At 52.4% G+C, this 55,611-nt stretch carries 58 protein-coding genes and 1 pseudogene (1 of these 59 cut by a window edge); 36 read left to right on the top strand and 23 right to left on the bottom strand.

The window, feature by feature from the left end:
• A protein-coding gene (locus tag HALTITAN_RS17335) for a DUF2069 domain-containing protein (protein ID WP_035579327.1) crosses the window boundary here: on the top strand, positions 1-379 show its 3' portion. The gene continues 26 nt to the left of window position 1, outside the view; the window shows 379 of its 405 coding nt (coding positions 27-405); the start codon falls outside the window, past its left edge; the stop codon is at positions 377-379.
• Between the two features lie 11 nt (positions 380-390).
• On the opposite strand, the gene HALTITAN_RS17330 is transcribed toward HALTITAN_RS17335, so the two are convergent.
• Positions 391-1,077, bottom strand: coding sequence for a cytochrome b/b6 domain-containing protein (locus HALTITAN_RS17330; RefSeq protein WP_009287867.1), 687 nt, complete (start codon positions 1,075-1,077; stop codon positions 391-393).
• A gap of 235 nt (positions 1,078-1,312) precedes the next feature.
• Between HALTITAN_RS17330 and pdxH the strand changes: the two genes are divergently transcribed.
• Entirely contained in the window at positions 1,313-1,957 is a 645-nt protein-coding gene (gene pdxH / locus HALTITAN_RS17325; protein ID WP_009287866.1) for a pyridoxamine 5'-phosphate oxidase, read from the top strand.
• Positions 1,958-2,031: 74 nt separating this feature from the next.
• On the opposite strand, the gene HALTITAN_RS17320 is transcribed toward pdxH, so the two are convergent.
• Positions 2,032-4,779, bottom strand: coding sequence for a bifunctional acetate--CoA ligase family protein/GNAT family N-acetyltransferase (locus HALTITAN_RS17320; protein ID WP_039859888.1), 2,748 nt, complete (start codon positions 4,777-4,779; stop codon positions 2,032-2,034).
• Positions 4,780-4,882: 103 nt separating this feature from the next.
• On the opposite strand from HALTITAN_RS17320, the gene HALTITAN_RS17315 reads away from it, so the two are divergent.
• Positions 4,883-5,824 carry a histone deacetylase family protein gene (locus HALTITAN_RS17315; protein ID WP_009287865.1) on the top strand — a complete coding sequence of 314 codons (942 nt, stop codon included), beginning with the start codon at positions 4,883-4,885 and terminating at the stop codon, positions 5,822-5,824.
• Positions 5,825-5,946: 122 nt separating this feature from the next.
• Positions 5,947-6,579 carry a helix-turn-helix domain-containing protein gene (locus HALTITAN_RS17310; RefSeq protein WP_009287864.1) on the top strand — a complete coding sequence of 211 codons (633 nt, stop codon included), beginning with the start codon at positions 5,947-5,949 and terminating at the stop codon, positions 6,577-6,579.
• Between the two features lie 33 nt (positions 6,580-6,612).
• Here HALTITAN_RS17310 and HALTITAN_RS17305 read toward each other — a convergent pair whose 3' ends face one another.
• The 7 genes from HALTITAN_RS17305 to HALTITAN_RS17280 form a co-directional block, all read right to left on the bottom strand.
• Entirely contained in the window at positions 6,613-6,963 is a 351-nt protein-coding gene (locus tag HALTITAN_RS17305; RefSeq protein WP_022523451.1) for a TusE/DsrC/DsvC family sulfur relay protein, read from the bottom strand.
• A 1-nt stretch (position 6,964) separates the two neighbouring features.
• Positions 6,965-7,255, bottom strand: coding sequence for a sulfurtransferase complex subunit TusB (gene tusB / locus HALTITAN_RS17300; RefSeq protein WP_027959441.1), 291 nt, complete (start codon positions 7,253-7,255; stop codon positions 6,965-6,967).
• Between the two features lie 16 nt (positions 7,256-7,271).
• Positions 7,272-7,637 (bottom strand): sulfurtransferase complex subunit TusC, encoded by a 366-nt coding sequence (tusC, locus tag HALTITAN_RS17295; RefSeq protein ID WP_027959442.1) that lies wholly within the window; start codon positions 7,635-7,637, stop codon positions 7,272-7,274.
• Positions 7,638-7,647: 10 nt separating this feature from the next.
• Positions 7,648-8,037 carry a sulfurtransferase complex subunit TusD gene (gene tusD, locus HALTITAN_RS17290; protein WP_027959443.1) on the bottom strand — a complete coding sequence of 130 codons (390 nt, stop codon included), beginning with the start codon at positions 8,035-8,037 and terminating at the stop codon, positions 7,648-7,650.
• Positions 8,038-8,121: 84 nt separating this feature from the next.
• Entirely contained in the window at positions 8,122-8,802 is a 681-nt protein-coding gene (locus HALTITAN_RS17285) for a Bax inhibitor-1/YccA family protein (protein WP_027959444.1), read from the bottom strand.
• 303 nt (positions 8,803-9,105) lie between these two features.
• Positions 9,106-9,276, bottom strand: a complete 171-nt coding sequence (locus tag HALTITAN_RS25765; RefSeq protein WP_022523446.1) for a hypothetical protein — start codon at positions 9,274-9,276, stop codon at positions 9,106-9,108.
• 142 nt (positions 9,277-9,418) lie between these two features.
• Positions 9,419-9,601: a hypothetical protein gene (locus tag HALTITAN_RS17280; protein WP_027959445.1), complete on the bottom strand. Its 183-nt coding sequence runs from the start codon at positions 9,599-9,601 to the stop codon at positions 9,419-9,421.
• A gap of 133 nt (positions 9,602-9,734) precedes the next feature.
• On the opposite strand from HALTITAN_RS17280, the gene HALTITAN_RS25615 reads away from it, so the two are divergent.
• The 4 genes from HALTITAN_RS25615 to HALTITAN_RS17270 all read left to right on the top strand — a co-directional run bounded on the left by HALTITAN_RS25615 (position 9,735) and on the right by HALTITAN_RS17270 (position 11,708).
• On the top strand, positions 9,735-9,905 hold the full coding sequence (locus HALTITAN_RS25615) for a hypothetical protein (protein ID WP_161575204.1): 171 nt from the start codon (positions 9,735-9,737) through the stop codon (positions 9,903-9,905).
• A 50-nt stretch (positions 9,906-9,955) separates the two neighbouring features.
• Positions 9,956-10,282, top strand: a complete 327-nt coding sequence (locus tag HALTITAN_RS17275) for a hypothetical protein (RefSeq protein ID WP_141224391.1) — start codon at positions 9,956-9,958, stop codon at positions 10,280-10,282.
• Positions 10,279-10,422 (top strand): hypothetical protein, encoded by a 144-nt coding sequence (locus HALTITAN_RS25695; protein ID WP_159176800.1) that lies wholly within the window; start codon positions 10,279-10,281, stop codon positions 10,420-10,422. The genes HALTITAN_RS17275 and HALTITAN_RS25695 overlap by 4 nt, the downstream gene beginning before the upstream one ends.
• Positions 10,423-10,640: 218 nt before the next feature.
• Complete coding sequence (locus HALTITAN_RS17270; protein WP_039859887.1) at positions 10,641-11,708, top strand: ion channel; 1,068 nt, start codon at positions 10,641-10,643, stop codon at positions 11,706-11,708.
• Between the two features lie 21 nt (positions 11,709-11,729).
• Here HALTITAN_RS17270 and HALTITAN_RS17265 read toward each other — a convergent pair whose 3' ends face one another.
• Positions 11,730-13,352, bottom strand: a complete 1,623-nt coding sequence (locus tag HALTITAN_RS17265) for a BCCT family transporter (protein ID WP_009287862.1) — start codon at positions 13,350-13,352, stop codon at positions 11,730-11,732.
• Between the two features lie 131 nt (positions 13,353-13,483).
• A complete protein-coding gene (locus tag HALTITAN_RS17260; RefSeq protein WP_009287861.1) occupies positions 13,484-15,433 on the bottom strand; it encodes a winged helix-turn-helix domain-containing protein in 1,950 nt (649 codons plus the stop codon).
• Positions 15,434-15,654: 221 nt separating this feature from the next.
• Between HALTITAN_RS17260 and HALTITAN_RS17255 the strand changes: the two genes are divergently transcribed.
• A complete protein-coding gene (locus HALTITAN_RS17255; protein ID WP_039859884.1) occupies positions 15,655-16,260 on the top strand; it encodes a DUF1326 domain-containing protein in 606 nt (201 codons plus the stop codon).
• 25 nt (positions 16,261-16,285) lie between these two features.
• Complete coding sequence (locus tag HALTITAN_RS17250) at positions 16,286-17,047, top strand: DUF2182 domain-containing protein (RefSeq protein ID WP_051052103.1); 762 nt, start codon at positions 16,286-16,288, stop codon at positions 17,045-17,047.
• A gap of 150 nt (positions 17,048-17,197) precedes the next feature.
• On the opposite strand, the gene HALTITAN_RS17245 is transcribed toward HALTITAN_RS17250, so the two are convergent.
• Positions 17,198-18,505: an ATP-grasp domain-containing protein gene (locus tag HALTITAN_RS17245; protein WP_009287860.1), complete on the bottom strand. Its 1,308-nt coding sequence runs from the start codon at positions 18,503-18,505 to the stop codon at positions 17,198-17,200.
• Between the two features lie 364 nt (positions 18,506-18,869).
• Here HALTITAN_RS17245 and HALTITAN_RS17240 point away from each other — a divergent pair, with 364 nt between their 5' ends.
• Both HALTITAN_RS17240 and HALTITAN_RS17235 read left to right on the top strand, forming a co-directional pair.
• Complete coding sequence (locus HALTITAN_RS17240; RefSeq protein WP_009287859.1) at positions 18,870-19,811, top strand: hypothetical protein; 942 nt, start codon at positions 18,870-18,872, stop codon at positions 19,809-19,811.
• A gap of 97 nt (positions 19,812-19,908) precedes the next feature.
• A complete protein-coding gene (locus HALTITAN_RS17235; protein WP_009287858.1) occupies positions 19,909-21,120 on the top strand; it encodes a toxic anion resistance protein in 1,212 nt (403 codons plus the stop codon).
• 44 nt (positions 21,121-21,164) lie between these two features.
• On the opposite strand, the gene HALTITAN_RS17230 is transcribed toward HALTITAN_RS17235, so the two are convergent.
• Positions 21,165-21,452, bottom strand: a complete 288-nt coding sequence (locus HALTITAN_RS17230) for a sll1863 family stress response protein (RefSeq protein ID WP_027959459.1) — start codon at positions 21,450-21,452, stop codon at positions 21,165-21,167.
• A gap of 103 nt (positions 21,453-21,555) precedes the next feature.
• Entirely contained in the window at positions 21,556-22,416 is an 861-nt protein-coding gene (locus HALTITAN_RS17225) for an amidohydrolase family protein (RefSeq protein WP_009287857.1), read from the bottom strand.
• 89 nt (positions 22,417-22,505) lie between these two features.
• On the opposite strand from HALTITAN_RS17225, the gene HALTITAN_RS17220 reads away from it, so the two are divergent.
• From HALTITAN_RS17220 to HALTITAN_RS17205, 4 genes are read left to right on the top strand one after another with little or no spacing between them, the layout of a single operon-like run.
• A complete protein-coding gene (locus HALTITAN_RS17220; protein ID WP_009287856.1) occupies positions 22,506-23,264 on the top strand; it encodes a GntR family transcriptional regulator in 759 nt (252 codons plus the stop codon).
• Positions 23,265-23,319: 55 nt separating this feature from the next.
• On the top strand, positions 23,320-24,282 hold the full coding sequence (locus HALTITAN_RS17215) for a Bug family tripartite tricarboxylate transporter substrate binding protein (RefSeq protein WP_009287855.1): 963 nt from the start codon (positions 23,320-23,322) through the stop codon (positions 24,280-24,282).
• 29 nt (positions 24,283-24,311) lie between these two features.
• A complete protein-coding gene (locus tag HALTITAN_RS17210; RefSeq protein WP_233973973.1) occupies positions 24,312-24,758 on the top strand; it encodes a tripartite tricarboxylate transporter TctB family protein in 447 nt (148 codons plus the stop codon).
• A gap of 15 nt (positions 24,759-24,773) precedes the next feature.
• Positions 24,774-26,264 (top strand): tripartite tricarboxylate transporter permease, encoded by a 1,491-nt coding sequence (locus HALTITAN_RS17205; protein ID WP_009287853.1) that lies wholly within the window; start codon positions 24,774-24,776, stop codon positions 26,262-26,264.
• Here the strand turns inward: HALTITAN_RS17205 and HALTITAN_RS17200 are convergent.
• The 3 genes from HALTITAN_RS17200 to HALTITAN_RS26070 form a co-directional block, all read right to left on the bottom strand.
• Complete coding sequence (locus HALTITAN_RS17200; RefSeq protein WP_009287852.1) at positions 26,241-26,834, bottom strand: phage terminase large subunit family protein; 594 nt, start codon at positions 26,832-26,834, stop codon at positions 26,241-26,243. The genes HALTITAN_RS17205 and HALTITAN_RS17200 overlap by 24 nt on opposite strands.
• Positions 26,835-26,940: 106 nt before the next feature.
• Complete coding sequence (locus HALTITAN_RS25690; protein ID WP_162471387.1) at positions 26,941-27,105, bottom strand: hypothetical protein; 165 nt, start codon at positions 27,103-27,105, stop codon at positions 26,941-26,943.
• A 345-nt stretch (positions 27,106-27,450) separates the two neighbouring features.
• On the bottom strand, positions 27,451-27,687 hold the full coding sequence (locus HALTITAN_RS26070) for a hypothetical protein (RefSeq protein ID WP_236614969.1): 237 nt from the start codon (positions 27,685-27,687) through the stop codon (positions 27,451-27,453).
• Between the two features lie 459 nt (positions 27,688-28,146).
• Here HALTITAN_RS26070 and HALTITAN_RS17190 point away from each other — a divergent pair, with 459 nt between their 5' ends.
• From HALTITAN_RS17190 to HALTITAN_RS26285, 6 genes and pseudogenes are all read left to right on the top strand, one after another.
• The gene (locus HALTITAN_RS17190) at positions 28,147-28,899 is read left to right on the top strand and encodes a hypothetical protein (RefSeq protein ID WP_009287851.1); all 753 of its coding nucleotides are present in this window, start codon (positions 28,147-28,149) and stop codon (positions 28,897-28,899) included.
• Between the two features lie 141 nt (positions 28,900-29,040).
• Entirely contained in the window at positions 29,041-30,087 is a 1,047-nt protein-coding gene (locus tag HALTITAN_RS17185) for a hypothetical protein (protein ID WP_039859882.1), read from the top strand.
• A gap of 98 nt (positions 30,088-30,185) precedes the next feature.
• On the top strand, positions 30,186-30,455 hold the full coding sequence (locus tag HALTITAN_RS17180; RefSeq protein ID WP_152419281.1) for a hypothetical protein: 270 nt from the start codon (positions 30,186-30,188) through the stop codon (positions 30,453-30,455).
• Positions 30,416-31,288 (top strand): hypothetical protein, encoded by an 873-nt coding sequence (locus HALTITAN_RS25430; RefSeq protein ID WP_009287849.1) that lies wholly within the window; start codon positions 30,416-30,418, stop codon positions 31,286-31,288. The genes HALTITAN_RS17180 and HALTITAN_RS25430 overlap by 40 nt, the downstream gene beginning before the upstream one ends.
• Before the next feature lie 39 nt (positions 31,289-31,327).
• Positions 31,328-32,197, top strand: coding sequence for a hypothetical protein (locus HALTITAN_RS25610; RefSeq protein ID WP_009287848.1), 870 nt, complete (start codon positions 31,328-31,330; stop codon positions 32,195-32,197).
• Positions 32,198-32,365: 168 nt separating this feature from the next.
• Positions 32,366-35,351: pseudogene (locus tag HALTITAN_RS26285) on the top strand (TrlF family AAA-like ATPase).
• 160 nt (positions 35,352-35,511) lie between these two features.
• Here HALTITAN_RS26285 and HALTITAN_RS17165 read toward each other — a convergent pair.
• The 4 genes from HALTITAN_RS17165 to HALTITAN_RS17150 all read right to left on the bottom strand — a co-directional run bounded on the left by HALTITAN_RS17165 (position 35,512) and on the right by HALTITAN_RS17150 (position 37,631).
• The gene (locus tag HALTITAN_RS17165) at positions 35,512-36,072 is read right to left on the bottom strand and encodes a hypothetical protein (RefSeq protein WP_039859879.1); all 561 of its coding nucleotides are present in this window, start codon (positions 36,070-36,072) and stop codon (positions 35,512-35,514) included.
• Entirely contained in the window at positions 36,069-36,452 is a 384-nt protein-coding gene (locus HALTITAN_RS17160; protein WP_236614967.1) for a VRR-NUC domain-containing protein, read from the bottom strand. Before HALTITAN_RS17160 ends, HALTITAN_RS17165 begins: the two co-directional genes overlap by 4 nt.
• A 135-nt stretch (positions 36,453-36,587) precedes the next feature.
• Positions 36,588-37,247 carry a metallophosphoesterase gene (locus HALTITAN_RS17155; RefSeq protein WP_039859876.1) on the bottom strand — a complete coding sequence of 220 codons (660 nt, stop codon included), beginning with the start codon at positions 37,245-37,247 and terminating at the stop codon, positions 36,588-36,590.
• A gap of 78 nt (positions 37,248-37,325) precedes the next feature.
• Positions 37,326-37,631, bottom strand: a complete 306-nt coding sequence (locus HALTITAN_RS17150; protein WP_039859874.1) for a hypothetical protein — start codon at positions 37,629-37,631, stop codon at positions 37,326-37,328.
• A 260-nt stretch (positions 37,632-37,891) separates the two neighbouring features.
• Here HALTITAN_RS17150 and HALTITAN_RS17145 point away from each other — a divergent pair, with 260 nt between their 5' ends.
• From HALTITAN_RS17145 to tal, 8 genes are all read left to right on the top strand, one after another.
• The gene (locus HALTITAN_RS17145) at positions 37,892-38,395 is read left to right on the top strand and encodes a hypothetical protein (RefSeq protein ID WP_009287844.1); all 504 of its coding nucleotides are present in this window, start codon (positions 37,892-37,894) and stop codon (positions 38,393-38,395) included.
• A 201-nt stretch (positions 38,396-38,596) separates the two neighbouring features.
• Positions 38,597-39,007 carry a hypothetical protein gene (locus HALTITAN_RS17140; RefSeq protein WP_039859872.1) on the top strand — a complete coding sequence of 137 codons (411 nt, stop codon included), beginning with the start codon at positions 38,597-38,599 and terminating at the stop codon, positions 39,005-39,007.
• Positions 39,008-39,412: 405 nt separating this feature from the next.
• Positions 39,413-40,141, top strand: a complete 729-nt coding sequence (locus tag HALTITAN_RS17135) for an SDR family oxidoreductase (RefSeq protein ID WP_022523415.1) — start codon at positions 39,413-39,415, stop codon at positions 40,139-40,141.
• Between the two features lie 262 nt (positions 40,142-40,403).
• A complete protein-coding gene (locus tag HALTITAN_RS17130; RefSeq protein WP_009287843.1) occupies positions 40,404-41,342 on the top strand; it encodes an ABC transporter substrate-binding protein in 939 nt (312 codons plus the stop codon).
• 62 nt (positions 41,343-41,404) lie between these two features.
• Complete coding sequence (locus HALTITAN_RS17125) at positions 41,405-42,907, top strand: sugar ABC transporter ATP-binding protein (protein ID WP_039859871.1); 1,503 nt, start codon at positions 41,405-41,407, stop codon at positions 42,905-42,907.
• The gene (locus HALTITAN_RS17120) at positions 42,904-43,884 is read left to right on the top strand and encodes an ABC transporter permease (RefSeq protein WP_039859869.1); all 981 of its coding nucleotides are present in this window, start codon (positions 42,904-42,906) and stop codon (positions 43,882-43,884) included. Before HALTITAN_RS17125 ends, HALTITAN_RS17120 begins: the two co-directional genes overlap by 4 nt.
• 67 nt (positions 43,885-43,951) lie before the next feature.
• Positions 43,952-44,683 (top strand): SDR family oxidoreductase, encoded by a 732-nt coding sequence (locus tag HALTITAN_RS17115; RefSeq protein WP_039859866.1) that lies wholly within the window; start codon positions 43,952-43,954, stop codon positions 44,681-44,683.
• Positions 44,684-44,877: 194 nt separating this feature from the next.
• Entirely contained in the window at positions 44,878-45,831 is a 954-nt protein-coding gene (gene tal, locus HALTITAN_RS17110) for a transaldolase (protein WP_022523410.1), read from the top strand.
• 131 nt (positions 45,832-45,962) lie between these two features.
• Here tal and HALTITAN_RS17105 read toward each other — a convergent pair whose 3' ends face one another.
• A complete protein-coding gene (locus HALTITAN_RS17105; RefSeq protein WP_009287841.1) occupies positions 45,963-46,973 on the bottom strand; it encodes a LacI family DNA-binding transcriptional regulator in 1,011 nt (336 codons plus the stop codon).
• A 1,302-nt stretch (positions 46,974-48,275) separates the two neighbouring features.
• Here HALTITAN_RS17105 and HALTITAN_RS17100 point away from each other — a divergent pair.
• Genes HALTITAN_RS17100 through HALTITAN_RS17080 form a run of 5 tightly spaced genes read left to right on the top strand, consistent with a single transcriptional unit; the run spans position 48,276 to position 53,633 of the window.
• Entirely contained in the window at positions 48,276-48,929 is a 654-nt protein-coding gene (locus HALTITAN_RS17100) for a peroxiredoxin (RefSeq protein ID WP_027959482.1), read from the top strand.
• Between the two features lie 44 nt (positions 48,930-48,973).
• Positions 48,974-49,882: an MBL fold metallo-hydrolase gene (locus tag HALTITAN_RS17095; RefSeq protein WP_022523405.1), complete on the top strand. Its 909-nt coding sequence runs from the start codon at positions 48,974-48,976 to the stop codon at positions 49,880-49,882.
• Positions 49,883-49,927: 45 nt separating this feature from the next.
• Positions 49,928-50,356: a protein tyrosine phosphatase family protein gene (locus HALTITAN_RS17090; RefSeq protein WP_039859863.1), complete on the top strand. Its 429-nt coding sequence runs from the start codon at positions 49,928-49,930 to the stop codon at positions 50,354-50,356.
• Positions 50,357-50,409: 53 nt separating this feature from the next.
• Positions 50,410-52,191: a SulP family inorganic anion transporter gene (locus tag HALTITAN_RS17085; protein ID WP_022523403.1), complete on the top strand. Its 1,782-nt coding sequence runs from the start codon at positions 50,410-50,412 to the stop codon at positions 52,189-52,191.
• Positions 52,167-53,633 carry a dihydrolipoyl dehydrogenase gene (locus tag HALTITAN_RS17080; RefSeq protein ID WP_039859860.1) on the top strand — a complete coding sequence of 489 codons (1,467 nt, stop codon included), beginning with the start codon at positions 52,167-52,169 and terminating at the stop codon, positions 53,631-53,633. Before HALTITAN_RS17085 ends, HALTITAN_RS17080 begins: the two co-directional genes overlap by 25 nt.
• A 105-nt stretch (positions 53,634-53,738) precedes the next feature.
• Here the strand turns inward: HALTITAN_RS17080 and HALTITAN_RS17075 are convergent, their stop codons facing one another.
• Positions 53,739-54,350, bottom strand: a complete 612-nt coding sequence (locus tag HALTITAN_RS17075) for a LysE family translocator (RefSeq protein ID WP_009287840.1) — start codon at positions 54,348-54,350, stop codon at positions 53,739-53,741.
• A 142-nt stretch (positions 54,351-54,492) separates the two neighbouring features.
• On the opposite strand from HALTITAN_RS17075, the gene HALTITAN_RS17070 reads away from it, so the two are divergent.
• The gene (locus HALTITAN_RS17070; protein ID WP_009287839.1) at positions 54,493-54,978 is read left to right on the top strand and encodes an Lrp/AsnC family transcriptional regulator; all 486 of its coding nucleotides are present in this window, start codon (positions 54,493-54,495) and stop codon (positions 54,976-54,978) included.
• Positions 54,979-55,611 lie beyond the last annotated feature (633 nt).

Raw genomic sequence — 55,611 nt, 5'->3', positions numbered from 1 at the left:
AGCACGCCATGGGCTTGATAAACTGACCCTTCGAAGCCGACAGGTGGTATTAGCCAGCTTTGCCATACTGCTGCTACTGGTTGTTTACCGTGGACTTGTACTTCAAGGCGACGAATTTAATTGGCGCCCTGTGGTCGCGTTCGTGCTTCCCCTGGTGCTGTTTTTACCCTCTATCATTGGTAAACGCGCACGTGGGCACGCATGGCTCGCTTTTGTTAGCCTGCTCTACTTCACCCAAGGTGTGATGTTAATAACCCTGCCTGGGCAAGGTCTGCGCGGAATTCTAGAGGCGGTTGTCGCGCTGGTGCTTTTTGCTGGCTGCATGGGCTATGCGCGCTTTCGCAGTCGACAGTTGCGTCAACAGAAAACGGGGCAATAAAAACAAGTGCTTTAAAACCACAGCCATAGGACGACGCCAGCAGCAATAAATAAACTGCCGATGGCACGTAAACGCAGCGTGGCAACATTATACGGTTCGTTACGCGCATCGACTGGCTGCTGGCGAAAGCGCTTGGTACCTACCAGCATTGCTGCTACTAGCGGTTCACCTAGCAGCCGATGTGCGATCAAGCCAGCCAGGTGCAGACCGATTAGAATGATGAGTAGATCACTATTGAGTTGATGCAGGGTTCTAAGCTGGCCACCTACCCCATCGCCAAATACGCCATAGAGCGGCGCCTGAAAAAAGATATCGTCACTTAAAAACAGGCCACTCACGGCTTGGAAACTAAGCGAAAGCAGCATCAGCAGTACCATCCACCCGCCTAGCGGATTATGGCTGGCATAAGCGCTGGGCCGACGCTTTATCAGCAATTGGGAATAAGCAACTGTTTCAACGGGTGGATATAAAAACGTTTTAAATCTCGCATACACGCTCCCCAGTAGGCCCCACAGCCATCGGAAAACGAGTAGTCCGATTATGAGGTAGCCCGCTTGGGCATGCACTTCAATTGGAAATAGGAAAGGCGCTCCGCTAGTCTTGGTGGTATAAAATGAAATCAACACCGCCGCCACTAACCCCCAGTGAAACAGGCGAAGCCAGCCATCCCATACCTCAATCGCTACCTTGTCGCGCATAACATGTCCTCTCTCAGCAGTGATGAGCCCCCAGTGGTGAGATAGCTTCGCATTAATTGAGCCTTTCTCATAGAATGCGAGACAGTTAGCCGCAATCGTCAGTCGTAACGGTTAGTCGCAACACCGCCGAAAATATAAGCAGTGAGTCAACGCATTAAACATCCATTGATGTCGGTCACTTGAGCTTTAAAGACAGACCGGCGAACATGGATGAAACTCCAGGGAGAAGTATTCGATGACACGTAACATAGCCGATATCAGGCGTGATTATGAAGGCGGCAGGCTTGATGAGTCCCAGACACCCGACGATCCATTCGTGCTATTCGATGAGTGGTTTAGCCTTGCCCTGGAAAAAGAGGGCAAAGATGGCAACGCCATGACACTAGCCACCGTAGATAGCCAAGGCCGCCCTCACGCGCGGGTGGTGCTGTTAAAGGGATTTGATGAGCGCGGCATGGTTTTTTACACCAATTACCATAGTCATAAGGGGAGCGAGCTGAGCAATGTGCCCTTCGCGGCCATGACCTTCTGGTGGCCTTCGCTTTCACGGCAGGTACGCATAGAAGGCCCCGTTGAGCAGGTTTCAGCCGATGAGTCTGATGAGTACTTTGCCAGCCGACCTCGGGGTAGCCAATTGGGCGCATGGATTGCGACTCAAAGTGTAGTGATTCCCGACCGTAACTGGATCGAAGAGCGCCAAAAGCGCTTTGAGCAAGCCTATGATGGCCAGGATATTCCCCGCCCGATCCACTGGGGGGGCTATCGTGTCACGCCGGAAATGATCGAGTTTTGGCAGGGTCAGCCTAGTCGCCTACATGACCGCCTACGCTTTGAGCGTCGTGACGGCGGTGAATGGGGCCGTTTCCGCATGGCGCCATAACGTCAGCAACAAGTTCACAATTTAGGCCTGTGTTTTATACGCAGGCCTTATCGTTTTTAAAGCTTTTCAAATGCCTAATCCGGTAGGCTCTCAAGGCGGTGCCGCTGCCATTCACTTTCGGGCTCGTTGAGACGCAGCACGGCATCAATCACTTGCTCCTCCATGTTGTAGCGGCATTTAAAGCCTAAGTGTTTCATTAGCGCCCGCATTGGATGGTTATCGACCATAATTTTGCCGACCATTTCCAGAGTGCCGATGTTCGTGCAGTAATCGATCATCTTCTTCATTAGCAGGCTGCCAATGCCCAGCCCTTGAAGGTCATCACGAATAATGACCGAGAACTCGGTACGAATATTGTCCGGGTCATTCCATACCCGCACCACCCCAAGCATCTCTTTGCTGCCCTCATCGCCTAAATATTCCGCGATAAACGCCATCTGACGGTCGTAATTGATATGCGACAGGATCGACAGGTCGCGCTGAGTTAAATTGGACTTATTGTGGAAGTAGCGGAAACGAATACTCTCTTCCGAGAGCTGGCGATGGAAGGTGGTAATCAAATGGGCATCTTCGGCACGAATAGGCCTTACCTCGACCTGCCAGCCGTTTTTCAGCGTCACCCATTCACGCAGCTCTTCAGGGTACGGCATGATCGCAAAGCGCGATGGCGAACCAAGATCCAGGGCGAAATCGACGGCGACCATACCGTCACGATTCAGCAGCAGAGGATTTACTTCCAGACCCCGTAGATCGCTTAGATCGGAGGCCATTTGCGATAGTTTGACCAGCATTTGGCATAAATGCTGAATGTCACGCTCTGGGTCGGCGGAGTGTTCACGAATTAATGAGGCGGCGTGGGTTCTTCCTACCACATCGGCGGCCAGGCTCATGTTGAGCGGCGGCAACGCCACCTGGCGGTCAGCCAGCACGTTGACCTTATAGCCGCCGATGCCAAAGACGATAAGTGGGCCGAAGACAGGGTCACGGGTAATACCGGCACAAATCTGCATTGAGTGCTTGCCACGCTGCATGGGCTGCAAACAGTACTCGCGGATCGCGTACTCGGGAAATTTCTCAGCGACCTTCTCGCCTAGCTGGCGAACCCCATCCGCCACCTGTTCGGGCGTGTCCAAATCCTGTAGCAAGCCCGCTGAAATTTTATGCGGATGCTTGCGGTAGCGATAAGGGCGACAGTTGCCTTCATGAACCACTTTCAGCGCTTTGGTGCCAGGGATCTCCGCAGCGCGGGCAAGCGCTTCATCGGGGGTGGCCAAATAGACGCTGGGCGCCGTGGGAATGCCATAGGCTTCAAGCACTTGGGCCGTTTCTGAGTGGGTCAAGGTTTGCCTGCCCTGCTCTTTTGCCTGCTTAATCAGCGTACGGCACTGGGCGCGTATTTCCGGGCTAGTGGAAAACGGCAGGCTGGGCGGGATCTCCTGCAGCAGCGCTTGAACGCGCTGATAAATCACCATATGCATAAACGCCTTAACGGCTTTTTCAGGTGAAATATAGGTTGGAATCCCGGCTAAATTGCAGATATGGCGAGCATTGAGCGCTTCTTTTAAGCCCATCCAGCTGGTGAGCAGGTTGCGGCGGAACTTCTTGCGGTTATCGATCAGCGCCTGGGCAGTGACCAGCGATGGCGCCATCCGGGTAGGCGCGTGTACCACGAGTACTGCATCCACGTTGGCGTCAGCAGCGACAATCTCCAGCGCTTGGACAAACCGCTCGGGCGAGGCATTGCCGCCCAGATCCACCGGGTTCTCGCCCGGCTTGCTCATATCGACCTCGCTACGGTGCAGCGCTGCCTGGGTTTCGTCGCTAAATTCAGCCAATTTACCGCCCGCGCTAATCAGCTTATCGATCGCCAGCATGGCGGGCCCTAAACCGTTAGAGACAATGGCCAGACGATCGCCCTTCAGGGGTTTCATGCGCGACAGGGTTTCCAGCGCATCAAGCAGCTCATCGGAATCATTTACCCGCACCACCCCTGCCCGAGCAAAAGCGGCATCAAACACCACGTCACGGTTAGCAATCCCAGGCGTGGGTGACATGCCGGATATATCCGATTCTGGGGTGCGGCCGCTTTTTATTGCCAGTACCAGACGATTACGTGATGCATCACGCACGGCGGTCATAAAGTGCTGGGCGTCGCTGATTCGCTCAAGGTGCAGCATAATGGCCTGAGCGGGCGAGAATTGATTAACGTAATCGATCAGGTCTGGCAATAGCACATCGACACTGTCGCCAACGGTTATCAAGTGCGAAAAGCCCACATCACGCCCGGCGGCCCAATCAATCATCGCATTGGCCAGCATGCCGGACTGGCCCAGGTAAGCGACGCGGCCCGCTTTCACCGGCTGACTGGCGTAAGAGGCGTTAAGCTTTTTGCCCGGTACAATTAGCCCCATGCACTCGGGGCCGAGTACACGAATACCCGAGACGCGTGCCGCACTCAACATTCGTTCGCGAATGGAACCCTGATTGCCTTTATCTCGATCCAGGTAAGCCCCGCCCGAGAGCACCAGGGCCGCTTTGACACCGTATTGCCCAAGCTTTTTAATCAGGCTAGGCACACCTTCAATCGGCGAGCAGACCACGGCTAAGTCGGGCACTTCGGGTAGCTCGCTTACGCGGCTGACGCACGGCACACCGAAGACTTGGGAGTAGCCTTTTAGATTGACTGCCCAGAGCGGCCCTTTAAAGCCACCCTCCTGAATATTTCTCAGCACTAGACCGCCCAACGACGCGGGTTTTTCAGAGGCGCCAAACACCGCTAGTGTGCGAGGTTCGAAAAAATGGTGTAAAAAGCGCGTACTCAAAATGCGTCTCCCCTGACATGAATCGCGGCTGTACGACTTATTGACACTGTCGCCCAGGCCCTGAAGGCGATTAAGGTGGCATCAATGATAATGGAGCGTTGGAATGATTACCGCCTACCTTACCCACCCAGACTGCTCATTGCACCACATGGGGCCGGAGCATCCTGAAAGCCCTCAGCGTCTGGAGGCTATTCGCGCTCGCCTATCGCTTGTTGGGTTATTACAGCAAACCATGCAGGCCGATGCCAAGGCAGCCTGCGAGGAGTCTCTTGCCAGAGTACACCCCTTGCGCCATTTGCGCTCCCTAGAGAAGTGCTTGCCCACCGAAGGCATCGTTACGCTAGATAGCGATACCATGATGAATCCTGACAGCTTACAAGCCGCACGGGTTGCAGCGGGAGCGGTTATTCGTGGGGTAGATCAGGTATTTAAGCGTCAGGCGGATAACGTCTTTTGTGCGGTTAGACCACCAGGCCACCATGCGGAAGCCAGCGACGCGATGGGATTCTGTTTTTACAATAATATCGCCGTGGGGGCGGCCCATGCGCGAGCCAAATATGGTGCCAAGCGTATCGCTATACTGGATTTTGATGTTCACCAGTGCAATGGCACCATCGATATCTTTAAAAATGATCCTGAGATACTGATCTGCACCAGCTTCCAGTATCCGTTTTACCCCTGGCGTTATTTGCGCAGCGAGTGGCAAAACGTTGTGAATACCCCGCTTGAAGTGGGCACCGATGGCCCAGAGTTCCGGCGCATCATCGAAAACCACTGGCTACCTGCCCTGCACGCCTTTAAACCTGACTTGGTGATGCTCTCCGCGGGTTTCGACGCTCACCGTGATGACCCCATGGGGGATATCTGTTTAGAGGATGAAGACTTCTACTGGATTACCCATCTAGCCATGGAGATCGCCACCCTGTATGCCGATAATCGCATTGTATCGGTGCTTGAAGGCGGCTATAACCCGAAGTCGCTGGCAAGTGGCGTTGAGGCACATCTAAAAGCGCTGTTGGGGCTGCCGTTTGCTGAAGTGCCCTAAGCAAGCGTCAGCGCTCTTGCTTCTGCCAGCCGTTCTTAGCCGCTTCTTTGCTGTGATATGATGTTCGTTTACGCGCGCCTATAGACACGCACCGTTAGACAACGCAGCCAATGTGACGACCTATGACCGCTACGACTGAAGAGCATGCCGCGCTGCGTATTGCATCGGGAAGCAAACCCTTTGTTGAGCCGTTGCGTTTAGGCGAGCGGCTCAAACAAATTCGTCTCGCTAATCAGTGGACGTTGGAAGAGGTTAGCCAGCGCACTGGGCTGGCCCGCTCAACGCTGTCTAAAATTGAGAACGATCAAGTCTCCCCCACCTTTAGCGTGGTGCAAAAACTCACTACCGGGCTCAACATCGACTTGCCTCAATTGCTCACGCCCCCCAAGCGGGAACGTTATACCATGGGGCGGCGCGATCTAACTCGTAAAGGCAAAGGGCAACTGCACCCCACGCCCACGTACGAGCACGAATTATTGGGCCATCAACTCGCCCAAAAACGTATGATTCCCTTCAAAACCATCGTACGTGCACGCAGCTTTGACGAGTATCACCAGTGGGTACGCCATGATGGCGAAGAGTTTTTGATGGTGCTGCATGGCGATATTATGCTCTACACCGAATTTTACGCCCCATTAGTGCTAGCTGAGGGCGACAGCATCTATTTTGATAGTGATATGGGCCATGCACTGGTATCCACTAGTCCAGACGATGCCGTTGTTTTGTCGGTCTGTACGCGCGGTGATGTGGCCTAAGCTATTCGAGAACCAGCGAGCCATTTACACGGGTTATAGGCAGTTGGTAGGCTTCGGCAAACCGGCCAAGCGGGCAATTCGCTTTGCCGGGCTGCCGGGGAAAAGCTGCATCAGGTAAATAGAACGCCCTTTCTCTTCACCCAGTGCGTTTTTGGTTGCTTTCACAAGCGGTCGCATCGCCGGAGCCATTTCGTAACGCTGATAAAATGCTCGCACGACTTTGATAACTTCCCAGTGTTCAGCGGTAAGTGTTAAACCCTCTTCTTCAGCCATTAAATGAGCGACAGATTCGTCCCACTCTGACTGGTTAACCAGATATCCTTCTGGGTCTAGTGGATATTTTTTTTGCGAATCAAGATAACGGTATATTTTCGTGTCAGACATCTTAGTACCAGGTAACTGTCTTTTCATACTGCTCGGTGAGCGCCACAAAGCCATCCATCTCTAGTGTGGGCAGCTCATTATCCGTGGCAATGCTGGCAAACCCGCGGCTTATAAGGTCTTCCGATAGAAGGAATATGCGCGACTGACACTGCTGCCATGCCTGCCAGGAGGGATCAAGGGCAGCTGTTACCGCTTCTTCGATCAGCAGCACGGCATCCTGCCCCCCTATCGCTTGCTGCATTTGAGTAGCGACAATACTATCAGGCGCTTTGGTGAGGATGTGTAAGATCATAATTCTCTCACTAGGCCTAAAAGTTAAGTATCTGGGTGTGCTGCTGTAACAGCCCTGGTATTTCCTGATCCGCTATCAGGGTGATGCCCTCTACCAGTGCATCGGCGGATAGATGCATCCCTTGCAGCGCTTCTTCGGTCACCCAAAGCTTGTCAATATCATACATTTCCAACATATCAATGGTGGGCAGCGTGGCTTTTTGCCCCGGCGCACCACTGCCCTGTTCTTTCAGCAGTGCCATTGTACCCTGCCCCATAAACAGCAAATTCACGGGTTGTCCAAAGGCCGCCGCCACCAGTGCGGCATCTAACCCTTCACGTAACCAGTTTGAGCTGTGGGGCGCGTGGCGAATTATCACTAATAGCGCATCAGGTGTCGCCATTGGCTCTCCTTCAAGCAAAGGTAATCAGGCGATCAGCGCGTTGCTGTAGCTCAAGCAGTTGCCCTAGCCCTGTCAACTCGAAAGGAGGTGCTACATTAAAGGCCTGCTTGCCATGTCGCTGTGCTTCCGATTCACTCATCAATCCTCGCCGCAACGCAGCGGCAATACAGACATCTAACTGAATCGCATGCTGCTGATGCAGCTCAATCCAGGCTTCTCTGAGGTTGAGTTCATCCTGGGGAGGAGCCATCAGCGATGATGCATTATGAACGCCGTCGTGATAGAAAAAAACACCGGCAATCTGATGCCCTCGCGCTAGAACGGCATGGGCAAAACGCAATGCAGAGTGCGGTGCTGGGCTGCTATACGGCGCGCCCATCACCAATAAGCCGTACTGCATCATGATAATACCTGGTAACGGTTACCCTAAAAAAAGACAGGCCCTAGCAATAGGGCCTGTCATATCGTCTATCGGTTGCTTAGATCAATCGCTGCTCATAATACCCAAAATCGACAACAGGCTAACAAACAGGTTGTAGATGGATACGTAGAGCGTCACCGTAGCGAGAATGTAGTTCGTTTCACCAGCGCGATGAATAATCTCACTGGTTTGATACAGAATGGCTGCTGAAGCAAACAGCACAAAGCCAGCTGACACCATCAATGAAAGCGCCGGGATGTTAAAGAAGAACCCAGCCACCATGGCCAGAATCAACACGATGGCGCCCGCCATCAAGAAGTTGCTCAAAAAGCTAAAGTCTTTCTTGGTGGTTAGCGCTACCGCGGAAAGACCAACAAACGTCAGACCGGTCATGGCCAACGCGTTCATAATCAACGCACCGCCATTAGGCAGAGTCAGATAGGCAGAAAGAATCGGCCCAAGCGTGAACCCCATAAAGCCGGTAAAGGCGAACGTTGCCAATAAGCCGGCCGCAGAATTTGCGGTTTTATGTACCAGGAACATTAAGCCGTAGGCACCAATGAAGAACACGAAGATGTTCATCTGTTGGATGCCGAGGGCTACAGCAGCACCCGCGGTGACTGCTGAGAACAGCAGCGTCATTGCCAGCAGTGCGTAGGTGTTACGCAATACCTTGTTAGTGCTAACACTATTGGCAACGCCACTCGACTGAGGACGTGCCGTACGTAAATCGTTGTAAGCCATGTGTTCATGCTCCCTAATGGTATTTCCAACAACTGACAAGCATGCCGTTACCGAGTTCCAGACGCAAGCCTTTGTCTGTATCGAGAACTCCCCTTCACCAATGGTTATTCAACGTTAAAACCGCTTTGTAAGCATTGTCTATGCTTGTTAAGCACTTCGTTTGGACACCAAAAGATGAAAAAAATTCTACTTATTGATCGTTCAAACCGCCCCTTTGGCGACGCCCAGCGCCGCCAAAGGGTTGCTAGCAAGGCTAGGTTATACTTCACCGGCTTCAAAAACCGGATCGAGGATAACCACTGCTTAGCTTTGCACCTCTTCTTCGTCTTCTTTTTCATCTTTATGTGGTGTAACGGAGGTTACCGCCGTTTGACGCGCATCTTGAGGAGAATTATAGATACGAGCATCAATCACGTGCAGTACCGCCAATTGCGCAAACAATACCGCAAAACAGACGATCAAACCTTTTAACATGGCGGCATATCCAGAGATGGTGGGACTAACATCCGCATATTAGCCGATCACTAGCCAAACACAATCTATTTTGTACGCCTGAAAATCCTCTGTTTGAAAGCGTTGAATAGCGCGCAAAGCAGCTGTTCAGAACACGCCGCGGCTACTCCTTAACGGATACTTTGCGCAGATCCTCAACCATTACCCCCTCGGGTAAATCTGATTCCTCCGCGGGCAGCCATACGGGAGAGAGAGCGCTATCTTCCCGGCCATCTTCATACTGATGACCGGGAATGCGGTAAACGATCTGACTGTGGTGGTGATCCCATGCAAATACACGATCCATATGCTTATCCTAAAAAATAAAACTTCAGCTATGACATTCAGGTTAAGCACGATGTTCCCTCGCATTACATCGACACATGCAACGCCTATAAGGTTAAATGTCGAATGGATTATTTGCTGACAAGGAGTCATCAATGAAAGCACTCATCGCCCTTTGCCAGGTTACCTTTATACTTGCAGGCTGCAGTTCAGGCCCCACTTCATCAAGAACCGCAGACTGTCGCCAACTGGCAGAGAAGGCTGGCGACACCATGGTCTACGGTGACTGCATACGCGGCACCCAAGTGAATAAGGCAGGATTTTAATACCACATTATTTTCACGTTGATTTTGCTGGATTAATGGCAGGTGATGGCTTGAAAGAACCTCATGGCGGTAAAGACCCACAAGAGGCCCTGCGTGCCAGGCTAACGAAAAGCTTACAAGAACGCAGGGCCTCGGCCCATCGCCGTAGAATCGGCGCCCGAGCGACTCGTCAACAGTTTTTAGAGGCGACTCGCAACGTTGGGGTCATTGTGGTCGCTACTTGCTTCACTGCTGGCTGGGTAGTCACTAACCCCAGCCTGAATACCGATAACGTTTGGCTCGGTGTGGGGCTAGGTATAATCTTGATCTTTGTAGGGTCTTTCGGCTATGGTTACGTTGAGCGTGATAAAACCTCAGATGAGGATGATAAGCCATGAATGAACTTATCCTTGCTGGCATGTTGATGAGCCTAGCGGTCGTGTCAGGTGGCATGGTATGGAGCCAGCACCGAGAACACCACGGTAAAAAATCGCTAACCGATAGCGCATTTTCCTGGATTGCCAAACACTTTGCTTAATAAATCCAGTTAGCAAATATGAAAGGGTCGCGAATAGCGGCCCTTTTGTTTATTACGAGTACGCTAGCAGGCGCGTATTGTTTCGCTTCAACAGCTCATTTTTATTTTAAAGGTGATGATAGGGCCAGCGACAGCGAAGGAACCGGGTCACTCTTTTATCATCACTCAATTCCCATGCCGAAAACTGGGCTGACACACCATCACCGTAAGAGACCACCATGCCTGTTATTCAGCGACTGCTCCGCGTTCTTAAAGCCTCTACGCTACAAATTTCGTGGACATTTTTGCTTCTTATTGTGCTCGCCCATATGGGCACCACCTGGATGCTTTTCTCACTGGTCGGCGAATCGGTGGCCGACTCCGCTACCAACTGGGTTTATTTTTATGTCGTTGTTTCTAGCACCGTAGGTTTCGGCGATTTCAGCCCAACAACCGTGGCCGGGAAGTGGATCGCTACGATCTATCTCATTCCAGGCGGCATTTCACTGTTCGCTGCCTTGATCGGTAAAGCCACCGTCACACTTTCAAATTTTTGGAGATTACAAATGCAAGGTAAAGGCGATTTCAGCCACTTGTCCGGTCACACCCTTGTCATTGGCTGGCACGGCGAAACTACCGAGCGCATTTTGGACATTCTTAAAGCCGATAAGGGCCTGCCGGATGAAGTCGTGCTCTGCGTTACCAAAGAGATGAGCAACCCACGCCCTGCGGATTTAAAGTTTATTAAAGGAGAAAGTTTCTCCAATGCCGAGCTTCTCAAGCGAGCGGGTGTCGAAAGCGCCAGCCGCATCATCATTTACGACACCAGCGATGACCGAGTTGCCACCGTCGCGCTAAGTGCCTACAGCCTTAAAGCAAAAAACGCCCATATCGTTGCCCACTGCGCCAATCCCGACACCGCAGCGATGTTACGGCGCACTTTGCCCGGCATCGAATGCACCCAGGCCTTAGCGTTGGAAATGCTGGTACGCTCAGCCTCTGATGCGGGAATTTCACGGGTCGTCAACGAACTACTCGCGGTTGATCGTGGCGCTACCCAATACCAAACCAGGTTAAGCCAACCGCCTGCCGGCGCCACCTTTGGCGACTTATTTATGCAAGCGAAAAAGGTTTATAACGCCACCGTACTGGGGCTAGCTAATAGCAGTGACGACGGCGAAGGTAATATGCTCAATCCCATCAACGACCACCCACTCAAAGATGGTGACATACTCTACTACATGGCTGATAGGCGGCTTTCTCAGCAGCAACTGAGCGAACTCCTCAGCGTGGAAATTTGCTTATGATAGTTCTGATCCACCGCTTACCTACTCATCCGGCGCTAACTCCTCACGTCTGGGCGGGCGCCCCACCTGCACTTCGCTAAGATCTTCTTGGGACAGGCCGCGGTATAACGCAAACATCATTGCAAACACCAAAATGAACATCGGTAGGCCAACAACGGTAATCACCTCCTGCAAAGCAGTAAGCCCGGCCTCGCCAGCAAGCACAATCAGCATCGCTGCCAGCATACCCTCCGAAACACCCCAGAAAACACGCTGATGCCATGGTCCGGGATCCGCACTGCCGGTACACAGCATATCGACAACCAGGGACGCAGAGTCTGATGACGTGGCAAAGAAGATCGCAACGATCACAACAGCCAAGCCCTGGATTAACGTAGCGGCCGGGAAGCTCTCGAAGAAGGCGAACATAGCGAGGGGGATGCTTTCACCTACGGCGGCAGACAAGATACCGGCCTGCTCTCCCAGTGCTTCTCGAGCATCGGGCCCAATCCCGTCGATCTCCATTGCCGACCAACCAAAAATTGCAAACCAAACCAGTGTGAAGATAGAGGGGGCAAAAAGCACACCAAGGACGAATTCGCGGATTGTGCGCCCGCGTGAAATTCGCGCCACAAAGATCCCGATGAAAGGCGACCACGTCACTGTCCAGGCCCAATAGAATACCGTCCAGCTACCCTGCCACCCCCAGGCGCCGCCATCCCTGGAATAGCTTGCCAGCGTGTCATTCCAGAAAGCCATGGGCAGCAGGTTCGTTATGTAGAGACCAAAGGTTTCGACCACAGCGCGCAAAAGGAAAACGGTCGACCCGGTAAAGAGCACAAACAACAACAGGCCGACGGCCATGGCGATATTGATATTAGAAAGCCGTTTCACGCCTGAATCCAGCCCCGCCACAATCGATCCCACAGCGACAGCCGTCAGTATGGCAATGATGAACACCTTGGTGATGACGGCATCTGGAATACCAAACAACTCCGTTAGCCCCGCATTGATCTGTTGGGTGCCCAGGCCGATAGAGACCGCTACGCCAAACAGGGTGCCAAGTATGGCGAATACATCCAGAGATTTGCCGAGAGGGCCATAAATGCGCTCGCCTAACAGCGGATAGAATACTGAACTAAAACGCATCGGCAGATTATAGCGATAAATAAAGTAAGCAAAAGCCAGGCCGGGCATAGCGAAAATCGCCCAGGTATGTAGCCCCAGATGGTAGATCGAAAAACTCATGGCATCGTCGGCGGCTTCCACAGAGAAAGGCACAACATCCGGCCTGGGTGGATTAGAAAAGTGGGAAATAGGTTCGGCCACGCCCCAGAACATCAGCACCGTTCCGATGCCACCTGCGAACAGCATGGTGAACCAGGAGATATTATTGTAGGCAGGTTTTGCATCATTGCCCCCCAAGCGGATCGCCCCGAACCGGCTAAGCGCCACCCACAGCAGAAACGCTACCCAACTCGTCACCCCTAAAATAAAAAACCAGCCAAGATTGGTAACAATCCATTCCCGCCCGGCACCAAAGGCTACCCCGATGGGGCCCGGCACAATCAGTAGCACCACAAGAAAAAGGATCATGATCCCTGCGGACGTGAAAAAAATGATGGGATCCGTTTTAAGGCCCAGTTTTCTCGCTAGTGCATCCATTATTATTCCTCCCGTGTCTTTCCACCAACATAGGAGTCATTGACCGATAACGCCAAGGGGCCAGCAAACCTTGATGTTTTCCCAGGAGAAACTACGTATGAGTAACCACTTACCTGATAGAAGATAATCGCTTATCTCAGCCGATAACCCACTCCAGTCAACGTCTCTATCCGCGCAGACTGGCTGCCAAGTTTGCGGCGCAAGGTGCGTACAATGGCATCAACTACATTGCTGCCTCCCTGATATCGGGTACCCCAGACATGCTGCAACAGCTCACGGCGGGACACTGCCTTACCCTGGTGTTCGACCAAATAGCGCATGACACCGAACTCAAGGGGCGTCAGCGCAACGAAGCCTTCCGCCAACATCAGTTGCCGGGCTTCGACATCTAACAAGGCAGGATCACGCTTTATGCCCAGTTCGGCCGCGGCAAGCTCCGCCAGCCAGCCATCCACAGATGCCGGCCCGAAATCGAGCACCGCACTCGGATAGCAAACGCCATCCAGTTCCACCTCCCATCCGCCAAGGACTTCAAACCCCAGCCGCTGCGCCACTTGCCGGTAGGCGCCAAGATCGGTCGCCGTAAGATAGACCCGCCGCAGCCCAGGGCGCAGCTCCATATAGCTGCGCTTAAGATCCAGCCAGATAGCCGCCTGTATTTCACTGGGTGAATCGCCTTCCTTGAGACTTAGCCAGCGGCGACAAAATAACGCCACCTCGCCCGACCGCATAGGCGACTGTTCAAGATGGGAATACCACTGGGCGGTCACCGGGTCATTGAGCAACCAACTGGGCTCAACCTGGTCGGAGCGCAGTTTGCAATACAGTCCTTCTACTTCCCCGGTCACGCCCCGCACGATGGAAAACGCCTGGGGCATACGCCGCCACCATTGCAGCAGAAGCTCGCTGGCCTGACGGCCATCACGGGCACGCACAATCCCGGTAAGGGCTTCATCGTCTTGAGGCTGTGCCGCTTCCACGCTGTGAAGCGCCGTCACAGTGGGGAAAAATGCCTCCCGCACCACAGGGTTTTCAATCAGGTAGAGCATGTCCGCCGTATAGCGCCAGAGATCGTCGCTGGCCGCGGATTGCGACTCGCTGACCAGCTGTCGCCAGGCCGACCGACGATAGTCCAGGTAGCGGCTAGGGTCGCTGGCATGCAGGGAGCGGGCAAGCGGATCACGCACGGCCTCATGAATAATCAGCCCGTCATGCATGCCATCCACAAAAGGCAACCTGCGCAGCCGCTCGTAGGCATCCTGGGGATCTAGTTCCGGAAACAATGCCTGTAACAGAGAGACCGTCACCCGGCGTAGCACCACGACGCCCTCCAGCACATGTCGGCTCGCCGAATCTTCCACATCGGCAAGAAACATCCGACTCAGCTCATCAACCGCGTGCTGTAGCACCGTCTCTTGCGGCCACGAACGGGCGTGGTTTTCCCGGCTGGCGGTGACCGCCAGTTTCAGCGCCAGCGGATGACCATGGGCGGCCCGGATCAGGGAGACCGCGTCTTCCTCTTGTATGCCATGCAAGTTAAGGAGCACTTGAGCCTCCGTCGGGCTCAACGGCTGTACCGGCACACTCTGAACCAAGCGCCCCCAGCCCGGCGCTGAAAACCAGACATCCAGAGGGCGTTGGCGACTGAAAAAGACGATGCGTACGTTATCCGGCAACAACGGGACAAATACCTGACGCAGCCAGGTATCGAGCAGCCTGAACACTTCGTAGGTGTCCAGCGCGAGAAGAACTGTGGGGCTCAGCAGGCCCAATCGCTCCACCAGCGTATCCACCCCCGATCCGCCATCCCCAATGGCGACACCTAGCGCATGTAAAAATCCAGGTTCGGTGGGCTCTATGTGGCGACAGTCCAGTCGGATGACGCTAGCACCTGCGTCCTCCGCCTCGGCCGCCAATATGTCCAGCAGCGCCGTCTTACCAATGCCGGTAATACCGTAGACATGCGCCACCCGAGGCCCTGCCGTCGCAAGCACACCGCGAAGAGTATCAAGCTCATTAGTGCGGCCAACGAAACCCTGATAGGCCCGGTTGGTCGTCAAATCCGACGTCCATTGCCACATGGCTGGTTTCTCTACGTGTCAGGCTTAGCTGATACCTGAGTTCAGCATAGCTACAAATACCACCCGACACAGTAGTTGCGCGCCGAACGATGACACTCAGATGCAATTCTCACGTAATTCTCATCAGTTCCTCACATCCCGCGAGCGATTCAGCGCTATAACAAGAGATACCCAAAAAGAAATATCACAAAAGCCATCCAACGACGTTAGGAGGAGACGACATGAATCCCCAATGGAGCCTGAAAGGCGACTACCTCGAAAGCTGCAATTGCAAAGGTGCCTGCCCGTGTATCTACCTCGGCAGCCCTACCGAGGGTGAATGTACCGCCCTGGTGGGCTGGCACATTACTCAAGGCCAGTTCGAGGCAGTGGATCTCGGCGACAGGAATGTGGCTATCGCCCTGCACTCCCCCGGCCCCATGGCCGAGGGAAACTGGAAAGTCGTGCTGTATATCGACCAGCGGGCAGACGAGGCCCAACAGGAAGCGCTAAGCCGCATATTCGGCGGCCAGGCCGGTGGCCACCCGGCGCTGTTGGCCACCTTTATCGGCGAGGTGCTCGCGGTAGAACACCTTCCCATCCAGTTTGAAGTGGAAAAGGGGCATCGACATCTGAAACTTGGCCAATCCGCCAACACGGAAATTACCGCCCTGGAGGGCCAGAACGGCGCTGAGGTGACCATTCATCATCACCCGTTGGCGGTAGCGCCGGGCGAGTCTCTGGTAGTGGCCAAGTCGCAATCATTGCTGCACCGTGCTTACGGCATCAACATTGATCTTAGCGAACGCAGTGCGTTTTATTCACCCTTCGCTTACAGCGGGTCTTGAGGGGGCATTGGCGATGGAACTGACGATGAGCACTCTCCATGCCCGGGAACGCTTACTGACCTGGTTAGCACTGATAACCGTGGCAATATTGGCGTGGGGTTACCTGATTATGCACGGCATGCACGCGCAAATGCCGATGAATGGGGAGATGGCCAGCACAGGCGACGACGGCATGAGCGTGCTGGTCACGGCCACTGTGATGTGGAGCGTGATGATGGTGGCCATGATGCTACCCAGCGCTAGCCCCATGCTGCTTACTTTTCTGCGCATCCACCAGCAGCGCGAACGCGAGGCAGGTGCCAGCGCAGCCACCTGGGTTTTCATAGCAGGTTACCTTGCCGTGTGGCTGGCGTTTGCGGTGGCAGCCGCCGTCATGCAATGGGCATTGCAGCAGAGTGCGCTGTTAAGCTCATCCATGGGCCACGTCACCCCACTGTTTGGAGGCGCCCTGCTGGTAACCGCAGGTGCTTTCCAGTTCAGTGATCTTAAACAGGCCTGCCTGAACAAGTGTCGTTCGCCCTTAAGCTTTCTGATGACCGAATGGCGCGAAGGCAACGGCGGAGCGCTGATCATGGGGCTCCGCCATGGCGCCTACTGCACCGGCTGCTGCTGGGCCTTGATGCTGCTGATGTTTGTCGGCGGCATTATGAGCCTAGTTTGGATGGCAGGACTAGCCCTTTATTTTCTAGCAGAGAAGCTACTCCCCCAAGCAGAACGGATTAGCCAAATCAGCGGGTTCCTGCTTACTGGTGTAGGCGTCATCATTTTGCTGTCTGCTGCCTATTAAATCGTGCCTGGGATAATTACCTTGGCCTTTTGGTGGGGCCACTCCCACAGCGTTGGCAAAATAAAGGGCGCGTATATCAGTATCGGGATTATGGAGTACCCCTGACACTTATATACGCGCCCATAACTCAGCGTATTGCGCTATCGAACGTTAGACGTAAAAGTCCAGATCCTCTTGGGCTTTTAGCAGATCGCGCATCTTGATGGGATCGTCGCCAAAGAAGAAGATGAGCCCCCAATGAGTCCCGAAAGCAGACCGGTCAGGCACTGTCTCTTCTGCCGGTGCGACCAGTTCGTGTGACTCGAAGTACGGGTGATTAATCGTCTCTTCGGGCATTTCCAGCTTGCTGACAACACGACGGCGTGGGTAGACACCGAAACAACCTGCGTAACCCTTCGCATCGACTACTTCGCGGGGGAAGAACGCCGCTACTTCTTCTTTCGTGCTTTTCGGGTCGAACACCAACATTGACGCTTGATAGGCGTTGAAACCGTAGGCTTTTTCGATCAGTTCGAAAGCTTTGAAGCCGGGTGGGCGGTAGGCAACTTCGCCAAAGTACATCTCACCGTCAGCTGTCACGAAGTACTCGGGGTGAATCAAGCCGAACTGGATATCGAAGGTTTTGATCAACAGCTCGATCTGTTTGGTGATCGCATTGCGCCAGCTCTCAAGCTCCTGGGTAGCAGGCACGAACACCGAGTAGCCTAACGTCACGTATTCCGAAATATTCAGGAACTGAATTTTGCCATCGTGTATCCAGGCTTCAACGGCAAACTCCCAGCCGCTCAAGTGACTCTCCATCAGCAGCGGATACTCTTCATCCGGAATGTTATCAATTTCTTCTAACGTTCGGATCATCCGGTGGCCAAGACAACCGGCTTTATCGAATGCTTTGACGTGTATCGGGTCATCCGGATCACCATCAAGCTTGAGCAGCGTTTGATTGACGCGCTTCATAAAGCGGACGATGTCTTCTTTTTCGTGCGCCTCTTCAAATATCCCAACGCGGATACCGCCAAGCTGGGCACGGCGCTTCATCAAGGCCTTATCACGGAATAGAATAGACTGACCAAACATGCGTGGGCTGTCGAGAAGCACGGAGTTGATGGCACCTGACCACTCAACGGTTTCTTCAAACAGTGGGATGGCGACGTCTACGCCTTCAGCCTTCAACTTTTCGGCAATCTCCATGGAACGATCATTCAAGCGAATAAAATCCCAGGAAATGAACGGTATATTGTTCGCAGCACAGAAATCCTCAGCCCATTCGGGAGCAACGACGATATAGCGACGGTCAAACTTTTGCGCCGCCTTAATCGCGTTAATACTCCATCCAAGTAAGGCAATGTAACCTTTGTTCGGATCTTTGGGTGTCTCGGTACCTTTCACCGAGTCCATTTCCGGATCACGCCAGGCCGCTACTGCTTCGGGTAATTGCTTTTCTGATGTTATCGACATTTGATGTCCTCCTTGCTGGTTAACCCAAATTGACTGGGCTGAAACTGGAGCGCACCAAGTGAGCCAAGCCGCAGTCAGTGGTGTTCAGAAACGATTGAGTAAGCCAGCATTAGGGTTTTTTTAGCGCACCCGTCGTAACTAAGCTAGTCGATACGGTTACAAATGGCAATTAAACTGTAAAGCTTCTGTTAAATTTCTGTAGAAGTTATCTTGCTAAAAAGATGGGGATAATTTCTAAGAGAAAGGTTAAATAGCAGTTCACAGCCAGCCAATAGCCTGTAGTTACCCAGCTGGTGCTTAGCGACCTATCTCAGTTATTCTAAACACAATATTTGCGTTCCATGACTGAAGGATAGCCGTATCTATGTTGGGATTCCTGCAGGGATTTTCCTATGGCCTGTTTATGACCTGCCTGCCCTGGCTACTGGTCGGCCTCTTCAATCCTGGCCTGGCGCTTCCAGTGTCGACTACCAGTCGTCTCCAGGTAATCGCCCGCTATTGCCTAGTGGTTCCCTTCATCAGCATGCTGCTATGGCTGACCTCCCTGTGGGGTGGTTTCAGCCCCAGCCTGTTTGGCTGGTTGACAGGCATCGTCGCCATTCCTGTAGCACTTCCTATCGAGCGAACGCTACGCGGCTGGCTGGCCCGCCGCCGCGTGCGTCGCCATGAGGCTCAACGAGAGGCCGCAGCACAGCAGCGCCGTGCTCAAGAGGAGCGCAACGCCTATGAAACGGGTGTGTCGGTGCTCGACCCCGCAAGGCCACCCGTGGGGGCCGACGATCTAGTCTTGGCCATGTGCCGGGCCAAGCAGAACTTGCTCGATGTGCACCGTCCCGACTTGGCAATCCTGACAGACCGCCTATACAGCCGCTACCGCCATGTGATGGACGTACTAGGCGACCGATTCCATACTGGCGAGCTGGCTTTCGAGCGCTCGCAAGGCTTGGTCACTCAAGTCTGTTTCGGCGCGGTGGATACGTTGACGACCATGGCTTCCCAGGCACGTGGTGTGGTTAGCGTGGACGGTAATTACGTACGAGGCCGACTGGAGCGGGAGGGCAAACGATTAAGCGATGAAGAGCGTGCTGCCCTGGTGCGCCGCCTCGATTTGCTAGTGGAGACCGAGCACCGGCTGAACAAGCTCTCTGCCCGCATCGAATCCGCCTTGACCGTGCTCGACGATACCGCTGTTTCCATGGCGCGCATCGAGACGGCTCGCCCCCAGGCGTCGGTCACCACCGAAAAAGCGCTGGGAGATCTGCGCCGCTTCGTCGAAGGAGCCGATCGTTATGGCCGCAAGGATTAAGCTGACAGGCAATGCTAATGTGCAATTTTCACTCTGTTGTATTTAAACCGTTTTATTTCATTGCATTTTTAATAGCTTTATAGCCCAGGAGATCTCTATGGCTCAGCAATCCGATGACAAACGACGCCTCTCCCTGCCACCGGTGGACGAGATCGCTGACCAGTTGGGAGCTAGTCGATTGGGTGCAAGTCAGGCTGAATCGGTAACCCCCGATGAGCGTGATATCGACCCTGAGCTTGAGGCGATGGCCGACCGTTTTGTCGAGGATATCCTCGCCGAAGGTGATGAGGAGTCAGTAGTTCGCCAGCGCCGTGCCGTGGATGAGATGGGCCTTGAACTGCAGCAGCAGGCTGCCCATCGCAGCGCCATGCTGCAAACACCGCTGCGTAAGTTGGCCCACCAGGGCGACGAAGGCGGGCCGGTCGCCAAGGCACTGACCGATCTGCGCGGGCGCATGGAAGGGCTCGACCCCGCTCGCCATCGCTTGGCGCCGACTACATTGGATCGCGTTCTGGCAGTCATTCCGGGTCTGGATAGCCGCTTGCAGCGCTACTTTCGCAAGTTCGAGAATACCCAGCAGGCCTTGGATGCGATCATCGAGGATCTGGAAAGCGGACGGGACATGCTGCATCGTGACAACCTCACCCTGAACGATGACCAGCAGGCGTTAACTAAAATCCTTGGCGAGCTGAACCGCCAAATTGCGCTGGGGCGCATGATCGATCGGCGCCTGCAGGAGGAGATCGCCGCTCGCGATGGCGATGATCCGCGGCGCCAATTTCTTGAGGAAGAACTGCTCTTTCCACTGCGTCAGCGCATTGTCGACCTCCAGCAACAACTGGCGGTGAGTCAGCAAGGCGTACTGGCGCTAGAAGTGATTATTCGCAACAACCGAGAGTTAATGCGCGGCGTGGACAGGGCCATTAACGTCACCGTCTCGGCGCTCACCGTCGCGGTCACGGTGGCCATGGCAATGGCTAATCAGCGCCTGGTGCTGGATCGCATCGAAGCCCTCAATACGACCACCTCGCAGATGATTGGTGGAACCGCGAAGGCTCTTCGGCAACAAGGCGTAGACATTCAGAAACGGGCCTCCTCCGCAATGCTCGATATGCAAGTACTTGAGGAGGCTTTCAGCGAAGTGATGGGCGCCATCGACGATCTATCAAGCTATCGGCAAGAGGCCCTACCCCGCCTGGATGAGCAGATCGACCGCCTGGCAACCCTGGCAAAGCAGGGAAATGCGTCCATCGAGCGTCTCCAAGAAGGCAGCGAGTCGCAACCACAAGAGGGCCGCGACCCCAGCTAACTGTTCAGGCTTTTTTAAGTGAAACGCATGGTTAGTTGAATAAGCTACTTGAAACGAGAAGAGGCATCCCGGAAGGCTTTACGCATCAACTCCCACGAGTCTTCCATACCTTGGCGGACAGTCTCCCAGGCCGCTTCGCTGGCATGCTGAAGCTCATCGAGCCTTTGCTGAGTCTCCGCCTGGCGCTTCTTGAGTCGCTCGATGTCCTCTTGGTACTTGACCCTCGCTTCGTCGCTCGCCTGACGAGCCTTGGCGGTGAGCTTATCGATATCAGCATTCCACTCGTCGAGCCTGGCTTTCATTTCTTCAACGAATTCGTCACGTTGTCTCATTGTGATATCTCCCCTTCAGTAACGGGCTCCAGTTCGAAGTGGATATCCCCCTGCTTCCAATCCGAGTCATATGTCAGCCCTCTTAGCAGTTGGTATACCCTCGCTATGAATCACCCAGGCGAAACAGGGCTCTAGGACTCGCATCAAGAATGTGCTGGCGATCATCAGCATCTCTAACCCAGTCATTGAGCCATCCGTAAGTATCGCGGTAAGTGTGTTTATTCTCATGGCGCGTCCATGGCCAGTCACTGCCCCACACTAACCGATCACGTCCAAGATGATGCAACAATGCCTGGACATGCGGTCGGAGGTCAAACACAGGGGAACGATAAGGGGCTGAGAGCTTCACCCAGGTTCGTTCTGCCTGTCCTGACTCAAGCAGAAGACGACAGCCTGGGTCTTGCATAGGAACGTCGTCGACTGGCAGCCCAATATGATCAATGACTAACTTCACGCCATGCTCATGTAATGCTGGAAAAATTTCAGGTAACCGGTTCCCTTCCAGATGCAGCTCAAGATGCCAGTCCATAGCTTTAAGATTATCTAGAAAGTCTATCCATTGAGGATCCTTGAGGTTTGGCAATGCGCTGCGCCCCTCAATGAGATTCCATCGCACCCCTACAACACCTGCAGCATCAAGGGCGGCTATCTCTTCTAGCGTCGTCTCCTTGGCTAGCTGCACGACCCCTCGATACGCATGATTAAGCCTAGAGAGAATTTCGAGCAGTTGCCGGTTGTCGTTTCCCAGAAAGCTCGGTTGCACCAGTACCCCGCCTCTTAATTTGCAGCTTTCTAAGTTTTCTTGCCAATTCAAAAGTGGTGCAGGACGGGATGGACTGTAGTTAGACCCGTTGGCTTCCTTAACAGCCCCGTAGACATGAGCATGACAATCAAAACCTAATTTCACTTTTGACACCTCATTACGTTCTGACTGGGGATTTCGTATCCCTAAGTTGTTATACATAAGTCTAGTTCTCTAGAGAACTGGTTGACTGGAAGTATACACGGGTCTTCAATGACCTCAAGAAATCAAGATAACCACTGGGTGACCCTATGCAAGCCAAATTCTCTGCTAATACGGACGGAAGATTACCCCTGTACGCCAAACTCCGTGATCAATTAGGGTCAAGGATCGCCAATGGTGAGTGGAAACCAGGCGACATGATTCCCTCGGAGAACCGTTTAGCCGAAGAGTATGGCGTTGCTTTAGCAACTATGCGGATGGCCCTGAAGCAGCTGGTCGATGAGGGGCTGCTGGATCGGCGGCGAGGTACCGGCACTTTCGTTAAGCAACCCGCCTTCCGAGCCGATCTGTTTCGTTTTTTCCATGTACATGATGTGGAAGATCCCGATGTACCCGTTATTCCGGAAAGTCGAATTCTCAGTCATCAGGAAGTCGCCCTTCCCGCCGACGTAAAGCAGGCCTTCGGCGAAGAATCAGTCAGCCACTGTATAAAGCTGGAACGTGTACGCCTTTGGTCAGGCGACCCACTGCTGTTTGAAGAAATTTATCTACGTCTTCCCGATTTCAACGGGCTCATGTCGCTGAATCCAAAAGCGATGGGCCCTTTGTTGTATCCCGTATTTCTGGAGGAATTCGGGATTTTGATCTCGTCGGCAACCGACGAGCTGTCGTTCGGCACCGCCACCAAGGCCAGTGCAAAGCATCTAGAACTAGCCACTGGGGCACCGGTCGCCGCCATCCAGCGCATTGCCCGCAATCCCGCAGGCAGAGTCATCGAGTTTCGACGAGTACACGGAAGGCCTGAGCGGTTCCGCTACCGTGTCACGCTCGGTGATCAACCTGCTTGAGATCGCATTAAATGCACACCTCATCACCCTGCATTTCAAAGAAAGGTAACTAACAATGAAAACATTACAGCTTACGTCTTTAGTTGCGCTATCAGCGTTTACCGCTATGCCTGTCATGGCTGACGACTATCCGAATCGTCCCATCGAAATAATCGTACCGGCACCAGCCGGCGGCGGCACTGACAACGTTGCGCGCATGCTCAATCAGTACCTGCAGGAAGAACTAGGAGAGTCACTTGCTGTGCTTAATGTCGCTGGTGGAGGTGGTGCTATTGGGGTCAACCAGATTGCCCGTGCCAAGCCCGATGGCTACACGCTGCTTTCTACCTGGAATAGTCCTATCACTACCGTACCGCACATGCAGCGTGTTCAGTACTCTTACGAGACATTGACCCCGATCACCAGCACTTCGCAGAGTGCCTACACCATGTGTGTAGCCCCCGACTTTCCAGCTGAAACAGGTGAGGAATTCCTTGCCGAGTTGCAGAATAACCCCGGTCAATATACCTATGGCAATGACGGGGTCGGTGGAACCATGCGCTTGGCAGCAGAGCGTATCTTTGAAGCCTATGACATTGAGGCCCGCCCTATTCCTTTTGGCGGCGCTGGTGAGACCCTCCAAAACTTCCTGGGTGGACACGTGGATATCTACGGTGGCTCCATCACACCCGCACTTCCCTATGTAGAGGATGGCAAGGCGAAGTGCCTACTCGTGACCTCAGCCGATGATAACGAAGCACTACCCCAGGCATCAGGCCTAGCAGCACTCGGTCATCCCGAACTGGAAACAGTGCTATGGCGCATGATGCTGGCACCAGAGGGTATGGATGAGCAGCGCGTTAACGTCATCGCCGATGCCGTAGCTAGCGCCGTAGAGCATCCTGAGTTCCAAGCGTTCCTGACATCTCAAGGCGAGACGCTGAATCTCGTACGTGGTGAAGAGCTCCGTGAGCGTCTGCATCAGGAAACCGTAGCGATTGGAGAGACACTCGAAAAGCTTGGGCTTAAGAAAAACTAATTCATGACTGAATGGACGGTAACTTGCTCATGAACTTCAGAGATATTATCTCTGGCATCGCCTTCCTCATCTTTGGCTGCACGGTGGTCTGGGTGGGGAGTGGCTTTGATGCCGGCGCCGCTTACGTGCCCATGGGAGTTGGCATTCTGATGTGCCTTTTCTCACTTTCTCTGATCGTTAAGGGCGTGGTGCAAACGCAGCAAAATGGCGGTTTGAGCAGCGCCGCCGCCTTAATCGATCATCCGGGAAGGTTTATGGCGACAGTCGCCTGTTGCCTGATCTACTACTTAGCCATGCCAACCGTGGGTTTCTACTCCACTAGCACCCTTTTCATCATCCTGCTGGCTCTGGTACTGGGTGAAAGGCGCCCCATCGTGGTTTTAGGTATTACGGTGGGCTTCATCATCCTCTTATACGGGCTTTTTGCGATGGTGCTAAAACGACCCTTGCCCGTCGAATTTTTCCTGGTTTCCTAAATAGGGTTACACGATATGTTTGATTCCCTGTTCAACGCACTACCTGTGGCCTTGCAATTTGGCTCCGTAGTCAGCCTCTTCGTCGGCACCTTGGTGGGTATCTTGATCGGAGCCCTACCTGGGCTCAACCCGGTCATGGCAATCGCTCTCATGCTCCCACTGACGTATGGGTTCGATCCTGTAATTGCTCTAGGGTTGGTAGCAGGTATCTACAACGGCTCAATGTACGGTGGAGCCATTCCCGCCATCTTGCTAAAAATCCCAGGAACACCAGCTGCAATCGCGACAACATTCGACGGTTACCCTATGACACGTAACGGCCAGGGCGGGCTGGCTCTCAAGACTGCGTGCTGGTCGTCCGCCATCGGTGGAATTATTAGCGCCATAGCGTTGATGACGCTAGCCCCCCTTTTGGCACAGGTCACGCTTGCCTTTGGGCCGACTGAGTATTTCTGGGTAGCCGTTTTCGGACTTGTAAGCATCGCCGTATTGGTGGGCAGTGATATCAGCAAAGGCATGCTCAGCGCCCTGTTGGGCGTTATCATCGGCCTTGTAGGCGTTGACACAATCAGTGGAGCGGAACGCTATACGTTCGATTCGCTTTATTTAAGCGGGGGGTTCGACCTGATCATTGTACTCATCGGCCTCTACGCGATACCGCCAGTACTGGAGATGGCGGAGAAAAGCAACGCGACTTACTATGATGCAGGAAGCTTCAAGGTTGATGCTAGCGGCAACGCACTCGGACTGATACGTCAGCACTGGCGCACTTGGACTCGCTCGTCGCTGATAGGCGTTAGTGTAGGTATCTTGCCAGGTGCCGGTGGCAATTTGGCAGCATTGCTGAGTTATAACGAAGCAAAGCGCAAGTCCACGAACCCCGAATCTTTCGGCACGGGCAATCCTGTGGGAGTTGCAGCAGCTGAATCAGGTAACAGTGCAGACAATGCTTCTGCAATGATTCCATCCCTAACATTAGGGATTCCTGGCAATTTGGTTGCTGCCTTAGTGCTCGGCGCCCTGATGATTCATGGACTTCAGCCCGGCCCACAACTGTTTACGAAGTCGCCTGATGTGGTCTTCGGTTTCATGTGGCAAATGCTGTTTACTGCGATGCTACTGCTGTTACTAGGCGGCATGGTGGCCACCCGCCTATTCGCACAGGTCTTGCGCATGCCCACCGCACTCTTGGTACCAACGACGTTGGTACTCATGGCCGTGGGTGTTTACACCGTCAAAGGGAACATGACAGACCTCTATGTAATGCTAGCCTTTGGGTTGCTCGGTTATTTACTCCATCGACTAGCCTTCCCGCTTGCACCAGTAGTGCTGGGAGTACTGCTAGGGCCAATGGCGGAACAAAACTTACGTTTGGCTATGCTGATTTCTCAGGATAACTGGGGATCTCTATTTACTCGCCCTATTTCGCAGGGAATCATCGCACTACTGTTGATGGTGTTATTCACCCAGGCCTGGAAAATACTAAGAAAAGGGCGTCAGAATTAACAACGCTATTAATGATGGATGAAAGGTGCGCGCCTGGTCTTCTGTTTGATCTGCGAAATCGAGATGTATCAAAGATTCAGCACACACCCAAACGACATCTTTGATACTGTGCTCACGGCTTTCATCGTGAGGTTCATGCTGCTCGATCACGCAGCCGTTGTGTTCACAAAGATAAAGGGCAGTCTCTGGCTTCCCTTGATGCCACTTGATACCAAAGCCAGTATCGGGGCCGCCCCACTTGAGGATATGCTCTTCTCCGCAGAGCGGGCATGGAACATGGAAGTTCAGTTTGTGCGGCGACTCTTCGGCGGCTGCCTCAATCTGACATTGACCACGTACTTTGTGAGCCGCGCGCAGGCCCACGAACACTAGTCCGCCAACGCTCACCACATCAGCCGTCACCACGTGAACGCCTTCCATCTCAATCAGCGGCATATTCAACAGTGACACCATATCATTCGGCGTGGGCGAAATATCTAGGTCAGCCGGGCTAGCCTTCGATGCCAGAGACGCAACGGACACGCCGCTGCCACCGGCGTAATCAATTACACGTTCAGCAGCAAATTTCATAAGCAGCTCTGAATTTTGGAATAGGAAGATATTGAATTTGCAAAAAAAACCTCACTGCATAAGCAGCGAGGTCTCTTGTTAACGAGTGTGACTTAGGTAATGGGCGTTACCCCTTTGTGCCTACGATGCGGGTTATGGGTTCAGGCGCGTACATTACTACCGCCACGAATAAAAACCACCCCCATCCTTCAGTACCATTAAAAGCCAGCACCCCTGAAATAATTAATGCAATGATGCTTGCCATTTGGACAAGAAGTAACTTGGTTAGCATATCTGCACTCCCTTTTGAAAACCCGATTATATCGCATATGTTGTACCAATGCGAAAATAAACCACCATATATGGATTTTTTCTGTATACCGGCTACTCTTCCTTTTCCGCAACGTCCACAGGTAGGAAACTGGCTTGTTAGCACCATCTCAAGCCGCTCGCCCAAATCTTCCGGCAAGCGTGGATGGCGTCATGGATCAAAGCAAGCGCTTTGCACTGGCGGATAAGGTGAACAGCGCCTAGGTCTTGGCTAGCAGGCGTGAAGTCAGGAAGATGGGACCGCTCGACCAAGTCATCCCATGTACGTATTAGGAACTGGTAGCGCCCTGCTGCGCTTGAATGGATCTCATAAGCAGGTAGCCAAACAAGTTGTCGCGGATGATCGTTGTAGTTGCTGAACGTCTTGCCGCCGACGATCACATTGAAGCCGTCCTGATGGCCAAAGCGTGGCGTACCTTCGGGCAAAAGCCAACGTATCGAGGAAAGCGGCCACATTGCCCGCTCGAGCATCGGTGGGAGGCTCTGGCTCAACGCGCAGCAGTTCCGCCTCCTCAAGCCAATGAGTAGGAGAATGAGCAGACATAGCCGAACCTCAATTACTGGAACGACAGAAACGCAAAATCCCCACCGGGTGTCCGGCAGGGCTTCAAGAAGTGATGGCTAATCGCGCAGCTAGCGCATCCTAGATAGAATAGTGCCTCAATCACGACACTGAAGCAAATAATTTATTTTCCCTGTTCTTTCGATGAAAGCAGTGATGAATTTGAGCTTCCCAAGACGTCGTATGATGCCTATATTAAGTGAATTAAGAGTCTTTTACCGGCCCTAAGCGGCCTTTACGGCAGAAGCGACATGCTGGTTCAGCCGTGTTATGCAGAAGGCACGATACTCTATGCCATGCAGCCTATTTATACATATTTCACTTTACTTTCAATGGGATAGATGATGAATAAAAGGCAGTATAACCTGAATGAACGCGGCGCAAGGTTCATTCAGGTTATGTAGAGGGGTGTATAATCACTGTTAGGCTCCAAAGAGACATATGAACAAATTCAACCTGATAGAGAATGCAAGCGACTCTTTAGAGCATGCGCTGAAGCATATGGGCCCTATCGAAGAAAAAGGTCTAGGGAACTGGAAACGTATCATCGTTGATCTTGCGCATGTTGTTGAGCTTCTTTTTAAGGAAAAGCTCCGTCAAATTCATCCAGCTTTTGTGTTTACCAAAATCGATAGCTACCCGGCTCAAGGACTTCACACTGTAAGTAGTGATCTCGCATGTCAAAGGCTCCAGAAAATTGGAGGCATAAAGTTTACTAAAGCCGATCTAAATGCGATTCAAACCGCCCGAGAAAAACGGAATGAGATTGAACACTTCGAGTTTTCCATATCAGACCGAGAAGCTAAGGCTTTAGTTGGACAGGTCTTGTTGTTTATCTTCCATTTTTCTGATGAACATCTAAATCTAGATTGGAAATCGACTCATCTTAAAGAAAATAAGTTTGCCGTCCTTTACAGTTATACAGAGTTTTATAACAACTACCTGAAAGCAGCATACAAAAAGATAGAAGAAGAGGAACTGGCCGTAATAAAATGTACCTCATGTCATAATTTGACCTTTGATATAGATGATCAGAGATGCCTGGTGTGCAGTCACGAAGAAGAGGTATTAGATTGCAAGTGGTGCAAAGGGCCCTACATATACTCGTCGTGTGAATACGATGAAATGGCGGAGCTATGTCCTGATTGTGAATATAAAGATGGATACGCAGCGGCCCATCATGAAAAGTACTAAATGCCTATCACGGCGACGGCTACTACATCGCGGCTTCGCCTTCATTCAGTGGCCGCGCGTGCTGAGCGACGTTAGGTTCTTCCACATAAACACTATCGAGAATTTATGTACATTCGAACATTATATGAATTAAGAGATAAAATGCATGAGCTAGAACCGAGGCTAAAAAGTCTTGGTTTTACCGACACCCTTACAGATACAAACCTTAATGATCACCCAGAACTATTTAACTTTGCTCAAGATAACGGAAAAATAACTCGCATACTAAGCCTTTTATTTTCATTTAGGGAAGGAGGCAAAATAAGTTTGAATGATATTAGCAACTACTTAAAATCACTTTTAAGTCATAAAACACACTATGGCTTTTTATGTGAGTTGCTTACACTTTCATATCTTCACCGAAACCATGTAGAATTCGACGTGGAGGTTGAAGTTTCTCCTAAAGACAATCTATCTAAAAATGTAATATCGTTAGATGGGATGACCAAATCTGGAGTATTTTTTGACGTGAAAGGGTTTGGTCTTCAGGAGCATGCGAAAGCTCAATTTTCACGTTTAGTTGAAAAAGAATTTCCAGGTTACTCCGTTTTGATCAATGGAAAGTATGATGTTTCATATAACGATATTGAAAAGTATGCCTTTCCAAGCACTCAGAGAGTAATTTCTGAACTGAAGGAATCAAATCGTAGTCAAATTGATGAGCTATATTGGGATATTAGAATTAGCAATGAACGGGTACGATTTAGTGTTGGAGAAAGTAGCCCATATACTGAAGCCGAGAACAATAAAAACTTTGTTTTTAGAAAGTGTTCTCAATTCACCATAAAAAATCCGTTCATACTAATCTGTACCTTTGACAACCAATTCAATAATAACCTAGTAATTAATTTCTCATCTCACACAGACATAATGACTCGTTCTCTTTCGAGACGAGCTTTTATGGAATTTAAAAACGCTGAGGAAGATGCGACCTGCTTAGATAAAAAGTGTAGGAGTGATGTTAAGTTGTCAACTGCTTCAAAATATTTATCGGGCATATTATTCTATGATATTCATAACAATAAATCTTGGCTATATTTAAATCCCAATGCCGAACATAAACTAGATCGACATAAGATAGACCGCATGTTTAACTTCGAAATTCCAGAAGATATGTTCATCGACGATTTTTCTAATGACAACTATTAAGTCGCAACAAGAACCTAACAAGTGCATCTAAGGGGACGCCTTCGGCGCCCCTGATGCAAGCGTTATATTTCAACATCTAATTTCAGAGCCAGATGGATATGAATAGCAAAAATAAATGGTTTATACCAAAAATTTCTTCTGAAAAGTTTCACCCTCAATTTAAATGGCTTCTTGATCCTGGTTATCAATCAGAACGAGAATTACTAGAAAACTGGATTGATGAATTTATTATAAAAGATGGCCTAGATAAAACCATTAAAGCATTTCAGTCAACATTTAGATCTACTTTTTGGGAGATATATTTAAACAAAGTCATCATATCATCTGATTGGGAAGTTTTACTGGCCATAAATCTCCGGATTTTATAATCCAGAAAAATAATAAAATTTATTCTGTAGAAGCTGTCGTTGCAAACTTCTCTCAAAACTCAAAACCTGAGGAAGAAAGAAACTTTGAAGATGTTTATGGCGAAAATGACATATACCAGATAATTGATGCCTCAATATTTAGAACACTAAATGCAATAACCTATAAGTCAAATAAATTTTTAACAACGTACTCAACTAAAGAGTGCGTGGCTTCTAATCCGTATATCATTGCTTTAGCTGATTATGGTCAAATCAACTATGGACAAGCTGCATTCTATTCAATGATGTCTGTTCTATACAATGCAGCCTATGATCCTGAAGGTAAATTAGATTTAAAAATACTTTGCGATGACAGCTTTGGGAACGAGTATAAATATATAGAATCCTGTAAAAATCACAACGGAGAAAAATTACCTCTCGGGTTATTTTCAAATTATGAAAACAAGCATATTTCAGCAATATTATTCACTTGTACATTAACACTAGGGAAATTAACTAGTTTAACAAAAAATCACACACCGAGCCGGTTTGTATACTTAGAAAGACAACATATAAAACAAATTAGATATAGTGGTTCAGAAACAGACGAAAGCTTACTTGACGGTTTATTTTTATTCTTGAATCCTTATGCTGAACACTCTGTTGAATTAGAAAGCTTTCAAGGCAAAGGGTTAACAGTAATCACCGGAGATTTAGAGAATGAAAATGAGTTTCAAATTCATTGTAAAAACAGCAGCACTCTAATCAGAAGAAAAGTTGGAATGAGGGGGGAAGAGAGGCGTTTACTGAAAGATATAGATAAATTTATATTCCACCCTGTAGTTAAACAATAATAATGCGACACTATACCCTTAGAGGATAAAGAGGACAAAATGAACTTTAGTGATCCAAAAATACAGGCTGCGTTGATTGCCGCTGCAGTCTCAGTCTTTGTATTAATATTAAAGGGGATTTCTAGACCCCTCTGGGAAAGATATTTCCATACATACAAGTTAGAAAGTGACTATAGATTTGAACAAAAGAAACAAGTGAGAGAGGCTATCTCTAAGCATAAAATAGCTTTGTTAAACGCAGCTGAATCACTGAACCATCGAATGTGGAACTTTTCTGAGAATGCTCCTGAAGGTTGGCACAAAATTGATAGCTATCCTGTTGTTGAAAAATACTACTTAATTTCTTTTTGCTATAGGTTCCTTTTGTTTTTTGCCATTTGCAGGGACATTGAAAGGGAAACGATATATTTAGATAGCACAGTATCAACAGACACCGACTTGACTTTTTTAAAGTATATTAAGTTATTTCCGCAGCTATTTTGTGACGTAAGTATCTTCAAGGGATTCGAGTATGATAAATCATCAGACTCTGACCACTTTTATCGAGATGATTTCAATGCAATGCTAAAAAAAATAAACTCTAACACTCAACTACTGGATTTTAACGAGTTCAAGAAACTTGATTTTGATAACGACTTCCCAAAAATCATTAAGTATTTTTCAGGCGTATCGTTGCAAAGAGATTGTATGAGGTGGCAAGCTTTAAACTCATTTCACTTTGTCTTGATGGCGTTTATTAATGAGTATGGCTATGACTTCCAAGTTACTAGCACAAAGCAGTTCAAAAAGCTTACCGATGATTTGCCTACAAATATCATTACGCAAAATGTTGATACGTTTGTGAAGCGCTCAGGTTTAGAAAAAAGCAAGCAATTGAAAGCTGCACTTAATTGTTTAAAACGGGTATAAAAAAGAATTTAAGAGTAATTCCCAAAGCTTGGCATTTTCAGCCCAAGGTTGGGTTTTGTGTTTACGTTGATATGGATTAGATTAGGTGGCAGCGTTGCTCACACCTTGATGCGGCATTAGGCCTTTCCTATTGAATCGGGTCGTGGTGACCTAAACAAGAATGATAATCTGGAGATAAAAGTGATCAATCGCGGTTCTGAATGGCATAGATGGGAGCCGCATATCCATGCGCCCGGCACTATCCTCAACAATCAGTTCGGTGTATCCGACCCCTGGAGCTCCTACCTCTCGACGCTCGAAGCTCTGACGCCGAAGGTCGAGGCGGTCGCGGTCACTGACTACTACGTTACCGACACATACGAGGAATTCCTTCAATATAAGGACGCAGGCCGATTGCCCGACGTGTCGCTAATCTTCCCTAACATCGAGCTTCGCCTCGACGTGGCAGCGAAAACGGGCTTCGTGAACGTCCATTTGTTGGTCAGCCCTGAAGACCCTGAACACCTCTCAGAGGTGAAGCGCATCCTGAAGCGCCTTCAATTCCATGCTTTTGGCGACCGCTTCGACTGCACGCGGGAGGAACTGATAAAGCTGGGCAAACATTCAGACACTACCATCACTGACGACGGCGCTGCGCTCCGACACGGCGCCACACAGTTCAAAGTCAACTTCGATCAATTGCGAAAGGTTATCGCCGAGAGCGAATGGGCGAAAAAGAACATTTTGATCGCTGTTGCTGGTGGTTCCAGTGACGGCACTTCCGGCGTCCGTCAGGCCGCAGACGCGACCGTGCGCCAGGAGATAGAGAAATTCGTCCACATCGTCTTCTCCAGCAACCCCGCACAGCGTGAATTCTGGATCGGCCAACGGAACGTCAGCGTCGAAGAACTGCGCTCGCGCTATGATGGGTGCAAGCCGTGTCTCCATGGCAGCGATTCCCACAACCAGGAGTCCGTTGGTCAGCCAGTCGACAATCGCTTCTCTTGGATCAAGGGTGCACTGACATTCGATGCCCTACGACAGGCCTGCATCGACCCGGAAGGCCGTGCCTATGTCGGCGAGAAACCGCCAAGCTCGGCCATGCCGTCGCAGGTCATCTCGCATGTTCACTTTGAGGACGCAGATTGGGCGACCACGCCCGATATTTCGCTCAATCCCGGGCTAGTCGCCATCATTGGCGCGCGGGGATCGGGCAAGACGGCGCTGGCCGATGTGATCGCCACCGGTTGCGATGCAATAACTCCAGCTGGCTGGGAGGCTGACGAGAACGTCAGCCCATCGTTCCTCACACGCGCACGCAAACTGATCGGGGACGCCTCCGCGACACTGACTTGGGGCGGCGGCGCGACGGAGACGCGTGCGCTTGATGGCCGTGACGCGAACGGCCATATGTCGTTCCCTCGTGCGAGATATCTTTCTCAGCAATTCGTTGAGGAGCTGTGCTCGGCCAAGGGTGTCTCCGATGGTCTCGTCGATGAGATCGAGCGGGTTATCTTCGATTCCCACTCGCAGGACGACCGCGAGTGGGCGCTTGACTTCACCGAGCTCCGCGAGCAACGAACCGCTCGCTTCCAGCAAGCCCGCGAGCGTGAGGCGGAGGCGATCGCCGACATCTCCGAAAGCATCGGTACCGAGCTCGAGAAAGAGAGCCTCGTTGCCAGCCTGAGCAAGCAGGTTGAGCAAAAGAAGAAGCTGATCGCCGGCTATACGGCTGATCAGGCTAAGCTGGTGGTCAAGGGTACCGAAGCACAGGTCGCAAGGCACACAGCTCAGCGAGGCGGCGCAGAAGCTAAGAACCAAAATACAAGCCTACAACAATCAGCGCCGAACCTACGTCGCTCTGCAGGACGAGGTTCGCAGTATGCGCGCCACCGGCGCGCCTGAAATGCTCCGTCAGATCCAGGCGCGACACAACAACAGTGGCCTAGCTGCCAATCAGTGGGACGAGTTCCTGCTGATCTACAAGGGCGATGTCGACACGAGCCTCACGGCCTACACCGCATGGGCCGACGGCGAGGTTCGCAAGCTCAACGGTGATCCGCCATCGACCGGCGATCCCAAAGTTGCCCTGATTGCCGATGACGCAGATCTCGCGATGCTTCCGCTTGCGCCGATCGTAGCGGAGATGGCACGACTTGAAGCGCTATTCGGCGCGGACAAGCTAGTTCGTGAGCAATACGCAGCGCTTACTAAGCGGATTGCGCAAGAGAATTCGGCGCTTCAGACCTTGGAAGCACGTCTCACTGACGCCAAGGGCGCTGCAGCGCGACGAAAGGACTTGCAGACTGAACGCGACGCCACCTATGGCCGCGTGTTCGAGGCCATAATAAACGAGCAAAACGAGCTGGCTGGCCTGTATGCACCGCTCATGGAGCGCCTTTCCTCATCATCGGGCACGCTCAAAAAGCTGAGTTTTTCAGTCCGCAGGATTGCCGATGTCCAGACCTGGGGCGCGTTTGCCGAAGAGGAACTCCTCGACCGGCGTAAGGCGGGCCCTTTTTACGGGCGCGGCTCGTTGATCGCGGCCGCGACGGAATCGCTCAAATCTGCATGGGAAACCGGCTCTGCCGCTGAGGTTCAGGCTGCAATGACGGCCTTTATGGGAAAATACCTGAAAGACCTCTTATCGCACGCGCCATTTTCCCCAGCGCAGCAAACTGAATTCCGCCCGTGGTCGAAGCGGTTCGCCCACTGGCTTTTCGGAACCGAACACATTGCCGTTCGCTACGAGATTTCCTACGACGGTGTCGACATCCGCAAGTTGTCCCCAGGCACGCGAGGGATCGTCCTGTTGCTGCTCTACCTCGCGCTCGACGATCCCGACGACAGACCGCTGATTATCGACCAGCCAGAGGAAAATCTTGATCCAAAGTCGGTCTTCGACGAGCTGGTGGCGCTGTTCATCGCGGCGAAGGCGAAACGCCAGGTGATCATGGTGACACACAACGCCAATCTCGTGATCAACACCGATGCGGATCAGATCATCGTTGCCGAAGCTGGCCCGCATCTCTCAGGTGGTCTGCCTCCGATCAGCTATGTATCTGGTGGGCTAGAGGACGCTGCGATCCGCAAGGTGGTTTGTGACATCCTTGAAGGTGGCGAAGCCGCTTTCCGGGAACGAGCGAGGCGGCTTCGCGTCCGTCTCGATCGATAGGTTGGACTATGATCGCAAGCCCGTCCGCGACAGATACAACATCGCGACTGTTCTTGGGGGCATGCAGCTTTTGGCCGAAAGCAGTACCTAATGCCCACTCCTCTAGAGCATTGAGATAGCTAAGCGCGTTGGTCATCATTTTTGGCCAACGCAATACAATCTATTCCTGCCCTACCTCCCCCACCGCCAACACCTGCAACAACCGCTTACGCGCACGCTTACCCGCCACCTGCAACGCCTCAACACTCTCAAAATGCCTCACTCTCTCGTTCATTCCCAACGCCCTGAGCAACACCTCCTGCCGCTCCACCATCTGCCTGGCAGTTACCATCCAAATGCTATGGCCCATCTTCTCCGGACGGATGCGGGCGGCCTGCATCAGCATCGCCGCAGCCTGGCGTTTGGGTAGTTGATCGAGCAGCACGCCGCAGGCTTTATGCCACTCGCTTTGGGGGTGGTACCGCAACGCGGCCGGCATGGCCTGGTCACTACGACCACCGCCTCCAGGTACTTCACCCGCCAAAGCCGTCACACTGAACGGCTGGTATCCAGGGTTCTCATGACGGTAATCAAGCTGCAGCTCCAGCATGGTGTCAATGATGCGGGACACGGCAGCATCACGCGCTCGTTCATCACTCTTCGCCGCCTCAACGACACGCCAGGGGTTTGCGACTCGTTTCCAATCATCAAACTGCATGCTGCTCCCCTTCTGCTGTGTCATTGCCCCTTCCTCCACTCCGTACCGCTTTCCAGCGCCAGCCGTTCGCCGGCTATTTGCGTGCGGGGCCAACTGGCGTATTCCCTGAGTACTGCTTTGGCCTCCTCGAGGCCCAGCGCCAGCACCGCGCAATAGCCTTCGTACTCGGTATCTTCCAACCACTTGAATTGGCTATCGGCTAACGGCGCATCCTTTGGCGGGGTGGCCTTGAATTCCAGGTACAGGCCAAACCAACCGCCGCGGGCCTGACGCACGGGAAGATCGCTAACACCTGCCTGTACGCCCTGGCGTTTGAGGTCGCTCGCAGTTTTCTTATTGCGATGGCCACCGTTGGGCACATGGAAGGTGGCGTCGAACAGCTCGCCGACCGGATGACCGCGCATTTTCTCGCAATACAGCCAACGGATCAGAACGGCTTGCTCCTGCCCTTCCCAATCAACGGGCTTTGCCCGGGGCGCGCCGCTTTTGGTCAGTGCGAGGACGGCGTAGCTTTTTGGCAGTGGTTTGCTGGCGCCAGCTCATACCAACACCTCCCGGGCATTGATCAACGTCAACCGGCCCGTATGAAAAGCACCGGTGTCGATATAGAACACATTACCTAGCCAAGTAGGTTGCTCAAGGATGGTGTGCCCGACCACTACGGCATCAATGCCAACTACTGGCGTCGTGTCCCTACTCTTTATGCGAGTCCGGCCCCATATCATTGCCACCTTGCCTACATCATTCGCCATCTCAACCTGCGACCAGTCCGCAGGCGGCTCGGCATGAACGATGCCAACCTGCTGCCCCAAAACATCTATCTGGCGGGCGTAAGGCAGATACTTCAGCGCCTCACGAAGAATTTGCCGGACTTCGATCATATTCTCAGTTATCGCCCAGGTGCCGCCGTTGATCATCCAAAGGTCTTCGGCGCTTCCCCCATTCTCAAGCGCATCAATGGCCAACATCTCGTGATTGCCACGCACGCCAAAAAACCAAGGCTCAAAGGCTAGCGATAAGCACTCGAAAGAATCCATCCCCCGGTCGATCAAGTCACCTACACAAAATAACCGATCCTTTGACTTATCGAAGTCAACGCGCGCCATGGACTCAAGCAGCAGGTCGTACTGCCCATGAATATCACCAATGATAAAATCTCTTCCATCCATGTTCTGGCCGTGCTTTTGAATCAAGCTCATAGCCCTAGCTCCTGATCGAGTTCCCAATCCATAGAACGGTGATAAATCACCTCCCAAACCCTTCCGCCTCTGAACTCTTCACGCCCTCCCCCCAGCGATCTGGTCGAGCATTCGTTGCTGGCGCTCCCAACGCTGGTAGTCAGCGACGACCCGTTCCAGCATGGCCCGCGCCGTGTCGTTATGATCCAGCTCGGCGCGGCTTTGGATGCGACACGAATGACGGATGAAATCAGCGCAATCCTCCAGGCTGTGGGTACCATCGGGCAATTGCCGATATTCAAGCGCTTTTGCCTGACGGCGGCGGCAATCGAGGTACAAACCAAATCGCACGTTTTGGCACAATAACGCGGCACGACGCGCCTGCTGCCCACCTTTCTCGGTCATGGAGTACCTCCGGCCACAAACATTAGGCGGTTTTTTAAAACCAGTCCTAAACTAGAAATGATCACTCCCTCCTTAACATTCTGTAACGGAGAGACACGATGAAATTTCAAAAAAGATGCCAAGCAGGAGAATGGGATCCACCGGGCCAAATCCCATGTGTTCCACCGATCAGGATTCCCAGACCAGAACCTCGTTTTCCTGATGATCCAGACTTTCCTGAAGACGAAGTCTGCATACGCTTCAAGTAGGGATTTAATGACATGAAAGATGTAAGCCTTCCCAGTATTCCTGAAAGGCACGACCCAATGTCGTTCGAGGAGGCTATTGATGGCACCTGTTACATGGTTAGGTATATGCAACTACAGCAAAGGCTTTTTAGCAGGATGGCCAACGTGTTCACGTTCACCAGTCTTTTTGGCGGTAGTGCTGCTTTTGCAGGAGTGATCACTGAGCACACGGTTTTGACCGCTACCAGTGGTGTCATTGTTGCAGTAAGTACCATGCTGGATTTTGTAATAGATCCCAAAAAGCACGCAGCTCAATGTCGCAAGGCAAGGAGACGCTTTCAGAGGCTCTACATGAAGAAAGCTGCTTACAGCTTTGAAGAATACGAATGTGAAACGTGCAGGATCGCTTTGATCGACTTCCCCGATATAGAAGGCCTTCGTAGGCCTGCTTTTAACGATACCTGTGTGCAGCTCGGGCGCACAAAAGGAGTGGTTGTTCTCAACAAGTGGGAACGCTTATTGAAGCTGATCACTTAGAGCTTGATTTAAAACGAACATTATCCTCCATCGCTTGGGGAGCATTGCATTACTTCCCATGTGATATTGGTGAATAGGCGGAGCCTTTATCATAGCAATTCCCAGAAATAGAAAGCCCAGCCTCAGGCCAAAGAAGAATTGAGCAAAGCCACCCAATATCGCTATATTGGTGGCTTCTAAACTAGGGATAAGGGGAAAGCGTTGGACAAGGCCGCCTACCACAAGCGTTGGGATCAGCTCGAGCAGATGCAGCGGGAATACAGCAACCTGCCAGAGTCGGGCGTCGAAAACCTCGAAGCACTGCACAAAATGCTGGTTAACACTTTCCGAGAGTTTGTCGTTGCTTGTTATTGCGACCACTGGCGTGACGCCTACCGGGGCGCTGCGTTTCCCCTCGACTCCGATCGAGATGTACTAATAGCCCGCGCCATCAAAGCTCACCACTGGACACCGGGGATTGCCACCAGCCTCTCCAGCTACGACCTTGCCCTTTCTCTCATTGATGAGCTGGCGACATTCACACTGACAGAAATGGCCGTTCACGTGTCGTATATGAACCTGCAGGCACTGCCCAAGGCAGATTACCAAGCACTCATTCAACCGCATGAATGACAGTTGATCTGCATCAGCCCCTCGGACGCTTGCTCGGGAATAGGAAGCCACGCCAGTGCCCGTTACAGTGGTAATTGCCGCACCACCCACCCATAGAAAAACATCGACATATGCTGATCAACGGCAACTGTCGGGTCATTGATTAGCTCCACCTCTTCAAAATACCAAAGCCTAGACATTGGTCTTAATCCCATTGATTCGTTTTCAAATAGAGAATAGCTTTAAAATGTTGACGTCAACATATAGAGTTTCAATCCACTCTCCATGCGCCTTGGAGATGAACCAGGGACGAGTAAGCACAAAAGTTGATCCTGCTCATCAGAGACACCTCGGGATCATTCACAAGCCACTCCAGAAACCAAACGGCCTCGCCAATCGAGGAACCTGAATATAGGAGATTATAAGATGACCAATGAACTCACTGGAAAAGTTGCTGCCGTTACTGGCGCAGCATCAGGCATCGGGCTTGCCACTACCAAGGCCATGATTGACGCTGGTGCCAAAGTGGTCATGATTGATAGAGATGAGGCTGCGCTGAAAACCATCTGTGAAGAACTTGGCGAAGCTGCATTTCCCCTAGTTATTGACCTACTTGACCCACAGGACTGCGACACTCTCCTCTCACAAATCTTAGAGAAGGCAGGACAGTTAGATATCTTTCATGCTAATGCCGGTAGTTATATCGGCGGCGATTTAATCGACACCTCCCCTGCCGCCATCGACAGAATGCTGAACCTCAATGTTAATGTGGTGATTAAAAATGTCCATAACGTCTTACCCTACATGATCGAACGTCGCACGGGCGATATTATGGTGACAAGCTCCGTTGCGGGGCACTTCCCGGTTCCCTGGGAGCCAGTCTATGCTTCCTCCAAGTGGGCCATCAACAGTTTCGTTCAGACTACTCGTCGTCAGATCAACAAGCACGGTATTCGCATGGCTTCGGTGTCTCCCGGGCCTGTAAATAGTGCATTGCTCGCCGATTGGCCAGAAGAAAATCTGCGCAAGGCAAAAGAATCCGGCAGCATTATCGAACCAACGGATGTATCTGATGCGATTATGTTCATGCTTACTCGCCCCCGAAATGTAACCATCCGAGACATGGTTGTTTTGCCTAGCAACTTTGATATGTAGGAAGTATTCAATCCAACAACTATTAAGGTGTTTCTTTAGCTTAATCAGATCAACCAGCCTTACAACCTCTTACAGTTTTGAATAAACACTTCGCATGAACGCTTTGATCATTTGTAAAATCTTAGAGGAATAGACATTGGTCGTATGACCGTTGACCAACCTCTAAAGGGCACATAGTCTTCAAATTGTTGACGTTAACATTAATGACTTTGTCGACATTGAAAAACCTTTAAGAGAAACAATAACAATCACGGAGTTAACAATGAAAATTAATAAGATCACCGCAAATTTTCGCAAAACGGCTCTTGTCGCCGCCTGCGCAGCCGCCTTTGTTGCAGGAACCGCAGCAGCCGATGAGCATACTCTGACAATCGGCATGTCCTTTCAGGAGCTCAACAACGAGTATTTTGTGACCATGCAGGAGGCACTCGAGACCGCCGCAGAGAGCCTGGGAGCTGAGGTGATTGTCACCGATGCACGCCACGATGTCTCCAAGCAGGTCAGCGACGTAGAGGACATGATCCAACGTGGCATCGATATCCTGCTGCTCAACCCTGCCGACTCCGTCGGGGTTGAAACGGCGGTGTTGTCTGCCCGAGAAGCAGGCGTCACCACGGTCGCGATCGATGCCCAGGCAGAGGGCCCAGTGGATGGCTTCGTGGGTTCCAAGAACTATGACGCCGGCTACTTAGCCTGCGAATATCTAGCCCAACAACTCGATGGTGAAGGTCAGGTAGCCCTACTGGATGGCATTCCGGTTGTGCCGATCCTGCAACGTATTGAAGGCTGCACCGACGCGCTTAATGAGTACGATGGCATCGAGATCGTAACCAAACAGAATGGCCGTCAGGAGCGTACCCATGCGATGACAGTCACCGAGAACATCATCCAGGCAAACCCGGATCTAAATGGTCTCTTCAGCGTCAACGATATCGGTGCGCTGGGCGCTCTGATAGCCATTGAGGCCAGTGGCCAGGACATCAAGCTGGTCAGCGTCGACGGCCATCCCGAGGCAGTAGCGGAGATCCAGAAGGCTGATTCCGCGTTCATCGCCACCTCAGCGCAATATCCCGCAGACATGGTGCGTGTAGGGCTCGGCCTGGCGCTAGCTAAGCACTGGGGTGCAGAAACTGCGCCCGCGGAAATTCCCATCGACGTACAACTGATCGACCGCGACAAGGCCGCTGACTTTAGCTGGTAACCCCTCCCACCGACGATGATGACGTGTGCTGCCCCCTACGGGCGGCGCACGAGGGTATCCCTATGACTCCATTACTTTCCCTGAGACACATCTCGAAGTCATTTCCCGGGGTGAGGGCCCTCACGGATGTATCGCTCGATGTCCATGCTGGCGAGGTGCATGCCCTGCTTGGCGAAAACGGGGCCGGCAAGTCGACTCTGATGAAAATTCTCTGCGGCATCTACCGACAAGATGAAGGTGAGATCAACATCAATGGCGAAGTATGCAATTTCCATGGCTACCAAGACGCCCTCAACGCGGGCATCGGTATCATCTTCCAGGAATTCAGCCTGATCCCCGACCTGGACGCCGTGGATAATATCTTCCTTGGGCGTGAATTGCGTAACAGATTCGGGCTGCGAGACCGGCGCAGCATGATCGCCGAGGCGCAGCACCTGCTAGACCGCCTCAAGGTCTCGATCCCCTTAGACCGCCCCATCGCCGACTTGAGTGTCGCCGACCAGCAGTTCATCGAGATCGCCAAGGCCCTGTCACTGAAAGCGCGCATCCTAATCCTCGACGAGCCGACAGCAACCCTCACGCCTAGCGAAGCAGATCACCTGTTCACCATCATGCGAAAACTGCGCGAGCAACAGGTCGGCATGGTATTCATATCACACCACATGGAAGAGATATTCACCATCTGTGATCGTGTCACCGTGATGCGTGACGGTGAGAAGGTCGACGACTGCGACGTCGTCTCGACTACCCCCGACGACCTAATCGAGAAAATGGTCGGCCGCCGTGTTGAGAATCTTTATCCCGAACAGCGTAGCGATGCCGATTATAACGATGTGGTATTAGACATTGAATCCCTGCGCCTTGACGTCAATGGCCCCGAACACTCATTGAAGCTCTACCGCGGCGAGATCCTGGGCTTTGCTGGCTTAGTGGGGTCGGGCCGCACAGAACTGGCTATGGGGCTGATCGGTGCGACGCGCCCCGTGCATGCCAAAATTCTTATGGAGGGCAAGCCAACTAAACTCCTACACCCCGCCACCGCCCTGAAGCAGGGGATCGGCCTTCTACCGGAAAGCCGAAAGATCCAGGGATTGATCCTGCCGTTCTCGTGTCGCGAAAACATCACCCTGAACAATCTGGCACAATTTCAGAGTGCTTTGCCATTGATCAAGCGCCGCCAAGAGTCCAGTACTGCCGCCGATCTGATGAAGGCAGTCCGTGTCAAGGCTCCCAGCCCCGAAACCCCAGTGGGCAATCTCAGCGGCGGCAACCAGCAGAAGGTTGTTATCGCCCGCTGGCTGGGCCACCAGTGTAAGGTGCTGATCTTCGATGAGCCCACCCGCGGCATTGACGTCGGCGCCAAGTCAGAGATCTACGCCTTAATGAAAGAGCTCACTGCCCGAGGCGTGTCGATCATCATGATTTCGTCCGAACTCCCGGAAATTCTTGGTCTATGCGATCGCGCAGCGGTCTTCTACCAGGGACAGATCGCCGCCGAACTGCAAGGCAACGATCTCAATTCACAATCCATCATGCATCACGCCACGGGGGGACTCAGCTCATGAGCCAGCTCGACTCAATACCCGGCAACACTCACCAGCTCCTCAAGATGCGGCTGGCCAGTTGGCGCCGTACTCCAATCTTCTACCCGCTGATCGGTTTCATCGTCGTTTTCATTGCCATGTCGACCATCAACGACAACTTTCTAACCATAAGCAACCAAGCCAATCTGGTGCGTCAGACCTCGATCATCGCCATCATAGCTGTGGGGATGAGCCTAGCTATTCTCACCGGCGGCATCGACCTCTCCGTGGGCCCGGTAATGGCCTTGTCGGGAACGGTAATGGCTGGGCTGATGGTGGCGGGGGTTCCTCCGTCGCTAGCCATCCTGCTAGGCGTATTGGTAGGTGCAGGCTTCGGAGCTTTCAATGGCTTTTTTGTTGCTTTTGCCGGCATGCCACCCATCATCGTCACTTTGGCCACTATGGGGATTGCCCGCGGGCTTGGCTTGATATACACCGGAGGCTACCCAATTTCCGGCCTCCCCCCGGAATTTGCCTTCTTTGGTCGTGGCAGCTTGGCCGGCATCGAAACCCCGATACTGATCATGATCAGCGTCTACGCACTCGGCTTTTTGCTGCTCCACCATACTGCGACCGGACGCTACCTGTATGCCATTGGCGGCAATGAGGAAGCGACTCGGCTATCCGGTATCCGAGTGTCCCGCTACAAGTTGCTGGTCTACACCCTGAGTGGCACGACTGCGGCCATTGCCGGGTTGATCTTGACCTCTCGGTTGATGAGCGGCCAACCCAACGCCGGGATCGGCTTCGAGCTCGACGCCATCGCCGCCGTAGTACTGGGCGGCGCCGCTATCACCGGTGGGCGAGGAATGATTTTAGGCACACTGGTAGGCGCCATGCTGCTTGGCGTGCTCAACAACGGTCTTAACCTGATGGGCGTGTCGCCCTACCTTCAAAACGTCATCAAGGGCCTGATCATCCTGCTGGCGATCTACATTAGCCGCAAGCGGACTCCCTGAGACCCTGCTCATGCCGATCATGCATCGGCTAAATGCCAATCACAAATCGAGCGAGTGACGCCACATCATGAACTTCGAACTCCACAACCAACGCATCCTCGTTACGGGAGCGACCAGCGGCATCGGCCTCGATATCGCGAGGTCTCTGGCTGAACTCGGTGCCGAACTGGTGCTGTTTGGTCGCAACCGGGATCAGCTAGCCAAACTCGAGAAAGAGCTGGGGGCACGCACCCTGGCCGTCGACATCACCGATGAGGCCGCAGTTGTCGCGGCCTTCGTCGAGATGCCCGTCCTCGATGGCCTGGTCAATTGTGCCGGTATCTCGATCCTCGACGACGTCTTGGATTTCAAGGCGAAGGATATCGAGAACATTATGAACACGAACGTCACTGCCAGTGCCGTGGTGGCACGGGAAGCGGCCCGCCACATGATCGCGCACGGCCGTCAGGGCAGCATTGTCAACGTCTCAAGCCAAGCATCCATGGCCGCTCTGCCCGGCCACCTAGGCTATTGCGCGTCTAAAGCAGCCATGGATGCCATGACTCGTGTGCTGTGCCTCGAGCTGGGTTCCAAAGGCATCCGCGTCAACAGTGTCAACCCGACGGTGACCCTGACCCCCATGGCCGAACGTGCCTGGGCCGATCCCGCCAAGCGCAACCCGATGCTGGCCGCCATTCCCCTAGGGCGCTTTGCCACTCCCAGGGAAGTCGCCCTTCCGGTTGCCTTTCTTCTCAGCCCGGCCGCGTCGATGATCAGCGGAGCCTGCCTGCCGGTCGATGGTGGTTTCACGTCTCACTAGCCCCTTGTGTTAGAAGGAACCTGACATGTATATCGGTGTGGATTGTGGTGCTCAGAGCCTCTTGACGAGAACCCCAAACCCGACCGCGTCGCTGCCTATGACCAGGCCTATGCCCGTTACTGTCAGGCCATTACGGCTGAACACCCATCCCTATGCCTTACATAACCGACCACTTATTTCGAGGAAGATACTTCATGACCCAACGACTCGACGCCCTTCGTCAGCACTCCATGGTGGTCGCAGACACCGGCGACCTTGACGCCATCAAACGCTATCAACCCCATGATGCCACTACCAATCCCTCGCTAATCCTCAAGGCTTTCGATCTGCCGGGCTACCAGGCACTGATCGATCAGGAACTCGCGGCGGTCAAGTCCACGGACAACGGCCGGCGAGAAGCGCATGCCGTAGATCGCCTTGCTGTGGCCATGGGCAGCGAGATCGCCAAGCTGGTGCCTGGCCGTGTTTCCACCGAGGTAGCCGCCAAGTTGTCCTTCGACACCCAGGCCAGCATACGCAAGGCCCATGAGCTGATCGAGCTCTACGAGCAACGCGGCGTGTCCAAGGATCGAGTGCTGATCAAGCTGGCATCAACCTGGGAAGGCATCTGCGCCGCCGAGGTGCTGGAGAAAGAGGGCATCAACTGCAATCTGACGCTGCTGTTCAGCGACGCCCAGGCCAAAGCTTGTTTCGATGCTGGCGTTTTCCTCGTCTCACCGTTCGTCGGCCGTGTCACTGACTGGTACAAAAAGGAGACTGGCCAGGATTTCCCCCCCGAGAACGACCCTGGAGTGCAATTCGTGCGCGGCGTCTGCGAACGGGTCAGCCAAGGCGGCTTCGACACCGTGGTGATGGGCGCGAGCTTTCGCACTGTCGACCAGGTGCTGGCGCTCGCCGGCTGCCCCCGACTAACCATCTCACCTACGCTGCTTGAGGAACTCGCTACCGCAACGGGCGCGGTGGAGCCCAAGGTGTTAATGACACGCAACGGTGGCCCTCGTCCTACCCCACTCTCAGAGTCCGCCTTCCGTTGGGATCACAACAAGGATGCCATGGCCAATGACAAACTGGCCGAGGGGATACGGCGCTTCGCCGATGATCAGGAACGCCTGGAGGAACTGATCGCCGACCGTTTGGCGACTCTCTAAGCTCGTAACCTGAACTGCAACTAGCCGCCGATTGGGAATCCTTACGCCAAGTCCGGCCAACCCGCTATGGGCCAACCGCGACCGCTTCGTGCTCTCCGAGGGTATGATGCAAGACGAAAGCTGATGACTAGTCAGTTACCGCCGGAGGATATAAGTGTGGCGGAGATCACGACCTCACGGCTGGCGGCCATGGGATCCTCAATCTGTTCAAAGAGTATGTGAAATGCCTCGTGCCCTAACCGGTAGGTGTCATGCGCAGCACAAGGCACTGACACCTCGAAGATATCAGCATAAGGCAAACGGTCGACCCCCAATACCATCACATCGTCCCGAGACACACGTGCATCATGCAGGGCACGCATGGCGCCCAAAGTAATCAGCTGATTGAACCCAAACACGGCTTCGGGGAGTTTTCCCTGACGTAGGTAATCGGCCATATCGCGATAGGCCGGTTGCAAGGTGTAGTCTCCGGGGCGCTGCTCCACCACTAAGGAGACGCCCGCCACGTCAAAGGCTGTCTTCAGGCCGATCAGCCGGTCTTGGGTGATCCGCGAGTCACGCGGCCCCGTCAACGCAAGCACCCGGCGGATGTCCTTCTTCACAAGCAGTTCACCAAGCAGACTCCCGGCAAGATGGTTGTCCAGTACCACACGGCTGAAGTCGGATACGTTCAAGGTACGATCCAGCATAACCACTGGTAAGCGGGTAGCACGCAAGCGATCAAGGTAAGCGGGGTGATAGGCGGCAGCGTCTGAGACGGGCGAAAGGATGATGCCGGCTACCTGATAGCTGAGCAGGGTTTCGATCGCCACTTCCTCGCGCTGTGGCGAGCCATCTGTATCAATCAGAATGATGGTGTAGTCACGCTCCTCGGCCGCACGAGAAACTGCCTTGATCACCTCGCTATAAAAGGGATTATCCACGCTTGCTGTGACTAGGCCAATCAGCCGGTTCTTACGACTCCGAAGATGGCTAGCGAAAGCATTAGGGACATACCCCAACTCCTTCGCAGCGGCTAGGATCTTCTCCCGAGTCGCTACTTTCACCTTGTCAGGATTATTCAAGGCACGCGACACCGTCATATTGGTCATGCCCACATGTTCGGCGATGTCGGTGATAGTAACCTTGTGGCGACTTACCATACTTTACTCTGTTGTGAATTTTGTCGTTTTGATATGCCCCTCGCTGCTCTACCCAACGAAGCAGCACCAGCGCCGTAAGGATACTACGCAAGGTCTGCTCACGAAAATGGAGATGATTTATGGATATAACCTACCAACAGGGATCCGAATCCTGAATAGTCTATTAACCTATGCCGGTTTTCAACACACCGAGGCTATGCTGCTACTTAATCTAACCAACTGATAATTTAATGTTTATTCGTTTGGTGCAACGTGACTCAATGGCATAAAAGGCACATAACGTGCTGTTACTCACGTCAGCAGAGGTGACGCGCTCAACTGTTCAGGAGCGCTCAATCGCCTCCCAAAATATCTATTCTCACCCCTGTCGACCTAAAACAGATTAATGAGGAGGAGATTGAAGGTGCAGAGTGATGACTTTATGACCGGTGAAGAGCTTGGCAATACGCTGCTGGCATCCATACGGCCAAATGAAGCAAGGCAAACCAGCTCGAGAGACACAAGTAGAAGTACTCAAGGCCGCAGAAATTCGCCATCGCATGGGGCTCTCTCAAGGAGAATTTGCTAAGCGCTGGACGTAAGCCCCAGTAGGCTTCGCGGCTGAGAACCACTGTGTGCCTACTGGAAATATACGTACACTGCTACAAGTAGCTGAAAAACATCCTGAAGCGCTGACTGACCTCCCTTAATGAAGCAGGAAAGCCTTACACCTAAGCCTGGTTCATCTATATAAACAGTTGAAATTTAGCTGCTGTTAAAAAAACCAAAAAATCACCCTCACGCCCAATGAGGCTCGCCCTACTTGTTGCTAAGTCACTGGCAGATATGGCCTCTGTTAACGTCTGATGATTTATCCCCGCCATGCCGACGCCTATCCGCTTCCTGTTCGGCTAGGTCCTCGTTGAGTCAGCGTTTTGCCTCAGGCTGCCTTTAGATATCCCTCGCGAGAGACTCCGCGCAATACTAAATTTCGCCACCTAGGGGTAGGAAGATAATCGTAAAATCCATACCAAAGCGTTTATCAAGCTAGTAGCGCCCTTATCAGGCGGATCAGATCCAGCGGATCATTAAGTCAACGATCCACCACGGCCCAGGAATGGTTCAGCGGTAAATGCGGTTCAGCCGTGCAAGTACCCCCAAGCTGACTTCGACAATCGGCGCGACTCACTTTCTCAGCGGCGATTAACGTAAATATGAGTACCACTCACCCTATCACCGCCATAATGCTGTACTATTACCTATTAATAACAAAATAATCTATTCTTATTCCTGAAATAAAAACTCACTTCTCAGGAGCTCGACATGTACAACGAAACTTCCCAACCAGTAATGCCACAAATTAACCGTCCAGCACCGGCTTTTACCGCGAAAACCACTCATGGTGAAAAGTCGCTCACTGACTATTTAGGTAAATGGCTGGTTTTATTCGCCCACCCGTCGGACTTTACCCCTGTATGCACCACGGAATTTTCGGCATTTGCGAATTACGAAGAACAGTTCAAAGAGGTCAACACGGAGTTGCTGGGCCTTTCCATCGATAGCATCCACTCACACATCGCCTGGACACGCAGCATTAAAGATAACTTCGGGGTTGAAATTACCTTCCCGATTATTGCTGATCTCAACATGAAAGTGGCAAATGCCTACGGAATGATTCAGCCAGGTGCCAGCGACACCGCTGCGGTTCGCGCTACTTTTGTGATTGACCCAGAGGGTGTACTGCGTGCCATGTTGTACTACCCGATGACCAACGGCCGCTCGGTGGAAGAAGTGCTTCGCCTGGTTAAGTCCTTACAAACAAGCGATGAGCATGGGGTGGCGACACCAGAAGCTTGGTTGCCCGGCCAGCCAGTCATCGTTCCACCGCCCCACACCTCGCAAGATGCGGAAGCCCGTCAATCAGAAGGCTATGAATACACCGACTGGTACTTCTGCAAAAAGACACTTGAATGCTGAAAGCTCCTCACCCTGATATCCCTCAATTCTTAGGAGGACTACGCATGAATACCTTTAAGCTTTCAAAGCACACTGGAACAGGCAAGCCCGATGTCGCCGGTTTTTTTGACCCACGTACCTTTAGCATCCAGTACGTGGTGAGCGACCCCGCTACCAAGCAGTGTGCGATTATCGACCCCGTATTGGATTTTGACGAAAAGTCCGGCGCAACCGCGACCCACTGCGCCGATGAACTGCTGACCTATATCGAAAAAGAGGGGCTGTCGGTGGTGTGGATTCTCGATACCCACCCACACGCCGACCACTTCTCTGCAGCACACTATTTGAAAGAAAAAACAGGTGCTCCCACGGCTATTGGGCAGCATGTCACCAAAGTGCAGACACTTTGGAAGGAGATCTATCACTGGCCAGAAATGCCTACCGATGGCAGCCAGTGGGATACACTGTTTAGTGAAGGCGCCACCTTTAACATCGGTGAACTTAATGCTCGCGTACTTTACTCGCCCGGCCATACGCTGGCCTCGATTACCTATGTGATTGGCGATACGGCCTTCGTGCACGACACTCTATTCCAGCCAGACTTTGGTACCGCTCGGGCGGATTTCCCCGGTGGAGATGCCAAAGAACTGTGGCACTCCATTCAACAGATTCTATCGCTGCCCGCTAACACCCGGCTGTTTACCGGGCACGACTATATGCCCGATGACCGCGAGCCCCAGTGGGAAAGCACGGTCGCTGAGCAGCGTAAACATAACCCACACTTAGTCAACATGAGTGAAACGGGTTACCTCTCTCTACGCCACAAGCGCGATAGTGAATTGCCCATGCCCAAACTGATTTTGCACGCCCTACAGGTCAACACGCGTGGTGGAAGACTGCCGGAGCCTGAAGCTAATGGTAAGCGCTACCTAAAAATTCCTCTGGATGCCCTTGAAGGCGCCGCTTGGGATTAATAAGCCACTAATTTTCAGAACCTCTACGATAGAAGGAGCATGACCATGCAAACGCAGCCTTTAGAGACCGATGTCGAGATTACCTCGGCGCTAACGGTAGAAGAGCTTGAGCAAGTAAAAGCAAAAGGCTTCAAGACGGTTATTTGTAACTGCAAGCCTGGAGAAAGCGCTGAGTTTACGGGTGAAGACGCCTACCGTCGAAAAGCAGCAGACATTGGCCTTCAGTGGGTGCACATTCCTGTCACACCCGGTGACTATAGCCAAGCGGATATTGCCGCCTTTGCTGAGGCGTTACAGCAACTTCCCCGGCCTATTTTGGCTTTCTGCCGCACCGGTAAGCGGGCTACCCATCTATGGGCCTACGCTAAGCGTCAAACGGAGCAGTGCGACCTGGCTGAACTATTTGACGCTGCAAAAGCAGCAGGCTTCGATTTGGAAGAGCACCGACAAGGGCTCGAAGATCAACAAACCTAACAGTGCGACGACATTAGTCGTGATTACGCCATATCAGCAGGCGAGTACGTCACATGAGCATTGAGCGTTGGGTGCCACTGTTCGGCTGGCTACGCAGCTATAACCGGAAGCTACTCTCTCGGGATGCTCTGGCTGCGATAATTGTTACGCTAATGCTGGTGCCGCAGGCGCTGGCCTACGCTCTTTTGGCGGGGCTACCGCCGGAAATGGGCCTCTATGCCAGCATGCTGCCACTGGTTCTGTATGCCATTTTTGGTACCAGCGCTAGCTTAGCGGTGGGGCCTGTCGCCGTAGCGGCACTAATGACCGCTTCGGCGCTGAGTAATTTTGCTTCCCCTGGCAGCCCGGAATACATTGGGGCAGCGTTGGTGTTGGCGGCGCTTTCAGGTCTGATATTGATCGCCATGGGTGTGCTGCGGCTGGGTTTTTTAGTTAATTTCTTGAGCCATCCGGTAATTTCGGGATTTATAACGGCTTCGGGCATACTGATTGCGATTAGCCAGCTTAGACATATACTCGGCGTAGAAGCATCTGGCCATAACGTCATTGACCTTATAGGGGCGCTACTGAGCCAGTGGCAGCAGGTCAATATAACGACACTGCTGATCGGACTAGGAGTGTGGAGCTTTCTGCTAATGTGCCGCAAGCGGTTAAATACGTGGCTGACGGCTATCGGCGTTTCTGCCAGCATTGCCGGGCTCATCGTGAAAGCCGCTCCGATCTCGGCGGTGATTGTCACCACATTTCTGGCCTGGGGGCTAAACCTAGAGCAGCGTGGAGTAGCACTAGTTGGTGCGGTACCCAGCGGTCTACCTGCCCTTGCACTGCCCAACCTGGATCAATCGCTGTGGCTTAGCCTATTACCCGCAGCACTGCTGATTAGCCTGGTGGGCTTTGTGGAATCGGTATCGGTGGCGCAAACACTGGCTGCCAAGCGCCGCCAGCGTATAGATCCTAATCAAGAGTTAATGGCACTAGGCATGGCTAATCTGGGCGCTGGTATCAGCGGCGGCTCGCCGGTGTCTGGCGGTTTTTCCCGCTCGGTAGTCAACTTTGAAGCAGGCGCGGCAACACCGCTGGCCGGAGCATTCACGGCGCTGGGCATTATGCTTTCCACACTACTGCTAACCGACCTACTGGCATTCTTACCCACAGCGACCCTGGCAGCTACCATTATTGTGGCGGTCGGCACGCTGATTGACCTACCGGCGGTGAAACGTACTTGGCAATACTCCCGTAGCGATGGCTTGGCCATGGTGGCCACCCTACTGCTCACTCTGCTGCACAGCGTGGAGCTAGGCATTATAAGCGGCGTAGTGCTCTCGCTTGGGCTGCATCTATACCGTACCAGCCAGCCCCACAGCGCGGTGATTGGCCGCGTGCCGGGCACCGAGCACTTTCGTAACGTCAAGCGCCATCAGGTCGAAACCGATGAGAACGTTGCGATGCTGCGCATCGATGAAAGCCTATACTTCGCCAATGCCCGTTATTTGGAAGACACCGTCATGGCCTTGGCCGCCCGCTCACCCTCGCTTAAGCATATTGTGCTGACTTGCCAAGCAGTTAACGTGATTGATGCGTCTGCGCTCGAAAGCCTAGAGGCGATCAACGCGCGACTAAACGATTCAGGTGCCAAGCTGCACCTAGCGGAAGTAAAAGGGCCAGTGATGGATCGGTTACAACACACTGACTTCTGTCGCGAGCTAACCGGGCAGGTGTTTTTTACGACTTTTGATGCTTGGCAGGCACTGGCCCATCCCGCCGAAGCCAACTCACCACTCTTGCCAACACAACGAGAGGAGACAACGTCATGCAACAGCGACACGCCAAGATAGCCATTATTGGTGCAGGTAGCGCTGGCCTTAGCGCGTGGCACGCTGCACGCAAGCATACCGACGAGGTAGTACTAATAGAAGCAGGAACCTATGGCACGACCTGCGCCCGAGTGGGTTGCATGCCCTCTAAGCTACTCATCGCCGCTGCCAATGCAGCACACAATGCGCGCAAAGCGGAGATGTTTGGTGTCACTGCCAATCAGGTAGTGATCGATGGCGAAGCTGTTATGGCAAGAGTCAAACATGAGCGCGATCGCTTCGTCAGTAATGTACTGAAATCGATGAAAACGATTCCTGAATCCAACCTGCTGAGTGGCCACGCGCGTTTTATTGATCCACATACATTGGTCATAGATGAGCATACCCGGCTTACCGCCGAGGCCATCATCATTGCCACGGGTTCGCGGCCCACATGGCCAAAGCTGCTGGAAGGCGCTGGCGATCGGTTAATCATTAATGATGACGTGTTCAACTGGGAAACGTTGCCTGCATCAGTCGCTGTGATCGGTCCTGGCGTTATTGGCATGGAGCTTGGTCAAGCGCTTAGCCGATTAGGTGTGAGAACTCGTACGTTTGGCGTGGGGGGTGCGATTGGGCCTTTTCAATCTGAAAAACTCCGGCAACTGGCGGACGAGACATTCAATCGCGAGCTGTATCTGGATCCTGATGCCAATCTCGACAAGATTGAACATACCGATAACGCCGTTGCCATTACGTTTTTCGAACGTGACCGGGGGCAAAAACTCACCGAAACATTCGAGTATGTCCTGGCCGCAACAGGGCGTCGGCCCAACGTGGATCAGCTAGCCATCGAGCAGGCCGGACTCAAGCTGAATAAACACGGCGTACCTGAATTTAATCGCTTTACTTTGCAATGCCTAAGTACACAAAACACACCAAGCCATATTTTTATCGCAGGTGATGCAAATCAGTCGGTACCGCTACTGCACGAAGCCATCACAGAAGGCAAAATCGCAGGACGAAATGCCGCTCATTTGGATGATGTGCAAGTGGGTCAGCGTAACGTCCCCCTGGCGATTGTATTTACCGAACCCCAGATGGCAATTGTGGGTGAGAGTCGCGCTACGTTAGACACTCGTTATGGCGGCTGCGGCTGCATAGCTGAAGGCGGAGTTTCCTTTGCTGATCAAGGCCGTGCACTGGTCATGGGGGAACATAAAGGTTATTTCGAGCTATATGCGGAGCACGGCAGCGGACAGTTTTTAGGCGCGGAGCTATTCGGGCCCCAGGTTGAGCACATAGCCCATTTGCTTGCCTGGGCACTGGAGCAAAAGCTAACCGTCAGCCAGATGCTCGCTATGCCCTTTTACCATCCGGTACTTGAAGAGGGTTTAAGGTCAGGGTTGCGCGATTTACAGGCAAATCTCCAACAAGGGCCTGCCATTACTGAGCACTGTATGGAGTGTGGCCCAGGCGATTAAGGAAATGACTAAAATAACTAACCTCCCTCCCTAATCAGCCTCATTCATCTTGGCGGCCAAGTCCTGCGTCTGCTTGCGGGGCTTTATTACACTAGGATAGCAATTTTAAGCGGCTAACCGCAGCGCAAAGCCAATAAGCAGCGTTCCAAACACCCATCGCTGAAATATTTGCCGTTTCTGCTGGCTGGCAAACCAGCGTTGCATCTGCGCTCCCAGGCAAGCATATAGCACATCATAGAGCAGCCCCACCCCCACTAGCACCGCCCCCAGTAAAGTGAACTGAAGTGCGACGGCACCTTGCTGGGTATGTATAAATTGGGGCAGTAACACCGAACAAAAAAGCAGCGATTTCGGGTTCAGCAAATTAGTTAGAAGCCCTCGACGCCAAGCTAGATAATAGCTGCCTTTGAGTGATGCTTGGTGATGATTACTATCAGAGCTATGCCGACTACGGATAAGTTGCACACTTACCCAAACCAGGTAAGCTGCGCCCAAGTAACGAACCACATCAAATAGCCACGGGGCGGCGGTAAATAGCGCCGCTAGACCCAACCCTGCTAATGCCACATGCAGCCCTCGGGCTATGCCTAGCCCTAGCGCTGTGGCTAGCCCATGACCACGCCCCTGAGAGCTACTGGTATGCAACACAAGCAACATATCGGGACCAGGAATTAGGTAAACAATGGCTAATGCACTAATAAAAAGACCAATTTCCATCGCTGCTTCCTTAAGGTCACAAATAGTGTCTTCGCAAGCGCTATGGCACCTTTAAAGAGATGAGCGTTTTCTTGCCATTTTGACTTTAAAAATGATATTTATTGGTATTTTGTGTCAATTTTTAACAGGAAAATAATCACTCATGCCAATTGGTCAGTTAGACGCTATCGACCGCCGCATTCTTGCATTGCTCCAAGGTGATGCCCGTTTAACGAATGTGGAGCTCGCGGAGAAAGTAAACTTGTCGCCATCTCCCTGTTTACGCCGAGTGCGACGCTTAGAAGCTAGCGGTATTATCCGTGGTTACCATGCTGAGCTTGATCGGCGAGGGGTCGGGCTTGAGCTAACGGTGTTTGTGGGTATCAAGGTTGAACGTCACCATGAAGAGCAGGCTAATGCCTTCCGTGAGGCAGTAGTCAATCTGCCAGAAGTCGTCACTGCGCACTTAGTCTCTGGGGAGTCTGATTTTTTACTGCAGGTGGTGGTACCTAGTTTGGCGGCTTATGAGGCGTTTCTAACGGGGACACTGCTTCGCCTACCTGGGGTGAGTGATATTCGCAGTCACTTTGCTATCCAGCCCGTGAAAGAGTATGGCACCTTACCATTAGCTAACAACAATAAGACCTAGTTGTGAAACTTATTGATAGTGGCGCGCTCGTTTGATGCAATTTAACGCTAAACCCACGAATACCCATATGAAAAAGGTGATTAGCCAAAGCCTGGCTATTCCCCTCACCAGTAGCCGCATAAAGTCAGCCTACAGCGGCGCTTGATTTGGGTACTGTGAGCCAGTAACGCCTTAAGATATCCGAGTTGTCATCTTGTTTTAAGTTTTCTCCTTCTGAATCCACCAAGCCTAACTGTTTTCTCTGGGGTCTAGGCAATGGGGCAATGCTTGTCCTTGTCATTGAGAAAAAAGACTCCCTCATAGTGACGTCATTTTACGACCCCGAAAAATCATGGTTATTCGTCATCTCATGTGGATTTAATAGTAACCGGCACATTTTGTGCTTCACGGTTCAGACAGAAACCACCAAGCCAACTGTCTGTTGTGGGAGCCCGCTTCCAGCGGTGGTCCGACACTTCAGCGAAGGGTACCGAAGGTACCCCGGTGTTGTCAGGCTGGCAGCCTAAACGGTCGCGAGCTAAATCTACCTCCCACAGGTCAACTGTCAGAAATAATTCCATACCGAATGACGAAGAGCCAAAATCATATGAGCTTGATATGGATCAAGCTGTGGCCATATGCCTCGTGTTTTTA

Origin of the sequence: Vreelandella titanicae BH1, from assembly GCF_000336575.1 — a bacterium.
Classification (GTDB): domain Bacteria; phylum Pseudomonadota; class Gammaproteobacteria; order Pseudomonadales; family Halomonadaceae; genus Vreelandella; species Vreelandella titanicae.
The sequence above is the reverse complement of the archived record's forward strand: the minus strand, read 5'-3'. Positions and strand labels throughout refer to the sequence as shown.

Bases quoted from the DNA above. Each gene is read 5' to 3' on its own strand.
- HALTITAN_RS17330 (WP_009287867.1), bottom strand. From the start codon at position 1,077: ATGCGCGACAAGGTAGCGATTGAGGTATGGGATGGCTGGCTTCGCCTG.
- pdxH (WP_009287866.1), top strand. From the start codon at position 1,313: ATGACACGTAACATAGCCGATATCAGGCGTGATTATGAAGGCGGCAGG.
- HALTITAN_RS17315 (WP_009287865.1), top strand. From the start codon at position 4,883: ATGATTACCGCCTACCTTACCCACCCAGACTGCTCATTGCACCACATG.
- HALTITAN_RS17310 (WP_009287864.1), top strand. From the start codon at position 5,947: ATGACCGCTACGACTGAAGAGCATGCCGCGCTGCGTATTGCATCGGGA.
- HALTITAN_RS17305 (WP_022523451.1), bottom strand. From the start codon at position 6,963: ATGTCTGACACGAAAATATACCGTTATCTTGATTCGCAAAAAAAATAT.
- tusB (WP_027959441.1), bottom strand. From the start codon at position 7,255: ATGATCTTACACATCCTCACCAAAGCGCCTGATAGTATTGTCGCTACT.
- tusC (WP_027959442.1), bottom strand. From the start codon at position 7,637: ATGGCGACACCTGATGCGCTATTAGTGATAATTCGCCACGCGCCCCAC.
- tusD (WP_027959443.1), bottom strand. From the start codon at position 8,037: ATGCAGTACGGCTTATTGGTGATGGGCGCGCCGTATAGCAGCCCAGCA.
- HALTITAN_RS17285 (WP_027959444.1), bottom strand. From the start codon at position 8,802: ATGGCTTACAACGATTTACGTACGGCACGTCCTCAGTCGAGTGGCGTT.
- HALTITAN_RS25765 (WP_022523446.1), bottom strand. From the start codon at position 9,276: ATGTTAAAAGGTTTGATCGTCTGTTTTGCGGTATTGTTTGCGCAATTG.
- HALTITAN_RS17280 (WP_027959445.1), bottom strand. From the start codon at position 9,601: ATGGATCGTGTATTTGCATGGGATCACCACCACAGTCAGATCGTTTAC.
- HALTITAN_RS25615 (WP_161575204.1), top strand. From the start codon at position 9,735: ATGAAAGCACTCATCGCCCTTTGCCAGGTTACCTTTATACTTGCAGGC.
- HALTITAN_RS25695 (WP_159176800.1), top strand. From the start codon at position 10,279: ATGAATGAACTTATCCTTGCTGGCATGTTGATGAGCCTAGCGGTCGTG.
- HALTITAN_RS17270 (WP_039859887.1), top strand. From the start codon at position 10,641: ATGCCTGTTATTCAGCGACTGCTCCGCGTTCTTAAAGCCTCTACGCTA.
- HALTITAN_RS17265 (WP_009287862.1), bottom strand. From the start codon at position 13,352: ATGGATGCACTAGCGAGAAAACTGGGCCTTAAAACGGATCCCATCATT.
- HALTITAN_RS17260 (WP_009287861.1), bottom strand. From the start codon at position 15,433: ATGTGGCAATGGACGTCGGATTTGACGACCAACCGGGCCTATCAGGGT.
- HALTITAN_RS17255 (WP_039859884.1), top strand. From the start codon at position 15,655: ATGAATCCCCAATGGAGCCTGAAAGGCGACTACCTCGAAAGCTGCAAT.
- HALTITAN_RS17250 (WP_051052103.1), top strand. From the start codon at position 16,286: ATGAGCACTCTCCATGCCCGGGAACGCTTACTGACCTGGTTAGCACTG.
- HALTITAN_RS17245 (WP_009287860.1), bottom strand. From the start codon at position 18,505: ATGTCGATAACATCAGAAAAGCAATTACCCGAAGCAGTAGCGGCCTGG.
- HALTITAN_RS17240 (WP_009287859.1), top strand. From the start codon at position 18,870: ATGTTGGGATTCCTGCAGGGATTTTCCTATGGCCTGTTTATGACCTGC.
- HALTITAN_RS17235 (WP_009287858.1), top strand. From the start codon at position 19,909: ATGGCTCAGCAATCCGATGACAAACGACGCCTCTCCCTGCCACCGGTG.
- HALTITAN_RS17230 (WP_027959459.1), bottom strand. From the start codon at position 21,452: ATGAGACAACGTGACGAATTCGTTGAAGAAATGAAAGCCAGGCTCGAC.
- HALTITAN_RS17225 (WP_009287857.1), bottom strand. From the start codon at position 22,416: ATGTATAACAACTTAGGGATACGAAATCCCCAGTCAGAACGTAATGAG.
- HALTITAN_RS17220 (WP_009287856.1), top strand. From the start codon at position 22,506: ATGCAAGCCAAATTCTCTGCTAATACGGACGGAAGATTACCCCTGTAC.
- HALTITAN_RS17215 (WP_009287855.1), top strand. From the start codon at position 23,320: ATGAAAACATTACAGCTTACGTCTTTAGTTGCGCTATCAGCGTTTACC.
- HALTITAN_RS17210 (WP_233973973.1), top strand. From the start codon at position 24,312: ATGAACTTCAGAGATATTATCTCTGGCATCGCCTTCCTCATCTTTGGC.
- HALTITAN_RS17205 (WP_009287853.1), top strand. From the start codon at position 24,774: ATGTTTGATTCCCTGTTCAACGCACTACCTGTGGCCTTGCAATTTGGC.
- HALTITAN_RS17200 (WP_009287852.1), bottom strand. From the start codon at position 26,834: ATGAAATTTGCTGCTGAACGTGTAATTGATTACGCCGGTGGCAGCGGC.
- HALTITAN_RS25690 (WP_162471387.1), bottom strand. From the start codon at position 27,105: ATGCTAACCAAGTTACTTCTTGTCCAAATGGCAAGCATCATTGCATTA.
- HALTITAN_RS26070 (WP_236614969.1), bottom strand. From the start codon at position 27,687: ATGTCTGCTCATTCTCCTACTCATTGGCTTGAGGAGGCGGAACTGCTG.
- HALTITAN_RS17190 (WP_009287851.1), top strand. From the start codon at position 28,147: ATGAACAAATTCAACCTGATAGAGAATGCAAGCGACTCTTTAGAGCAT.
- HALTITAN_RS17185 (WP_039859882.1), top strand. From the start codon at position 29,041: ATGCATGAGCTAGAACCGAGGCTAAAAAGTCTTGGTTTTACCGACACC.
- HALTITAN_RS17180 (WP_152419281.1), top strand. From the start codon at position 30,186: ATGAATAGCAAAAATAAATGGTTTATACCAAAAATTTCTTCTGAAAAG.
- HALTITAN_RS25610 (WP_009287848.1), top strand. From the start codon at position 31,328: ATGAACTTTAGTGATCCAAAAATACAGGCTGCGTTGATTGCCGCTGCA.
- HALTITAN_RS17165 (WP_039859879.1), bottom strand. From the start codon at position 36,072: ATGACACAGCAGAAGGGGAGCAGCATGCAGTTTGATGATTGGAAACGA.
- HALTITAN_RS17160 (WP_236614967.1), bottom strand. From the start codon at position 36,452: ATGCGCGGTCATCCGGTCGGCGAGCTGTTCGACGCCACCTTCCATGTG.
- HALTITAN_RS17155 (WP_039859876.1), bottom strand. From the start codon at position 37,247: ATGAGCTTGATTCAAAAGCACGGCCAGAACATGGATGGAAGAGATTTT.
- HALTITAN_RS17150 (WP_039859874.1), bottom strand. From the start codon at position 37,631: ATGACCGAGAAAGGTGGGCAGCAGGCGCGTCGTGCCGCGTTATTGTGC.
- HALTITAN_RS17145 (WP_009287844.1), top strand. From the start codon at position 37,892: ATGAAAGATGTAAGCCTTCCCAGTATTCCTGAAAGGCACGACCCAATG.
- HALTITAN_RS17135 (WP_022523415.1), top strand. From the start codon at position 39,413: ATGACCAATGAACTCACTGGAAAAGTTGCTGCCGTTACTGGCGCAGCA.
- HALTITAN_RS17130 (WP_009287843.1), top strand. From the start codon at position 40,404: ATGAAAATTAATAAGATCACCGCAAATTTTCGCAAAACGGCTCTTGTC.
- HALTITAN_RS17125 (WP_039859871.1), top strand. From the start codon at position 41,405: ATGACTCCATTACTTTCCCTGAGACACATCTCGAAGTCATTTCCCGGG.
- HALTITAN_RS17120 (WP_039859869.1), top strand. From the start codon at position 42,904: ATGAGCCAGCTCGACTCAATACCCGGCAACACTCACCAGCTCCTCAAG.
- HALTITAN_RS17115 (WP_039859866.1), top strand. From the start codon at position 43,952: ATGAACTTCGAACTCCACAACCAACGCATCCTCGTTACGGGAGCGACC.
- tal (WP_022523410.1), top strand. From the start codon at position 44,878: ATGACCCAACGACTCGACGCCCTTCGTCAGCACTCCATGGTGGTCGCA.
- HALTITAN_RS17105 (WP_009287841.1), bottom strand. From the start codon at position 46,973: ATGGTAAGTCGCCACAAGGTTACTATCACCGACATCGCCGAACATGTG.
- HALTITAN_RS17100 (WP_027959482.1), top strand. From the start codon at position 48,276: ATGTACAACGAAACTTCCCAACCAGTAATGCCACAAATTAACCGTCCA.
- HALTITAN_RS17095 (WP_022523405.1), top strand. From the start codon at position 48,974: ATGAATACCTTTAAGCTTTCAAAGCACACTGGAACAGGCAAGCCCGAT.
- HALTITAN_RS17090 (WP_039859863.1), top strand. From the start codon at position 49,928: ATGCAAACGCAGCCTTTAGAGACCGATGTCGAGATTACCTCGGCGCTA.
- HALTITAN_RS17085 (WP_022523403.1), top strand. From the start codon at position 50,410: ATGAGCATTGAGCGTTGGGTGCCACTGTTCGGCTGGCTACGCAGCTAT.
- HALTITAN_RS17080 (WP_039859860.1), top strand. From the start codon at position 52,167: ATGCAACAGCGACACGCCAAGATAGCCATTATTGGTGCAGGTAGCGCT.
- HALTITAN_RS17075 (WP_009287840.1), bottom strand. From the start codon at position 54,350: ATGGAAATTGGTCTTTTTATTAGTGCATTAGCCATTGTTTACCTAATT.
- HALTITAN_RS17070 (WP_009287839.1), top strand. From the start codon at position 54,493: ATGCCAATTGGTCAGTTAGACGCTATCGACCGCCGCATTCTTGCATTG.